The organism is Nocardioides luteus (assembly GCF_015752315.1).
Lineage (GTDB): Bacteria > Actinomycetota > Actinomycetes > Propionibacteriales > Nocardioidaceae > Nocardioides.
The window spans coordinates 1,471,980-1,529,650 of the sequence record NZ_JADOVJ010000001.1; the positions used below are offsets into that span (position 1 = coordinate 1,471,980).

Here is a 57,671-nt window from a genome sequence, read left to right on the forward strand (position 1 = left end):
GACGTCGCGGTGCTGCAGCTCGAGGACGCCTCGGGGCTCTCGACCGTGGCCACCGACCGGGACGCGGCGACCCTGGGTGAGCAGGTCACCTCGGTCGGCAACGCCGAAGGGCAGGGCTCGCTCTCGGCGGCCGACGGCACCGTCACCGACCCGAGCACCGCGATCACCGTCAACAACGAGGACGGCACCACCGCCGACCTCACTGACCTGATCGAGACGGACGCCGACGTCGTCTCCGGTGACTCCGGCGGCGCGCTGCTGGACGAGGACGGCGAGGTCATCGGCATGAACGTCGCCGCCACCTCCGGCTCCGCCGAGATCTCCGGCTATGCGATCCCGATCGACACCGTCCTCGACATCGCCGCCCAGATCCTCGCCGGAGAGGAGTCGGGCGACGTCGAGATCGGCGGCCCGGCAGCGGCCCTCGGGGTGCAGGTCGACACGACCAGGTCGACATTGGTCGTCGGTGTCGTCGAGGACGGTGCCGCCGAGGCGGGCGGGATCGCCGAGGGCAGCACGATCACCTCCGTCGACGGCACCCCCGTGGCGAGCATCGACGACATCACCTCGGTCCTCGGGAACCACGAACCGGGTGACCGGATCTCGGTCGGCTGGACCGATGCCGCCGGCGAGGCGCACACCGCCACCGTGACCCTCGGCGAGGGCCCGGTCGCCTGATCACGCCCGGGTGTCGGGCCCCTCGTCGTCGCGCGGCCCGCCGGTCGCCTCGTCGGCGATCGGGCGCTCGGCCCTGATCGGGATCGCGCCGGTGTAGCCCTCGCGCTCGAGGGCGATCTGCCGGACGCGGTCGCGGACGAGCCGCCAGCCGATGATCAGGGCCGGGATGATGATGGCGAGCGTCGCGACCGTCCAGGTGCCGATCGGGTAGTCGAAGCCCATCAGGACCAGCACGACCGCGAGGAACACCAGCGTCGCGTAGCCCGTCCACGGCGACCCCCACAGGCGGAAGTCGGGCCGATACATCAGGCCCTGCTTCCATCGCCGGTAGAGCTGGATCTGGCAGATCACGATGGTCGCCCAGGACGCTATGATGCCGAGGGCCGACATGTTCAGCACGATCTCGAACGCCTGCCCGGGGACGACCGCGTTGAGGCCGACGCCGAGGAGGGTGATGCTGCCGGTGAGCAGGATCCCGCCGAACGGCACCCCGTTCCTCGACATCCGGGCGGTGAAGGCCGGCGCGCTCCCGCTCATGGCCATCGAGCGCAGGATCCGGCCGGTCGAGTAAAGGCCGGCGTTGAGCGAGGACAGCGCCGCGGTCAGCACCACGAGGTTCATGATCGTGCCGGAGTTCGCGATCCCGAGCTGGTCGAAGAACGTCACGAACGGGCTCTCGTCGGCCCGGTAGGTCGTGTAGGGCAGCAGCAGCGCGAGCAGCACGAGCGAGCCGACGTAGAACACCGCGATCCGGGCGATCACCGAGTTGATCGCCCGGGGCATGACCTTCGCCGGCTCGGCGGTCTCACCGGCGGCCGTGCCGACGAGCTCGACCGCGGCGTACGCGAAGACGACGCCGGACACGACGATGACCAGCGGGAGCGCGCCGACCGGGAACAGCCCGCCGTTGTCGAGGACCATCCCGATCCCCGTCTCCTGGCCGTTCAGCTCGTCGCGGCGGGCGAGCACGATCATCCCGAGCACCAGGAAGCCCAGCAGCGCGATCACCTTGATGAGCGCCGCCCAGAACTCCAGCTCGCCGAAGAGCTTGACCGAGATCAGGTTCATCGAGAGCACGACCGCGAGCGCCACGAGCGCGATCACCCATTGCGGGACGACCTCGAAGGTGCCCCAGAAGTGCACGTACGTCGCGATCGCCGTGACGTCGACGATCGAGGTCATCGCCCAGTTCAGGAAGTACATCCAGCCGGCGGCGAACGCAGCCGGCTCGCCCAGGAACTCACGGGCGTAGGAGACGAACGACCCCGACGACGGCCGGTGCAGCACCAGCTCGCCGAGCGCGCGCAGGATGAGGAAGACGAACACGCCGCAGAAGGCGTAGACGAGGAACAGGCCGGGACCTGCCTCGTGGAGCCGGCCGCCCGCGCCCAGGAACAGGCCGGTGCCGATGGCGCCGCCGATCGCGATCATCTGCAGCTGCCGCGGGCTGAGGCTCTTGTGGTAGCCCTCGTCCTCGTCCGTCAGGCCGGTCCGGTCGACGGTCTGGTCGTCGGTGTCGGTCATCGGCTCGCTCCAGGTCCGGAGTGGGGTGGCTCGGGCACGTCCTTGAACAGCAGCCAGCCGCCGACCACGGCGATGACCGCCGCGGCCGCGTAGCCGATCAGCGACCACCAGCCGAGGTGCAGGTACGCCGTCACCCCGACGATCGCCAACGCGAGGAACACCATCACCATGCCGATGATCGGCGTCCGTGGCCTGTACGGATCCCGTGCCAATGCGATCACCTCACCTGCAGGGCCCCCGATGGCCCCGCTCCGGTGACCCATTAGAGCGCATCGGGCGCCTACTGGCGGTGACCGGACGTCACCCGGCGTTTCCGTTCCCGCGAACGCCCGATAACTGTAAGGTCGCTTTACAGTTAACCCCCATGAAGGAGCGTTCGATGCGTAGCTCGAGGATCCGCACCATCCGCACCACACTGACCATCACCGCAGCCCTGGCTCTCGTCCTGGTCGCCCCGCTGGCCGCACCGGCCGCGGTGCCCAGCCCCGAGGCCGACTCGTCCCGAGCCGGAGAGGTGGAGGCCGCCGCCCTGACCTGGTCCGACGAGTTCGACGGACCCGCCGGCGGCGCGCCCAACCCCGCCAACTGGAACCACGAGACCGGAGCCGGGGGCTGGGGCAACAACGAGCTGCAGACCTACACCAATTCGCGCGACAACTCCGCGCTCGACGGCAACGGCAACCTCGTCATCACCGCCCGGCAGAGCGGGAGCGGCTACACCTCGGCCCGGCTCACCACCAAGGGCAAGGTCCAGCCGAAGTTCGGACGGCTGGAGGCGCGCATCCAGATCCCGCGTGGGCAGGGCATCTGGCCGGCGTTCTGGATGCTCGGCGGCCAGTTCCCCAGCACGCCGTGGCCCAACGCCGGCGAGATCGACATCATGGAGAACGTCGGCTACGAGCCCCATCTCGTGCACGGCACGCTGCACGGCCCGGGCTACTCCGGAGGCAACGGCATCACCGGCCAGTACATGCACCCGCAGGGCTGGTCCTTCGCCGACACCTTCCACACCTTCGCCATCGACTGGCGGCCCGGCTCGATCACCTGGTCCGTCGACGGGGTCGCCTACCAGACCTTCACCACCGCCAACACCGGCGCGAACCCCTGGGTCTTCGACCAGCCGTTCTTCTTCATCCTCAACGTCGCGGTCGGCGGCAACTGGCCCGGCAACCCCGACGGCACGACCCAGTTCCCGCAGCGCATGGTCGTGGACTACGTACGCGTCTACGACTCGCAGCTCTAGGCGCTGACCGGGCCGAGGAAGCGGATGACGAGGCCCTCGTCGTGGTGCACCCGAGCGCGGACGCCGTAGACCTCGGCGATCAGGGACTCGGTCAGCACCTCGGCGGGCGGGCCTCCGGCCACGACGCGGCCCTCGGCGAGCACGAAGACCTGATCGCAGTAGGCGGCGGCCAGGTTGAGGTCGTGCAGGGCGACCAGGCAGGTCGTGGGCATCCGGCGGACCAGCGCGAGCAGCGCCAGCTGGTGACGTACGTCGAGGTGGTTCGTCGGCTCGTCCAGGAGCAGGATCTCCGGCTCCTGGGCGAGCGCCCGGGCGATCTGCGTACGCTGCCGCTCGCCGCCCGACAGGGTCGAGAAGCGCTGCTCGAGGCGATCGGCGATGCCGGCATGGGCGGCGGCCTCCTCGATGACGGCACGGTCCTGGGCGCTGTCGGGCGCCCAGGCCGGGCGGTGCGGGATCCGGCCGAGGGCGACGACGTCGCGTACGCGGAGGTCCTGGCTGGTCGCCGGCTCCTGCTCCACGACCGCGAGCCGGCGCGCGAGGTGGCGCCGGGACATGCCGGGGAGCGGGCTGCCGTCGAGCAGGACCTCTCCGGACGACGGTGGGCGTAGCCCGGCCAGGAGCCGGATCAGCGAGGACTTCCCGGACCCGTTCGGCCCGAGCAGCCCGACGGTGGCACCGTCCTCGACCTGGAGGGACACGTCGTCGACGACGAGTCGGCCACGAGGCGCCCAGCTGACCCGGCCGGCCTCGAGCGCGGTCATCGGCGTGCCCTCATCAGCACCAGCGCGAAGGCAGGCACCCCGACCAGCGCGGTCGCCACCCCGACGGGGAGCTCCTCGGGGTCGATCATCGTCCGGGCCGCGGTGTCGACCCAGATCAGGAAGATCGCTCCGAGCAGCGCGGTGGCGGGGAGCAGCAGCCGGTGTCCGACCCCGACGAGCGCTCTGGCGAGATGGGGAAGGACCAGCCCGACGAAGCCGATCGCGCCCGACGTCGAGACGATGACGGCGGTCATCAGCGCCGTCAGCACCAGCAGCACCGCCCGGATGCGCGCGACGTCGACGCCGAGCGAGGCCGCCGCGTCGTTGCCGAACGCGAACGCGTTCAGCCATCCCGCCCCGAGGATGCAGCAGAGCAGCCCGCCGAGCACGATCACCCCGCACACGAGCACGTCGGTCCAGCTCGCCGAGGAGAGCGACCCGAGCAGCCAGAACAGCACCCCGCGCGTCTGCTCGGCGTCGGCCGCGGTGAACACGATGAACGAGGTGAGGGCCGAGAAGAGCTGGGTAGCGGCGATGCCGGCCAGGATGAGCCGGTCGGTGGTGCCCCCGGCGAGCGAGGCGAGCAGCAGCACGAGTGCGAACGAGGCCAGCGCGCCCACGAAGGCCCCGGTGGAGAGCCCGACCGCGCCCGACCCGATGCCGAGGACGACGATCGAGACCGCTCCGGTGGAAGCGCCCGAGGAGATGCCGAGCACGAACGGATCGGCGAGCGGGTTGCGCAGCAGCGACTGCAGGATGACCCCGCAGATGGCCAGGCCCGCCCCGCAGATCCCCGCGAGCAACGTACGCGGCAGCCGCAGGTCCCACACGATGCTCTGCTGGAGGAGAGTCAGTTCGGAGGAGCCGAGGCCGGCCCGGTCGGCGAGGACACCGTAGACGTCGGCGATGCTGAGGTCGGAGGGTCCCACGGTGATGGCGCCCGCGACCGAGGCGACCACCACCAGGGGAGCCAGGGCCAGCAGGACACCGGCGCGAGGGAGGGCGCGGACCGCCATCAGCGGAGGCCGAGAGCGGCCAGCTGGTCGGCGACGTTCTCGACCGCGTAAACGGTGCGGATCGAGGGGTTGAGCTCGGCGCCGGACAGCGTCACGAAACGGTCGTTCTTCACCGCGTCCATCTGCGCGGTGACCGGGTTGTTCTTCAGATAGTCGATCTTGGCGCGGGCGGTCTCGGCGGTCTGGCTCTTGCGGGTCAGATCGCCCACGACGATGACGTCAGGGTTGCGCTCGGCGACGGTCTCCCAGTTGATCTGCGGCCACTCGTCGGTGGTGTCGTCGAAGACGTTCTCGATGCCGAGAGCGCGGCCGATGATGCCTGGGCCGCCGCAGCAACCGGCCAGGTAGGGCGACTCGGAGTTGGCGAACCAGTACATCGCGCTCACCTCACCCGCCGGCGCCTTGCTCTCGGCGGCCTCGAGGCGCCGGGACAGGTCGGCGACCAGCTGCTCGCCGCGCTCGGGGACGCCGAAGATCCGCGCCAGCTCGGTGATCTCCTGGTAGATCGTCTCGATCTCGAGGGGGTCGAGACGGGTGCCGTCGTCGTCGCCCTCGTTGTCCTTGATGCACTCGGCGGGGGAGAGGTAGGAGCCGACACCCAGCCTCTCCAGGTCCTCCGGGGTGGTCACCCCGCCCTCTCCCAGGGTGCTGATGAAGGAGGCGGTGACGAAGTCGGGCTCGGCCTCCAGCACACGCTCGTAGGAGGGCCAGTTGTCGGCGAGCCGCGGCACACGCTCGTTGTCCTCGGCGAGCGAGTCGAGCACCGGGTCGGTCCAGACCGCGGTGCCGGCCATCCGGTCGGCGAGGCCGAGCGAGAGCAGGATCTCGGTGGAGCCCTGGTTGAGCGAGACGACCCGCTCGGGTGGTGCCTCGAGCGTGATCTCGCGCCCGCAGTTGGTCATCGTGAGCGGGAAGCCGACGGTCCCGGCGGCCGCCTTCTGCGCGTCGGCGGGCTGGTCGGCTCCGCAGCCGGTCAGGGCGGCACCGAGCACCAGCACGGTACTCGCGGCGATCGTTCGGGCCAGGGTCGGTCGGATGGTGCGGGACAGGTGCACGTCGGTCCTCGAGCGGGTCGCGGGCTGGTACGCGTCGCCCGTGCTGACCGGCAGCGGTCTGCTGCAGGGCCAGCAGGTCTTCGGACTCGGGATCGACCGGCGCGAGACGCCTTCCCAGGCCCGAGGGCCCAGTGGCACAGTGTCCCGTCCGTCACCCACACCGCTGCGCGTCAGTCCCGGGCTCTCACCGGGTTCCCGTGCCGGGACTACGTCCCGAGCGGCTGGCCCGAAGACCGTAGCAGGCGGGCCCGTCAGCCCTCACGGTGGGCGCGGAGCCCGTCCTCTCCGGGCGCGACCGAGTCGTGGAGCTTGATCGTGTGGTCGTACTGCTCCTCGACCATCGGCCGGTAGGCGATCCGCGGCTCGGTCATCACGCCCTCGAGACGTACGCTCAGATCGGCCTCGATCCGCGCCATCGCCTCGGTGTCGACGGTGTCGGCGTCGGTGATCAGGTGCGGGCGCAGCGGGTCCATCCCCGTGTACCAGAACGTGCCGTGCAGGAGCGGCCACAGGACGTCCTCGATGTGGCCGCTGATCCCGCGCGGGCCCAGGGTCGCGGCCCGGTCGCCGGCGGTGACGATGGTCAGCGCGCGCTTGCCGGCCAGGCCGCCCTTGCCGTACTTGAGCGGCTTGCCGGTCTCCGGATCCGGTACGTCGAAGGCAAACCCCGACTCGAAGACCCGGTCGATCCAGCCCTTGAGGATGGCCGGCACCGAATACCACCACAGCGGGAACTGCACGACCAGCAGATCGGCCTCCCGCAGGCGGTCCTGGTGGCGGCGTACGTCGGCCTCGCCCCGCTCCACCAGAAGTGGATTGAAACCTTCTCGATAGAGGTCGATCTCGTCGACGGTCCAGCCGGCCGCGACGAGAGCGTTCCGGCCCGCCTCCTGCAGCCGTCCGTTGAGCGACGACGCGTGCGGATGTGCCCATACCCAGAGTGCGTGCATGGGTCTCTGAACGCGGTCTGACGCGGCAGGATTCCCGCCTGGATGTGGGTGGGCGTCGTGCCGGTCTGACGACAAAGTCCGAACCTCGCTCAAATTAGCGGCCGAAGAGTGTTGACGTATGTGATTGCCATCACTAGCGTAAACCAGGCTTGAAACCTTTCAATTCGAGGAGCTGCCCATGCCGGACACACCCGCCGCACTGGAGCTGCGGGACGTGGCCAAGTCGTTCGGCCCCGTACGCGCCCTCCGGTCTGGAAGCCTCCGGGTCGAGGCCGGATCCATCCACGCGCTCGTGGGGGAGAACGGAGCCGGGAAGTCGACGCTGGTCAAGATCGTCGCCGGGCTCTACCGTCGCGACGCGGGCGACTACCTGCTCGCCGGGGAGCAGGTCGACTTCCGCAACACCGCCGAGGCCAAGCAGGCCGGCGTCGCGGTCATCTACCAGGAGCCGACCCTCTTCCCCGACCTCTCGGTCACCGAGAACATCTTCATGGGGCGCCAGCCGACCAACCGCTGGGGCAGGATCGACCGTGCCGCGATGCGCACCGAGGTCGTCGAGCTCTTCGCCCGGCTCGGCGTGCCGATCGAGCCCGACCGCCCGACCGAGGGCCTCTCGATCGCCGACCAGCAGCTGATCGAGATCGCCAAGGCGCTCTCCCTCGACGCCAAGGTCCTGATCATGGACGAGCCGACCGCGGCCCTGTCGGGCAACGAGGTCGAGCGGCTGATGACCGTGGCGCGCACGCTGCGCGACCAGGGCTGCGCCGTCGTGTTCATCTCGCACCGCTTCGACGAGGTGTTCGCGCTGTGCGACACCATCACGGTGATGCGCGACGGCGCCTACATCTCCACCGACCCGATCGCCGCGGTCACCGAGGACCAGATCGTCCAGCGGCTGGTCGGGCGCGAGGTCTCCGACCTCTACCCGAAGCTCGAGGCCACCGTCGGCAAGCCACTGCTCGAGGTCAGGGGCCTCACCCGCACCGGACTGTTCCAGGACATCAGCCTCACCGTCCGCGAGGGCGAGATCGTCGGTCTGGCCGGCCTCGTCGGCGCCGGACGCAGCGAGGTCGCCCAGGCGATCTTCGGCGTCGACCCCTACGAGAGCGGCGAGGTCATCCTCGACGGGCGGCCGGTGCCGCCGGGCGACCCGCGACGCGCCATCGAGATGGGGCTGGCGTTCGTGCCCGAGGACCGCCGCCAGCACGGCCTCGTGCTGGACGCGCCGATCTCGCGCAACATCACCCTGCCGACGAGCGGCCGGCTCGCTCGCACCGGGCTGATCAGCACCGGCATCGAGAACCGCTCGGCCGCCGACTGGGCCGCCCGGCTCGAGGTCAAGGCCGCGACCCTCGACACCCTCGCCGGCACCCTCTCGGGCGGCAACCAGCAGAAGGTCGTCCTGGCCAAGTGGCTCTCCACCCGGCCGAAGGTGCTGATCATCGACGAGCCCACCCGGGGCATCGACGTCGGCACCAAGTCCGAGGTCCACCGGCTGCTGTCGACGCTCGCGCAGGAGGGCCTCGGGATCCTGATGATCTCCTCCGAGCTCCCCGAGGTGCTCGGGATGGCCGACCGCGTCATCGTCCTCAGCGAGGGCCACCAGACGGCCGAGCTGAGCCGCGCGGAGGCGACCCCCGAGGCCGTCATGCGCGCGGCGACGGCCCACCACTCCACCACTCTGAACGTCAGCGAGGCATCATGACCACCACGCTCGACGCGCCCGCCCCGGCCGCGCCGCAGCCACGCCACCGAGCAGCCGGCCGGCTGACCTGGCTTCTGAAGCAGCGCGAGACCGGCATCGCTGTGGCCTTCGTCGCCCTGCTCGTGGTGACCACGGCGGTGAACCCCAACTTCCTGTTCAGCACCGACGGCTGGCGCGACCTCACCCTGACCCCGGCGATCCTGGTCTGCCTGGCGATCGGCCAGGCGATGGTGATCGTGACCCGCAACGTCGATCTCAGCGTCGGCTCGACCCTCGGGCTCACGGCGTACCTCGCCGGTCGGCTCTTCCTCGACACCGGGCTCCCGGTGATCGTCGTCGTGCTGATCGCCGTCGCCGCGGGCGCGGTGCTCGGCCTGGTCAACGGGGTGCTGGTCGCCTTCGCGAAGGTGCCGGCGCTGGTCATCACCCTCGGCACGCTCTACGTCTATCGCGGGATCATGCTCGAGTGGGCCGGCAGCGACCGGATCAATGCCTCCGACATCCCGCCCGGGCTGCTCGACTTCGGCACCGGATCGTTCCTGTTCATCCCCAACCTGGCGTGGATCTCGTTCGCGCTGCTGGCCGTGGCCGTCTACCTGATGCGCTCCACCCGCGTCGGCCGCGAGTTCTACGCGATCGGGTCCGACCCCGACGCCGCCACGCTCTACGGGCTGCGCGACAAGCGCCGGGTCCTGCAGGCGTTCGCCACCTCGGGCGCGCTCGCCGGCCTCGCCGGGATCCTGTACGTCTCCCGCTACGGCACCATCAGCTCCGGCGTCGGCCAGGGCATCGAGCTGGAGGCCGTCGGGGCCGCGGTCGTCGGTGGCGTGGCCATCTTCGGCGGCAGCGGCACCGTCCTCGGGGCGGCTCTGGGGGCGTACCTCCTCACGACCATCAACCGGGCGCTCCCGGTCCTGGGCATCCCCGACTTCTGGCAGCAGGCCGTCGTCGGCGCGCTGATCATCGGCGCGATCGTCCTGGACCGCTACTTCGCCCGCCGTCAGCACGACAAGCTCCTCGCGGAGAGGGAAGAGTCATGAGTCTGCTCACCGAGAAGGCACCTGTCCGGACGTACGCGGCGCACGCCAGGCCGTGGTGGCAGCGCACCCTGATGACCCGGGACTCCGCGATCATCGCCCTGCTCGTGGTGGTGTGGACGTACGCCTCGATCGCGATCCTCAACTTCTCCGACCCGATCACGGTCTACTTCCTGGTGCTCGACATCGCGCCGATCCTGCTGATCGCGCTGCCGATGACGCTGATCATCATCACCGGCGAGATCGACCTGTCGGTGGCGAGCGTCGTCGGACTCTCCAGCGTCCTGTTCGGGGTGCTGCACCGTGAGGGCCTCCCGATCGTGGCCGCGATGGTGCTCGCGCTGCTCGCCTGCGCGGTGGCCGGGGCGCTCAACGGGGTGCTCGTCACCCGCTACGGGCTGCCGTCGCTAGCCGTCACGATCGGCACCATGGCGCTCTTCCGCGGCATCGCGGTCGGCGCGCTCGGCACCACCGCGATCACCGACTGGCCCGACGCCTGGGGCGACCTCGTACAGGCCCGGATCGGCGGCTCCCAGATCCCGCTGATGACGATCCCGCTGGTCGTCCTGATCGTGGTCTTCGCGGTCGTGCTGCACTTCACGCCGTTCGGCCGCGGCATCTTCGCCGCCGGCCTCAGCAAGGACGCGGCCCGCTTCTCGGGCGTCAACGTCGACCGTACGAAGCTGATCCTGTTCACGCTCAGCGGGCTGGTCTCGGGGCTGGCGGGCATCTACTTCACGCTCCGCTACGGCAGCGCGCGCGGCGACAACGCCACCGGCATGGAGCTCCAGGTCATCGCCGCCGTGCTGCTCGGCGGGGTGTCCATCTTCGGCGGCCGCGGCGCGATCCCCGGCGTCATCGCCGGCGTCGTCCTGATCGGGACGATCGGCAGCGCACTGCGCCTCGACGGGCTCAGCGCCAACCTCATCCAGATCATCACCGGCGTGCTCCTCATCGCCGCGGTCATCGCGGCCAGCGTCCTCGGCTGGACCGGTCGCATCGTCGGCACCTACCGCCGGCAACAGAGCTCGGACGAACCATCCTCGAAGAACTCAAAGAAATCGGAGTGAGAGACATGACCAGCAAGTTCCGACGCGCCGGCAGTGCCGTCGCCATCGTTGCGGCCCTCGGCCTCGCCCTGTCCGCCTGCGGTGGCGGGAGCGGCAGCGGCAGCGATGGAGAGGGTGGCGGCGACACCAGCAGCATCACCTTCATCCCGAAGAACCTCGGCAACCCCTACTTCGACGCCTCCGACGCGGGCGGCAAGAAGGCCGCGGACGAGATCGGCACCACGTGGGACCAGGTCGGCCCGACCGAGTCGACCCCCGACTCCCAGGTCAGCTTCATCAACACCGCCACCCAGCAGCGCGCCGGCGCGCTCGTCGTCTCGGCCAACGACCCGACCGCCATCGGCGACGCCCTCGAGGAGGCGCGCAACGCCGGCACCAAGGTCGTCACGATGGACTCCGACACCGAGCCGCAGTTCCGCGACGTCTTCGTCAGCCAGGCCGACGCCGCCGGCATCGCCAAGAGCCAGGTCGACCTGATCGCCGAGCAGATCGGCGACAAGGGCGAGATCGCGATCCTCTCCGCGGCGGCCAACGCGACCAACCAGAACGAGTGGATCAAGCTGATGGAGGAGGAGCTGGCCGCGAACCACCCCGACATCAAGCTCGTCGACACCGTCTACGGCAACGACGACGACCAGACCTCCTTCGACAAGACCGCCGGCCTGCTGCAGTCGCACCCGAACCTCAAGGGCATCATCAGCCCGACCACGGTCGGCATCGCCGCGGCCGCGCGCTACCTGTCCGACTCGGAGTACAAGGGCAAGGTCGCGCTGACCGGTCTCGGCACCCCGAACCAGATGCGCGAGTACATCAAGGACGGCACCGTGAAGTCCTTCGCGCTCTGGGACCCCGAGCAGCTCGGCTACCTGGCCGCGTACGCCGCCGACGCGCTCGCCTCCGGTGACATCGAGGGCAAGGAGGGTGACACCTTCGAGGCCGGTGACCTGGGCGAATACACCGTCGGTGCCGACGGCGTCATCGTGCTCGGTGAGCCGACGGTCTTCGAGGAGTCGAACATCGACGACTTCGACTTCTGAGATCCAGCCCCGTGTAACACGCTGTTCGTAGCACTACTCGCCCTATCGGAACGACCGGATAGAACTACGAACGACGTGTTACCCGAATTCGCCGCCGAGCTGTGAGAGCAGCTCGGCGGCGTTCGTCATGCAGCGCTCGGGGTCGGGCTCGAGGTCGGTGAGCGCGCGCACGTGGGCGGCCCCCGCCTGCTCCGCCTCGATGGGCGAGAGGGTGGTGCGGCCGCAGACGACGACGGCGCGGATGTTCGCCTCGCGGGCGGCCTGGAGCACACCCATCGGCGCCTTGCCGGACAGGGTCTGATGGTCGAAGGAGCCTTCGCCGGTGACGACCAGGTCGGCGCCGTCGAGGGCCTCGTGGAAGCCGACGAGGCCGAGCAGCAGCTCGACACCGCGCTCGACCCGCACGCCGAGCATCGCGAGCGCGGCGAACCCGACGCCGCCGGCCGCTCCGGCGCCGGGCGCCTCGACGATCTCGGCGCGATCGCGTCCGGTGGTCTCGGCGACAGCGGCTGCGTACGTCGCCAGGGCTGCCTCGAGCAGCTCCTGGTCCGCGGGGCCGGCGCCCTTCTGCGCGGAGAAGGTGGCGACCGCGCCGCGGGGACCGAGCAGCGGGTTGTCGACGTCGCAGGCGACCACGATCTCGGTCTGCTGAAGACGGGCGTCGAGGTCGGAGAGATCGATCGCGGCGAGGCTGCCGAGCGATCCACCGCCCTCCGGGACCTCGGCCCCGGATGCGTCCAGCAACCGTGCGCCGAGGGCACGCAGCATCCCCGCCCCGCCGTCGTTGCTGGCGCTCCCGCCGAGCCCGAGAACGACCGTGCGGGCACCACCGTCGATGGCGGCGAGCACCGCCTCGCCGAGACCGCGGGAGGACGAGGTCAGCGGGGCGAGCCGGCCGCCGGGCAGCCGGAGCAGCCCACAGGCGTCAGCGAGCTCCACGACCGCCAGGTCGCCGCGTACGGCGTAGTGCGCCGCCACCGGCTCGAGCGTCGGGCCGGCGACCTCGACCGGCACCAGGTCGAAACCGGCGCCGTCCAGCGCCGCCACGGTGCCGTCGCCGCCGTCGGCGATCGGCACGATGCGTACCTCTGTCTCGGGGTTCGCCGCGAGGATCCCGGCGGCCACCGCCTCGTCGACCTCGCGCGCGGTCAGGGAGCCCTTGAACTTGTCGCAGGCGACCACGACGACCCGACCGTCATGCTGATGGGCGGCCATCACAGGTGGGGGAGGACGAGGTCGCGGTAGCGCTGCGCCATCGTGGCGAGCACCTCGTCGGGGTCGGCGGCCCAGACGGCCTCGTTGAAGATCTCGACCTCGACGTCGCCTGCATAGCCGGTCTCGGCCACCATCCGCGTGATGGACGCGAAGTCGATGACCCCGTCGCCCATCATCCCGCGGGCGAGCAGCGCGTCGGCGGGGATCGGCAGGTTGAAGTCGCAGACCTGGTACGCCGCGATCCGCCCCTCCCGGCCCGCGCGCGCCACCTGGGCGGCGAGGTCGGGGTCCCAGAAGACGTGGAAGGTGTCGACGACGACCGCGACCGCGTCGACCGGGTGCGGCGCCGCCAGGTCGAGGGCCTGGCCGAGGGTGGAGATGACCGCCCGGTCGGCCACGTACATCGGGTGGAGCGGCTCCAGGACGAGCCTCACGCCGTGGTCGCGGGCGTACGGCGCCAGCTCGGCCAACCGCTCGGCGACCCGCTCCCGGGCCCCGGTCAGATCCACGTCGCCGTCGGGCAGGCCGCCGACGACCATGACCAGGGCATCGGTGCCCAGGGTCGCGGCCTCGTCGACCGCCCGCTTGTTGTCCGCGAGGGCCTCCGCGACCCCGACTGGATCGGAGGCGGTCAGGAAGCCGCCGCGGCAGAGCGAGGAGACGCGGAGCCCGGCGTCGCGCACGAGCTTGGCGGCCTTCTCCACACCCGTCTCCTCGACGCGGTCGCGCCAGAGTCCGAGGGCCGGGATGCCGGCGCGCGCGGCTCCGTCGACGGCCTCGGCGAGGGTCCAGGAGTTGGTGGTCTTGGTGTTGAGGGAGAGCCGCTCGAGCCCGGTGGCGTGGTCGGTCACTGGTCGACTCCTTGCACGGTGAGGAAGGCGCGCATGCGTGCGGCCGCGAGGTCGGGGCTGGTCAGCAGGCCGGCCGCGTCGGCCAGCCGGAAGACCTCGGCCAGATGGGGCACCGAGCGGCCGGCGTGCAGGCCGCCGGCCATCGAGAAGGCCGGCTGGTGGCCGTTGAGCCAGGACAGGAAGGCGATCCCGGTCTTGTAGTAGTAGGTCGGCGCCTCGAAGATCTTCCGGCCGAGCGCCTGGGTGCTCTCCAGCAGCTGCCTGGCGGTGTCGGGGTCACCGTCGTCGAGCGCCTGCAGCGCGGCCGAGGCGGCCGGGTAGATCGCCGCGAAGATGCCGAGCAGCGCGTGCGAGAACTCGCCCTCGCCCGTCCCGTCGCCGACGATCAGCTCGGGGTAGTTGAAGTCGTCCCCGGTGTAGAGCCGTACGCCGCCGGGCAGCGCCCGGCGCAGCCCGACCTCGTGCTCGGCGTCGAGGAGCGAGACCTTGACCCCGTCGACCTTGCCGGGGCGGGCCCGGATGACGTCGAGGAACGTCTCGGTCGCCTCCTCGATCGAGGGCGAGCCCCAGTAGCCGGCCAGCGCCGGGTCGAACATGTCGCCGAGCCAGTGCAGGATCACCGGACTGTCGGCCTCGTCGAGCAGGGTGGCGTAGACCTCGGCGTAGTCCTCCGCGCTGCGGGCGACCCGGGCCAGCGCGCGCGAGGCCATCACGATCGTGGTCGCGCCGGTGTCGGCGACGACCTTCATCTGCTCGCGGTAGGCGTCGATGACGGTGTCCAGACCTTGCCGGCCTTCGGGTACGGCGGACAGGACGAGCTGGTCGGTGCCGGCACCGCACGCGATCACGCCACCCACGGTCGCCGCCTCCGCGGCCGAGCGGCGGATCAGCTCGGCGGCGGCGGTCCAGTCGACGCCCATGCCGCGCTGGGCGGTGTCCATCGCCTCGGCGACGCCGAGACCGTAGGACCACAGCTCGTGCCGGTAGGCGAGGGTGCGGTCCCAGTCGATGTCCGCCGGGGCGCCGGGCACGTTCTCGGCCAGGGTGCGGGGGACGACGTGGGCGGCTGCGTACGCGGTCCGGGAGGTGAATGGCGCTTCCGGTTTCGTCCACTGCCTGGGGGTCGCGAGCCGGTGGATCTCGGTGCCGCCGTCGGGCAGCGGGAGACGTACGGAGGTCACAGCTCGATCTCTCCGAGCTCGATGCGGCGGCCCTCGGCCGAGGAGGTGAGCCCGGCCTCGGCGAGGCGGAGGCCACGGACGCCGGCCATGAAGTCGTAGGGGTGGTCGCCGTCGCCCTCGACGTAGCGGATGAACTGCTCCCACTGCGCCTTGAAGCCGTTGTCGAAGGGCTGGTTGTCGGGGACCTCGTTCCAGAGCTCACGGAAGCGGATCGACTCGACGAGGTCCGGGTTCCAGACCGGCTTCGGGGTCAGGTTGCGGTCCTGGGTGACGCAGTGGTGCAGGCCGGCGACCGCCGAGCCGTGGGTGCCGTCGACGTGGAACTCGACCAGCTCGCCGCGGTTGACCCGGGTGGCCCAGGAGGAGTTGATCTGGGCGATGATCCCGCCCTCGAGCTCGAAGATGCCGTAGGCGGAGTCGTCGGCGGTGGCTGCGTACGCCTCGCCCTTCTCGTCCCAGCGCTCGGGGACGTGGGTGACGACCTTGGCGGTGACGGCCTCGACCGTGCCGAAGAGGTTCTCCAGGACGTAGTTCCAGTGCGGGAACATGTCGATGGTGATGCCGCCGCCGTCCTCCTTGCGGTAGTTCCAGCTCGGCCGCTGGGCGGGCTGCAGGTCGCCCTCGAAGACCCAGTAGCCGAACTCGCCGCGCACACTGAGGATGCGGCCGAAGAAGCCGGAGTCGACGAGCCGCTTCAGCTTGAGGAGGCCGGGCAGGTAGAGCTTGTCGTGGACGACGCCGCTCTTCACGCCCTTGTCCGCGGCGAGGCGGGCCAGGCGCAGCGATCCCTCGACGTCGTCGGCGATCGGCTTCTCGGTGTAGACGTGCTTGCCGGCCGCGATCGCCCGAGTGATGGCCGCCTCGCGGACGTGGGTCAGCTGGGAGTCGAAGTAGACGGTGTCCTCGGCGTTGCCCAGGGCCTCGTCGAGATCGGTCGTCCAACGGTCCAGGCCATGCTCCTTGGCGATGTCCTGGAGCTTCTCGGCATTGCGCCCGACGAGGATCGGATCGGGCTGGATCCGGGTGCCGTCGGAGAGCTCCACACCGCCCTGCTCCTGGATCGCCAGGATGCTGCGCACCAGGTGCTGGCGGTAGCCCATGCGTCCGGTGACGCCGTTCATGATGATGCCGAGCCGTCGTGTGGCCATGTGGGGTCCTCGTCTGCTGGGTGCCGGAGAGCGGTGGAGGAAAGCGCTTTCCGGGTACGGTAGGACATATGTGACGCCGGTCGCAAGAGGGCTGTTCCGTCAAGCCGTCGCCGACCCGGCGCGTCTGTCCCGCTGTCGAGCGTCGAGTCGGCGCATCTGTCCCGGTTCGGAGGCCGAGTCGGCACAATCCGGCGGGACGGTCACGCCAGGCTAGATGCGTGGGGGAGTGCTCTCCCGCAGCACGACCTCGCCGTGTACGGACTGCTTGCGAATCTCCGCCGACGGCTCGCCCAGCACGAGCTCGAGAGCCAGCCGGCCGATGTCGGCCAGCGGGAGACGTACGGTGGTGAGCCCCGGCGTCACGTCGCGCAGCGTCGCGATGTCGTCGAAGCCCGCGACGGCCAGGTCGCGCCCGACCTCGACGCCGGTCTGCCGGCAGGCGGCCAGGGCGCCGACGGCCATCAGGTCGTTGACCGCGAAGACGCAGTCGACCTCCGGACCCTCCTCGAGCAGCCGGGACATCGCCCGGTGGCCACCGTCGCGGCTGAACTCGTCGGCGACGTAGGCCGGCTTCGAGCCCGTCGCCGCCAGCCATCCCTCCGCGAAGCCGGCGTGGCGCTCGGCCGAGACCAGCAGCTCCTCGGGACCGGTGAGCACCGCGGCCCGGCGGTAGCCGAGGCCGACCAGCCGTTCCGCCAGCGCCTTGGCGCCGCCGTGGTTGTCGATCACGACGGTGTCGACCGGCAGCCGCGGCTGGCTGATCGCGGCCGCGCGGCCGCCGCCGTCCAGGTAGGAGGTCAGCAGGCCCGCGACCTCGCGGGTGTGACGTACGTCGGCCGTGTCGCTACCCGCCAGCACGATCGCCCGGCTGCGCTGGCGCCGCAGCGCCGCCAGGAACTTCTGCTCACGCTCGGCCTGGCCGCCGGTGTTGCACAGCATCACCAGCAGGCCGTGCTTCTCGGCCTCGTCGGCCAGGCCGCCGGCGATCGTGGAGAAGTAGGGGTCGGAGATGTCCTTGACCAGCAGCCCGACCGTCTCGGTCGAGCCGCGCGCCATCGCCTGGGCGTTGGCGTTGGGGGTGTAGCCGAGCTTGTTCGCCGCCGCCAGGACACGCTCCTGCAGCTCGGGGCGGACCACCCGGTCGCTCCCGTTGAGCGCGCGCGACGCGGTGGCCAGCGAGACCCCCGCCTCACGGGCCACGTCGCTCAGCGTCGCTGCACGTTCTCCGGCCAACTGACTCTCCTTCGGCTTCCGCTCCTGGAGCCTAAGGCATCCGACGATGACGTACGCCGCGCTCCGCGTCTCCTCAGACGTCCCCGCCCTCGCTGACCCGGCGCGTCTGTCCCGCCTGAACCCGTCGACCCGGCGCGTCTGTCCCGCCTGAACCCGTCGAGTCGGCGCATCTGTCGCAGAGCCTGGGACAGACGCGCCGACTCGGCGCTTGGGCCTGGGACAGACGCGCCGACTCGGCGCTTGGGCCTGGGACAGACGCGCCGACTCGGCGCTTGGGCCTGGGACAGACGCGCCGACTCGGCGCTTGGGCCTGGGACAGTTGCGCCGACTCGGCGCTTGGGCCTGGGACAGTTGCGCCGACTCGACGCGCGTTGCCGGGACAGTTGCGCCGACTCGACGCGCGTTGCCGGGACAGTTGCGCCGACTCGACGCGCGTTGCCGGGACAGTTGCGCCGACTCGACGGGCGATGCCGGGACAGTTGCGCCGACTCGGCGGGGTCAGGGGCGGCCGAGGGTGGAGGCGCGGGCGACGAGCTCGGGGGTGAAGACGACCTGCTCGTGCTGGTGGGCGGGGTCGCCGACCTCGTCGAGGAGCAGCTCGGCGGCGCGGCGGCCGAGGGCCTGACGGGGCTGCCGTACGGAGGTGAGCGGCACGGCCGCGGCGGCGGCGAACTCGATGTCGTCGTAGCCGACGATCGCCAGGTCGCCGGGTACGGTCCGGCCGCTGGAGATCGTCTGCTGGAGCAGCCCGAGCGCGATCAGGTCGTTGGCGCAGAACGCGGCGGTGGGGCGGCGCCGGGCGGGCAGCCCGACGAGCCGCTCGCCGGCCGCGCGGCCGGCGGCGACGGTCGGGGCCTCGCAGGAGAGCGTGATCAGGTCCTCGGGCGGAAGCCCGGCCTCGGCCCAGGCCTGCCGGGCGCCTTCGCCGCGGTCACGGACCTGGCCGATCGACTCCGGCCCGCCGACGTACGCCACCCGCTTGTGGCCCGCGTCGATGAGGTGCTCCACGGCCAGTCGCCCGCCGAGGACGTCGTCGACGGCGACGGAGCAGAATGACGATCCCGCTCGGGTGCGGTCGACGATGACGACCGGGGTGCCGCGCTCGCTCAGCTGGTCGATCTGCGGATCGTCCGGGTCGACCGGAGTGATCAAGATGCCCTGGACCCGCTGCTGCTGCAGGTGGGCCAGGTGGGCGCCCTCGCGGGCCGAGCGCCCGTCGCTGTTGCACAGGAACAGCGAGAGCCCGGCCGCCTCGGCGGCCAGCTCGATGCCGCGGGCGACGTCGGTGAAGAACGGGTTGCCAGCGTCGAGCATGACGTAGGCCAGCGACTGCGTGCTGCCGGTGCGCAGCGACCGCGCGGACTCGTTGCGTACGAAGCCCAGCTCGGCCATCGCGCGCTCGACCCGCTCGCGTGTCGTGCGGCTGACCCGCTCGGGACGGTTGAGTACGTTGGACACCGTGCCGAGGGAGACGCCGGCGGTGGCCGCGACGTCCTTGACCGAGGCGCTGCGCGGTGAACCGGCAGCCGGAGTGATCGCCACCTGGGCTCCTTCCTGAAACGTTAAATCGCAGCATAGGCCGGTGAGCAGGCGCCTGGCGAGCAGGCCCGCTTCTCCTGGTTGACCGATGACGGTCATGCTCACTAGCGTCCGGATTCTAAATCGTTTCACCGGAGGTTGCCATGGAGCGCGTCTGCTTCCAGCTGCAGGTCAAGACCGAGCGCATGGAGGAGTACAAGCGGCGCCACGCCGCTGTCTGGCCCGAGATGCTCCAGGCGCTGAAGGAGACCGGGTGGCACAACTACTCGCTGTTCCTGCGCGCCGACGGGCTGCTGATCGGCTACGTCGAGACGCCGTCCATCGAGGCGGCTCAGGCGGGGATGGCCGCGACCGAGGTCAACGCTCGCTGGCAGGCCGAGATGGCGGAGTTCTTCGAGGATCTCGACGGCGTGGCGCCGGATGAGGGCTTCCTCCGGCTCGAGGAGGTCTTCCACCTCGAGGACCAGTTGGCCGGCCACTCGACGGCGACGTGAATTCGGAACAGGAGACTCATCCGTACAGCGGGGGGATTGTCTCGCGAGGTATGTCGCTTACTACCGTCAGTTCCGGGTCAAGTCGTAGACGTTCGATTGCCAAGGCGGTTCCCCCGACTCCAGCGAAGTGGGAGTCGACGTCGAAGGTGATGCACCAACTTCGGTCTGCCGGCCAAACGAAGCCCGGAGCGAATCCGCGCTCGGCACCATCATCCATCCAGGTGAGCCAGTCGCGCAGAGTCCCGTGGGCGAGCGCGTATCGGCGGATCTTGGCGATTTCGACCGGGCTTTCGACCGCAAGTTCAGGGCTGTAAGGCCATCCGTCCCACAGCAGGAAGAACAGTTCAGTGCGGTCATCAGAAGCGGTCATCAGGTCGACGATGGCAGTCACGAGATCGACGTCAGACGGGGCGGCGTCGATCTCCTCATCATCGACGTCTGACTCCGATTGCCCGGGGTAGGTCGGGTCGGGCAGCGTCAGGACTCTGGCGTACGCCTCGAACGCGTCCGGGCCGATGAGCAGTCTCCGTGACACGGCAGCGCCGTGTACGTGTGGAACATCCTCGGTTAGCCACCGCGCTTTCGAAGGATCTGCGTCGAAGCTCAGAGTCATGCGTACTCCTCAGTTCCCTGGCCGTGATCATGGCTCTCGGCGACAACCTATGTTGTCCGTCTGGTATCCGGTCTCACTGTTGTCCCACGATCCGACAACGTCGACGTCGACGAGTTTGCCGATGCGGAGACACCGCGTTGAAACGAAGCAAGATCGGTGCCCCTCTTGACGCGAGTGACGTGCGCCACTAACGTCGGATGCGCGCTTTGAAACCTTTCAACTCGCAGATAGAGAGGCTCTCCGATGACGACGTTCGACCAGATCTCGGGCGACCTGGCCGCCCTCGAGATCGAGGTCCCCTCGTGGGCCTACGGAAACTCGGGGACCCGGTTCAAGGTCTTCGGCACCCCGGGCACGCCGCGCACCCCCGAGGAGAAGATCGCCGACGCGGCGACCGTCCACCGCTTCACCGGGCTGGCGCCGAGCGTCGCGCTGCACATCCCGTGGGACAAGGTCGACGACTACGCCGCCCTGCGCAGCTACGCCGAGGACCAGGGGATCGCGCTCGGCACGATCAACTCCAACACCTTCCAGGACGACGACTACAAGCTCGGCGCCCTCACCCACGCCGACGCCAAGATCCGGCAGAAGGCGATCGACCACCACTTCGAGTGCATCGAGGTGATGAACGCGACCGGCTCGCGCGATCTGAAGATCTGGCTCGCCGAGGGCTCCAACTACCCGGGCCAGGCCGACATGCGTGGCCGCCAGGACCGGCTCGCCGAGTCCCTCGCCACGATCTACGAGCGCCTCGGCGACGACCAGCGCCTCGTCCTCGAGTACAAGTTCTTCGAGCCGGCGTTCTACCACACCGACGTCCCGGACTGGGGCACCTCGTTCGCCCAGGTCAGCGCGCTCGGCGACCGGGCCGTCGTCTGTCTCGACACCGGCCACCACGCGCCCGGCACCAACATCGAGTTCATCGTGATGCAGCTGCTGCGGCTCGGGAAGCTCGGCTCCTTCGACTTCAACAGCCGCTTCTACGCCGACGACGACCTGATCGTCGGTGCCGCCGACCCGTTCCAGCTCTTCCGGATCATCGCCGAGGTGGTTCGCGGCGGCGGCTTCAAGCCGGTGAAGGAGGGCGGCGTCGCGTTCATGCTCGACCAGTGCCACAACATCGAGAAGAAGATCCCGGGCCAGATCCGGTCCGTGCTCAACGTCCAGGAGATGTCCGCACGGGCGCTGCTCCTCGACACCGATGCTCTCGCCCGGGCGCAGGAGGACGGCGACGTACTCCTGGCCAACGAGATCTTCATGGACGCCTTCTACACCGACGTACGCGCCGACCTCGGCGGGTGGCGTGAGGACCGTGGCCTACCCGCGGACCCGATGCGCGCCTACCTCGCCAGCGGCTACCAGGAACAGATCGAGGCCGCCCGCGTCGGCGGCACCCAGGCCGGATGGCTGTGAACCACGAGAACGGGAAACCGATGACCACCGCAGAAGACCTGATCGCGCGCTCGAACCGTCTCGGCGCCGATCCGAAGAACACCAACTACGCCGGCGGCAACACCTCCGCCAAGGGCACCGCGACCGACCCGGTGACCGGCCAGGACGTCGAGCTCCTCTGGGTGAAGGGCTCCGGCGGCGACCTCGGCACGCTGACGGAGAGCGGCCTCGCCGTGCTCCGGCTCGACCGGATGCGCGCGCTGGTCGACGTCTACCCGGGCGTCGAGCGTGAGGACGAGATGGTCGCCGCGTTCGACTACTGCCTGCACGGCAAGGGCGGCGCGGCCCCCTCGATCGACACCGCCATGCACGGCCTCGTCGACGCCAAGCACGTCGACCACCTCCACCCCGACTCCGGCATCGCGATCGCGACGGCCGCCGACGGCGAGGCGCTGACCACCACGATCTTCGGCGACCAGGTCGTCTGGGTGCCGTGGCGCCGCCCCGGCTTCCAGCTCGGCCTCGACATCGCCGAGATCAAGGCGAAGAACCCCCAGGCGGTCGGCTGCATCCTCGGTGGCCACGGCATCACCGCCTGGGGCGACACGTCCGAGGAGGCCGAGAAGAACTCGCTCTGGATCATCGACACTGCCGCCGCCTACATCGCCGAGCACAGCAAGGCCGAGCCGTTCGGTCCGGCGCTCGAGGGCTACGCGGCCCTCCCGGACCAGGAGCGGCGTACGAAGGCAGCGGCTCTCGCCCCCACGATCCGTGGCTTCGCCTCGGCGGACCAACCGATGGTCGGCCACTTCGACGACTCCGAGGTGGTCCTCGACTTCCTGGCCCACGAGGCCCACCCGCGGCTGGCCGAGCTCGGCACCTCCTGCCCCGACCACTTCCTGCGCACCAAGGTCAAGCCGCTGGTGCTCGACCTCCCGGCCACCGCGACCGTCGAGGAGAGCGTCGCCCGGCTGAAGGAGCTCGCGGTGACCTACCGCGAGGACTACCAGGCCTACTACGACCGTCACGCCGACGAGAACAGCCCCGCGATCCGCGGCAAGGACCCGCTCATCGTCCTCGTCCCGGGCGTCGGCATGTTCTCCTTCGGCAAGAACAAGCAGACCGCCCGGGTGGCGGGGGAGTTCTACGTCAACGCGATCAACGTCATGCGCGGCGCCGAGGGGCTCTCGACGTACGGCCCGATCGACGAGTCGGAGAAGTTCCGGATCGAGTACTGGGCGCTCGAGGAGGCCAAACTCCAGCGGATGCCCGCGCCGAAGCCCCTCGCCACCCGGGTCGCGCTCGTCACCGGCGCCGCCTCCGGCATCGGCAAGGCGACCGCGAAGCGGCTGGCCGCCGAGGGTGCCTGCGTCGTGATCGCCGACCTCGACCTCGCCAAGGCCGAGGCGGCGGCCGCCGAGATCGGCGGGCCGGACGTCGCCGTCGGCCTCGCCGCCGACGTCTCCGACGAGTCGGCCGTCCAGGCGATGTTCGCCGCCGCGGTGCTCGCCTTCGGCGGCGTGGATCTGGTGGTCAACAACGCCGGCCTGTCGCTGTCCAAGTCGCTGCTGGAGACCACCGAGCGCGACTGGGACCTCCAGCACGACGTGATGGCCAAGGGCTCGTTCCTGGTCTCGAAGGCGGCGGCCAAGGTGCTGATCGAGCAGGAGATGGGCGGCGACATCGTCTACATCTCCTCGAAGAACTCGCTCTTCGCCGGCCCGAACAACGTCGCGTACGGCGCCGCGAAGGCCGACCAGGCCCACCAGGTCCGGCTGCTGGCGGCCGAGCTCGGCGAGCACGGCATCAAGGTCAACGGGATCAACCCCGACGGCGTCGTCCAGGGCTCCGGCATCTTCGCCGGCGGCTGGGGCGCCAAGCGCGCCGAGGTCTACGGCGTCAAGGAGGAGGAGCTCGGCAAGTTCTACGCCCAGCGCACCCTGCTCAAGCGCGAGGTGCTCCCGGAGAACATCGCCAACGCCGTCTTCGTGCTCTGCGGACCGGACCTGACGCACACCACCGGTCTGCACGTCCCCGTCGACGCCGGCGTCGCGGCGGCGTTCTTGCGATGAGCAGACACCTCAGGGTTGCGGCGGTCGACCTGGGTGCCACCTCCGGCCGGGTGATGTCCGGCCGGATCGGTGGCGACCGGGTCGAGCTCGACGAGCTGCACCGCTTCCCCAACGCGGCGGTACGCGTCCGCGGCTCGCTCTTCTGGGACGTGCTCGGCATCCACCGTGAGGTGCTCGCCGGCATCCGCGAGGTCGCCCGGACCGGGCCGCTGGACGGCATCGGGATCGACTCCTGGGCCATCGACCACGGGCTGCTGGACCACGACGGCCAGCTGCTCGGCCAGGTCTTCAGCCACCGCGACGCCCGCGTCGAGGGGGTCGCCGAGAAGGTCGTCGCCCAGCTCGGCGCGACCAGGCTCTACGCCACGACCGGCATCCAGCAGCTCCCGTTCAACACGCTCTACCAGCTCGTCGCGGCGCGGGGGACGACCGTCCTCGACTCCGCCGAGACGATGCTGCTGCTGCCGGACCTGCTCGGCTACTGGCTGACCGGCGCCATCGGCGCGGAGCGCACCAACGCCTCGACCACCCAGCTCTACGACGTCCGCCACGGCACCTGGGCGGTCGACCTGTGCCAGGAGCTCGGGCTTCCCGAAGGGATCCTCCCGCCCCTCCGGGACCCGGGCTCCCTCCTCGGCCCGCTGCTGCCCGACGTCGCCGAGGAACTGGGCGCGTCCGCGGATGTGCCCGTGGTCGCGGTGGGCTCCCACGACACCGCCTCCGCCGTCGTCGCGGTCCCCGCGGAGACCCGGGAGTTCGCCTACATCTCCTCGGGCACCTGGTCGCTGGTCGGCCTCGAGCTGGACCGTCCGGTGCTGACCGAGGAGGCCCGGCTCGCCGACTTCACCAACGAGGTCGGTGTCGACGGCACCATCCGATTCCTCAAGAACGTGATGGGCCTGTGGGTCCTGTCCGAGTCGCTGCGCTCGTGGAGCGAGCGGGGCCACCAGGGCGCCGAGCTTCACTCGCTGCTCGCGGCCGCGGCGGAGCTCGAGCCGCTGCGTACGGTGGTCGACATCAACGATCCGCGATTGCTCTTCCCGAGCACCTCGGCCGACCCGATGCCGGAGCGGATCGCCGCCCTGGCCGCCGAGTCCGGCGAGGCGGTCCCGCACTCGCCGGCCGCGGTCACCCGCTGCATCCTGGACAGCCTCGCCGTCGCGTACCGCCGCCACGTCCGCACCGCGGCCACCCTCGCCGGCACCTCGCCCGAGGTCGTCCACGTGGTCGGCGGCGGCTCGCAGAACGAGCTGCTCTGCCAGCTGACCGCCGACGCCTGCGGCCTGCCGGTGCTCGCCGGCCCGGTCGAGGCGGCCGCGCTCGGCAACGTCCTGATCCAGGGCAGGTCCCTCGGGGCCGACCTGTCCGACGTGCCCGCGATGCGCGACCTCGTCCGCCGCTCCTACGACGTACGCCGCTTCGAGCCGCGCGACGGCCTCGACTGGGCCGCCGCCGAGGCGCGCATCTCCTGACCTGATCGACAAGAAGGCCCCACATGACCGACTCCCTCTCCACCGCCCGGCTCAGCCGCCGCGCGCTCTTCGGCGCCGCGGCCGCCACCCTCGGCACCGCTGCCGTCACCGGCGCGACCGGCACCATCCCCGCGCAGGCCGCCGAAGCCGCCGAGGCCGCGGCCTCCACGGGCCTCCCCGACGCCTTCACGAAGGCCTTCCGCAAGCCCGGCACCACCACCGCCGCCGGCTTCCGCTGGTGGTGGCCGCACGGCCTCGTCGACCCCGTCGAGATCGCCCGCGAGGTCGACCAGGTCGCCGACGCCGGCTTCGGCGTGCTGGAGGTCGCCGACGTCACCCACAGCCTGCGCGCCCGCAACATCGACATCGACGTCGCGACCTACGGCTGGGGGAGCGCCCCGTGGGTGGCCGGCGTGAAGGCAGCGCTCGCCCAGGCCGCGAAGCGGGGCGTACGTGTCGACGTCACGGTCGGTCCTTCCTGGCCCGCCGCGGTCCCGACGATCACGCCCGACGACGATGCGGCCTGCACCGAGCTGGTGCACGGGCAGGCGACGGTGACCGCCGGCTCGACCTACGACGCCGCCCCGCCCGAGCCCGTCGTGGAGCCGGCATCGTCGGTGACACGTTCGGAGCTGGTCACGGTGCAGGCCCACCGCGTCACCGGCTACGTACGCGACCGCAACAACAACATCACCAGCACGATCCTCGACCCAGCCTCCTACCTCGACCTGAGCGAAGAGGTCGACGGCGAGCACCTCACCTGGACCGCGCCGGCCGATCCCGCCGGCGCCACCTGGGTCCTGCTCGCCACCTGGCAGCGCGGCTCGGGCCAGGAGCCCGAGGCCGGGCCGCACACCTCGCCGCGCGCCTACGTCGTCGACCACTTCAGCCGCCGCGGCGCGCAGAAGGTGATCGACCTGTGGCAGGACCGGGTTCTCGACGGCGAGCTGCGAACCCTGCTCCGGAAGGCCGGCGGCTACCTCTTCGAGGACTCGCTGGAGATCGAGACCGAGGCGACGATCTGGACCCGAGACTTCCTCGACGAGTTCGAGGCCAGGCACGGCTACGACCTACGGCCGTGGCTGCCGTTCGTGCTGGAGAAGGACGAGAAGTACCAGTTCTCCCTGGCCGCCGCCGACCCGGCGACCGCGGACAACCTGCGCACCAACGAGATCCGCGACGACTACAACATCGTCCTCTCCGACCTCTACCGCGACCAGCACCTGCGCCCGATGCAGGAGTTCGCGAGGTCGCTGGGCATGGGCATCCGGATCCAGCCCTACGGCCTCGAGACCGACACCATGCAGCATGCGGCGGTGGTCGACGTCCCCGAGACCGAGTCGCTCGGCTTCAAGAACCTCGACGACTACCGTGTCATGGCGGCCGGTCGCGACCTCGCCGGCCACACGGTCCTCTCCTGCGAGGCGATCTGCTACAACGGTGCGGCCTACAACACGACCTGGGGCGCCAACGGCACCAGCCCGACCGCCCAGAACCAGGCGCTGTTCACCATCAACAGCATCTTCGTCGCGGGCGTGAACCAGCTGATGATCCACGGCTTCCCCTACGCCAAGGCACCCGAGGTGACCTGGCCCGGCTTCGCCGCCTTCTCGCCCTACTACAACAACGCGATCGGCTTCGGCGAGGCCTGGGGGCCACGCACCCCGCAGTGGGAGCACGTCCCCGGCATCGCGGCCTACCTCGCCCGCACCCAGCTGGTGCTCCAGACCGGGACGCCGAGGTACGACGTCGCCTTCTGGCGCCACAAGGGCTGGGCATCCACCGGCATCGGCCCGCAGTGGATCACCAACAACGGCACGAAGCTCGGCTGGTCGCACTCCTTCGTCAGCGCCTCGCTGCTCGCGCTCGACGGTGTCGACTTCGCCGAGGGCCGGCTGGCGCCGGACGGCCCGGCCTACAAGGCCGTCGTCGTCGGCCCCGACAACCTGCGCGGCAACGCGTTCACGATGGAGATCGACGGAGCGGAGCGGCTGCTCGCGCTCGGCCGCAAGGGCCTGCCGATCGTGCTCATCGGCGACTGGTCGCAGGTCACGCCGGCCGGCCGCGACGACGCCGCGGCGACCGCCGAGGTCCGATCGCTGATGGCCCGGATCGGCGCACTGCCGACCACCCGCACCGTCGCCGAGGCCGAGGTCGGCACCGCGCTGGCCGCCCTCGGAGTCGTACGCGACGTCGAGCACGCCGACTCCACCGTCATGCACGTCCGCCGGGTCACCGGCGACATCGACCTCTACTACCTCGCCAACGCGAGGCATGCCGAGAATCGCCGGCTCAACCCGGTGCAGCAGGACGTCTGGCTGACCGCCACCGACCGCGCCGCGGTGCCGTGGCTGCTGGACGCCTGGACCGGTCGGGTCACCCGGATCGCCGGCTACGAGCGCGCCGGCGACCGGGTCCGGGTCCGGGTCGATCTCGTCCCGGGCCAGTCCACCGTGGTCGCCCTCGCGGCCCCGGGCGCGGGCGTGGCCCGCTCCGTTCTCCCCGTCGCCACCGCTGGTCAGACCGTGGTGGCGCGGGGCGCCAACGTCGCGTTGCGCACGACGACCGCAGGCAGCTTCGACCTGACCGAGGCCGACGGTCGGACCGTGACCGTCACCGTCGACCGCGTCCGCGAGCCCGTCGTGCCGGCGTCGTGGCACCTCGAGGTCGAGGACTGGAAGCCGGCCAACCCGGCCGACCCGAAGGACCTAGCCACCACGAAGGAGGTCATCGCCCGCGACCTCGTGGAGCTGCAGTCCTGGTCGAAGGTCGCCGGCCTCGAGGACGTCTCCGGCATCGGTCGCTACCGCACCACCGTCGACCTCGGCACCGACTGGACCGATGATGATGGCGCCTTCCTGGAGCTCGGCGAGGTCAACGACACCTTCCGGATCCGCATCAACGGCGAGCTGCTGCCGCCGTGCGACCCGATGGACCCGGTCGTCGACCTCGGCCACACGCTGGTCCCCGGCTCCAACACGATCGAGGTCGAGGTCGCCTCGACCCTGCTCAACCGGCTGCGCACCGTCACCCCGTCGGTATACGGCGTGGCGGCCAGGCAGAGCTACGGGCTCGCCGGACCGGTCCGCCTGGTGCCCTACGTCAGCACGACGCTGAGACAGGAGTGAACCGTGGCAGCCTCGGGCGGCGTACGACCTTCCACCGACCTTCCGGAGGACGAGGTGGAGGTGCTGGCGCTGTTCGCCCGGGGCTACACGATCGAGCGGATCGCGCGGGCGCTGGGCGTCTCCGAGCGCACCGTGCGGAGGCGCCTGCGGGCGGCTGCCGATGCGCTCGGCGCGGGGACGAGTGTGGAGGCGGTCGTGCGGGCCGTACGCACCGGACTCATCTGAACTGATTTGATGGCACGACAACACGAAGGAGGCTGCCGATGCGAGTCGCGCTGATGGTCACCTGCATCAACGACGCCCTCTACCCGAGCACGGGGCAGGCCGTCGTCCGCCTCCTACGCCGTCTCGGCGTCGAGGTGGACTTCCCCATGGCGCAGACCTGCTGCGGGCAGCCGATGGTCAACACCGGCTATCTGGACGAGGCGGTCCCGGTGGTGCGTACGTTCGTGGACGCCTTCGCCGGCTACGACGCCGTCGTGACCCCGTCCGGGTCGTGCGCCGGCTCGGCTCGGCACCAGCACTCGATCGTCGCCCGCCGCTCCGGTGACCCGGCCCTCCAGGAGGCCGTCGCGGAGGTCGGGCCGAAGGTCTACGAGCTCTCCGAATTCCTGGTCGACGTCCTGAAAGTGACCGACGTCGGCGCCTACTACCCGCACCGGGTGACCTACCACCCGACCTGCCACTCGCTGCGGATGCTGGGAGTGGGGGACCGGCCGAGACAGCTGCTCGAGGCGGTGCGCGGGATCCGCCTCGTCGACCTGCCCGGCGCCGACCAGTGCTGCGGCTTCGGCGGCACCTTCGCGGTCAAGAACGCCGACACCTCGGTCGCGATGGGTGCCGACAAGGCCCGCCACATCCGCGAGACCGGCGCCGAGATCGTGGTCGCCGGCGACAACTCCTGCCTGACCCACATCGGCGGTGTGCTCTCCCGGCAACGTTCGGGCGTACGCACCGTCCACCTCGCCGAGATCCTCGCTTCGACCGAGGCGCGCTCGATCGAAGGAACGCTCCGATGAGCGGGACCTTCGTCGGCATGCCCGCCTTCCCGACGGCCGCCCGCGAGGCCCTCGCCGACTCCCAGCTGCGCCACAACCTGGCCCACGCCACCGGCACCATCCGCGCCAAACGGGCCAGGGTCGTCGCCGAGGTGGAGGATTGGGAGGAGCTGCGCCTGACCGGTGCCGCGGTCAAGGAGCGGGCGCTGCTCGACCTCGACACCCAGCTCGTACGCCTCGAGGAGACCCTCACCGCCAACGGCGCGACCGTCCACTGGGCCCGTGACGCCGCCGAGGCCAACGCGATCGTCGCCTCGATCGCCAAGGCGCACGCCGCGGAGGAGGTCGTGAAGGTCAAGTCGATGGTGACCCAGGAGATCGGGCTCAACGAGGCGCTGGCCGCCGACGGCATCGCGGCCTGGGAGACCGATCTGGCCGAGCTGATCGTGCAGCTCGGCGACGACCTGCCGTCGCACATCCTCGTGCCGGCCATCCACCGCAACCGGGCGGAGATCCGCGAGATCTTCCGGTCGAGGATGGCGGCCGCGGGCCGCCCTGCGCCGGAGGACCTGACCGACGAGCCGGCAGTGCTCGCGGCGGCGGCCCGGGAGCACCTGCGCGAGAAGTTCCTGCGCGCCAAGGTCGGCGTCTCCGGCGCCAACTTCGCGGTGGCCGAGACCGGCACCCTCGTGGTCGTCGAGTCGGAGGGCAACGGCCGGATGTGCCTGACCCTGCCCGAGGTGCTCGTCTCGGTGGTCGGCATCGAGAAGGTCGTCTCCCGCTGGGAGGACCTCGGCCCGATGCTCCGGCTGCTGCCGCGGTCCTCGACCGGCGAGCGGATGAACCCCTACACCTCCACCTGGAGCGGCGTCACCCCCGGCGACGGCCCGCAGGAGGTGCACGTCGTGCTGCTCGACAACGGTCGCACCCGGGCGCTCGCCGACGAGGTCGGCCGGCAGGCGCTGCGCTGCATCCGCTGCTCGGCCTGCCTCAACGTCTGCCCGGTCTACGAGCGCACCGGCGGCCATGCGTACGGCTCGGTCTACCCGGGCCCGATCGGCGCCATCCTCAACCCGCTGCTGAAGGGCGTCGGCCACGACGACCAGACCGACTCCCTGCCGTATGCCTCGAGCCTGTGCGGCGCCTGCTTCGAGGTCTGCCCGGTACGCATCGACATCCCCTCGGTCCTGGTCGACCTGCGCGCCCAGGTGGTCGACGCCCACCGAGGTGGCGTGCCGAAGCCGGAGGCCGCGGCGATGAAGGGCGCGGCGTACGTCCTGGGGCGCTCGCGCCGCCTCTCCGCCCTCGAGCGCCTCACCGGTCTCGGGATGCGCTTCGCGCGCCGCTTCGGCCCCACCGCCTGGACCGGCGCGCGCGACCTTCCACACGCCCCGGGGGAGAGCTTCCGGGCCTGGTGGCAACGTGCGAACGGCGGAAAGGACGACGCATGACCGACGCCCGCACCGAGATCCTCGCCCGAGTCCGCGAGGCACTCGCCGGCTCGACGCTCGAGCCCGCCGAACCCTCTGCGCCGCGGGACCTCGCGCCCGTCGTGACCCCTGACGTCGTCGACCTCTTCGCCGAGCGCGTGGCCGACTACCGTGCCGTGGTCGAGCGCTGCCGAGCCGACGAGCTCGAGGACCGCATCGCCGCCGCGCTCCCGGCCGGTCAGGTCGTCGTCCCGCCCGGCCTGTCGGTCCATGTCCCCGGCGACGTCGTCGATGACGGCACCCTGACCGCCGCGGAGCTGGACCGGATCGCGGCCGTCGTCACCGAGGCCCGCGTCGGCATCGCCGAGACCGGCACGATCGTGCTCGACCACGCCCCCGGCCAGGGCCGCCGAGCCATCTCCCTGGTTCCCGACACCCACATCTGCATCGTCCGCGAGAACCAGGTCGTTCCCGACGTACCCGACGCCGTCGCCCTCCTCGACCCCGCCCGGCCGCTGACCTGGATCAGCGGCCCCTCGGCCACCAGCGACATCGAGCTCGACCGTGTCGAGGGCGTCCACGGTCCTCGCACCCTCCATGTTCTGGTGGTCGCCCGCGAACAGTGACCGGATCCGGCCACGACCCTTCCGGTCCTTGTGACGGTCGTCATAGTCTCCGGGTAGCAGTGAAACGTATCAATCACGCTCCGGAGGACCCTCATGAAGCTCCGTCTGGCCGCGATCGTCATCGGCGTGCTCGCCGTCTCGATCCCCGTCCCGGCCGCCGCGGTGGACGGCGCGACAGCCACCCACCTCACCGTCTCGCAGCTGTCCTCGCCGCGTGACGTCGAGGACCTCGGCTCGCCGCTGCTGGCCTGGCAGGTCCCCTTCGCCGAGCAGAGCGCCTACCGCGTACAGGTCGCCCGGATCAGCGAGGGCATCGGCGCAGCCGGCGTCTGGGACTCCGGTCGCGTCACGTCCTCGGCGAGCACCAACGTGCCCTACGCCGGTCCGAGGCTCGAGCCCGAGCAGACCTACCGATGGCGCGTACGCACCTGGGACGGCCGTGGGAAGAGCTCTGACTGGTCGGAGGTCTCCACCTTCACCACCGGTCCCAGGCAGGAGTGGGGCCAGGCCCAGCCCATCTGGCTCCCCGCGGCCCGCGCGACCGCCTGGGGCGACGTCACCATCGACACCACCTTCCGGATCGCGACGCAGAACGCCACCATCGCGTTCCGCGCGCAGGACACGAACAACTACTACATGTGGCAGTTCCGAGGCGACGGGGTGAACACCTTCGCTCCCCACAAGCGCGTGAGCGGGACCTTCACCCAGCTGGACTCGGTGCCGCTGCCCGAGCCTCTCGTCCGCGGCACCTCCTATCGGCTGCGCATCGAGGCAGCGGGAACCACCATCCGCACGTGGCTCGACGACACCCTCATCGACACCCGCACGCTCACCGACTTCGCTGCCGGCTCGGTCGGCTTCCGCACCGGCGGGTCCGAGCGCAACGCGTGGGACGACCTGACCGTCACCTCCGCCTCCGGCGAGGTCCTCTACGCCGACGACTTCTCCGCCGGCAGCGACTTCGCCTGTGGCGCCGCCGTGGGCGGCTGGCTCGAGGTCGGCACGAACGCCAACTGCCTCTACGGCGTCGCATCGCAGGACTGGGCCTTCCTCCGGCACGAGTTCACGCTGCCTGACAAGCCGATCGCCGCCGCCACCCTCTATGCGACCGCATCCTCCACCGCACCGGGCCGGCAGTACGTCTACAAGGCCTGGCTCAACGGCCGGTTCGTCGGCCTCGGCCCGACGCAGCCGATCCGCGGCGAGGCCCGCTACGACGGCTTCGACGTGACCGCCGCGCTGCGGCCGGGGGCCGGCAACGCGATCGGCGTACTCGGCTGGACGAGCAGCGACCGGCGCTTCCTCGGCCGGCTCGTCGTGGAGTACGCCGACGGCACCCGCGACGTCGTCGTGAGCGGCCCGCACTGGCGGACCCTCGCCGGGGCGAAGACCTTCCCCGCCGCCGGCAGCATCGGGACCTCGTTCTTCTCGGCGCCGAAGGAGAACCTGCAAGCGGCCCACTGGCCCGACGGCTTCGCCGAGCCGGGCTTCGACGACGCCGCATGGAGCGACGCGGCGGTGCGTCCGGCCTTCGGCGACCTCCGCGCCGCCCCCACGGCGAAGGTGCAGCAGCAGCTGAAGGAGCCGGTCACCGTGGTGGAGAGGGCGCCCGGGCACTACTTCATCGACTACGGACGTACGTGGATCGGCGGTCTCTCCCTGGACCTCGACGGCACGGCAGGACAGGTGCTCGACCTCCGGTTCGGCGAAGAGCTGTCCGCGCCCCAGACGGTGCGGTACGCCATGCGCACCGGCAACACCTACCAGGACCGGTGGACGCTGCGCGCCGGCGAGCAGCACCTGGAGACCTGGGGCATGCGGGTCTTCCGCTACGCCGAGGTCATCGGTGCTCCCACCGGTCTGGGCGCGGCCGACTTCCCGGCCCTGGCGCAGGTCTATCCCTTCGACACCGACGAGGCGGTCTTCGACTCCGCCGACGACGACCTCGACCGCGTCTGGGAGCTGTTGCGCAACACGATCGAGGCCACCAACCACGACCTCTACGTCGACTCCTGGAGCCGTGAGCGCGGTGCGTACGAGGCCGACAGCTACCTGCAGATGATGGCCAACTTCTTCGTCTCCAGCGACCCGACCCTGGGCAACTACTCCCTGGAGTTCCTGCTCACCCGCAGGACCTGGCCGACCGAGTGGCCGATGTACACGATCCTGGCCTTCCACGACTCCTGGCAGCAGACCGGTGACACCGCGGCCCTGGCCCGCAACTACACCGCGCTGCAGGAGAAGCTGCCTCTCGAGTGGGTCGAGCCGTCGACCGGCCTCATCCGGAAGGACACCGGTCTGACCGGCGGCACGTGCACCGACTGCGACATCGTCGACTGGCCGGCCTCGGAGCGCGACGGCTACGTCTTCCGGCCCTACAACACTGTCATCAACGCGATCGGCCACCGCTCGTTCCGCGACATGGCGGAGATCGCGACGGCGCTGGGCCGCGACGGTGACGCGGCGACGTACACCGCCATCGCCGACCGGCTTCGGACCGCTGCCGACGACAGGCTGTGGGACCCGGACAAGGGGGCCTTCCGCGACGGCCTCGACGCCGACGGCACGCCGATCCAGCACTGGGCGTTCCAGGCCAGCGTCTTCGCCACCGCGTTCGGGCTCGCCGAGGGCGAGGTCGCACAACGGGCTGCGGACTACATCGGCACTCGTGGCATGGCCTGCAGCGTCTACTGCGCCGCCTTCGTCCTCGAGGCCCTCTACGAGGGCGACCGCGGAGACGTCGCACACCAGCTGCTGACCAGCAACGGCCTCCGCAGCTGGCTCAACATGATCGCGAAGGGCGCCGGCGCCACCGCCGAGGCCTGGGACACCTCGCTGAAGTCCAACATGACGTGGTCGCACCCCTGGGCGGCGTCCCCGGCCTACAACGTGCCGCAGGGCATGTTCGGCATCGAGCCGCTGGTGCCCGGCTACGAGGAGTTCCGCGTCCGGCCGCAGCCCGACGGCGTCCCGTGGGCGCATGTCACGCTCCCGACCCTCCGCGGACGCATCGGTGCGGCGTACGCCACGACCGCGCGCGGCATCGACGTCGGCGTGAGCGTCCCGGGCAACTCCCGGGCCGAGGTCCTCGTGCCGTCGTCGTCCGGAGACCAGCTGTTCCTCGACGGGCGCCCGGTGCCCGCGACCCGTGAGGGCGAGTACCTGGTGATCCGGGGCGTGCCCTCCGGCTGCCACGTGATCACCACGACCTCGGGCGAGAGCCCGGAGGTCGAGCGGCTTCGCGCCGTCTGCTGAACCCGAACGCTGAACCCGAAGGCTGAACCCGAAGGCTGAACCCGAAGGCTGTGGCCGGACCCGGCCACGGCAACGTATCAACTCGCTCGGAGGACCCCATGAAGCTCCGTCTGGCCGCGATCGTCACCAGCGCCCTCGTCGCCACCAGCCTCTCGGCCGCCGTCTCCCCGTCAGGGGCGGCCTCGGGCAACACGGCTCCTGACCGGCCCGTCGGTCTGGCCGTCGACGACGTCCGCCATCCCCTGAACACCGACCTGACGCCACGATTCGGCTGGGTGCCCCAGGACAGCGACGCCAACGAGGTGCAGACCGCCTACAAGATCGAGGTACGCGACGCGGCCGGTGAGATCGTCTGGGACTCCCGCAAGGTCACCTCCGCGCAGCAGTCCTACGTCGACTACGCCGGGGAGGCCCTCGAGCCCGGCAGCAGCTACACCTGGCGGGTCATGACCTGGGACCGCCACAGGCTGCCCTCACGGTGGTCCGAGAGGGCAGCGTTCGAGACCGGCATCGGCGACACCGACTGGGCCGGCGCGAGCTGGATCAGGCGACCACCGGGCACCGCTGACAACCCCGCCCAGGAGCGCGACGAATGGACCCTGGCCCGCACCGAGGTCGACGTTCCGGACGGCAGGGTCGTCCGTGCCCGCAGCTACCTCGCCGCCAGCCACACCGCCGAGCTCTATCTCGGCGGCGAGCAGGCCGACCGGATGAGCAACTTCGGCTACCCGAGCGAGGGCTACTACCAGGCCGCGGACGTCACCCACCTGGTCACGCCCGGCGAGCCCCTCGCCCTCGGGCTCAAGCTGCACTGGTTCAGCGGCGGCCAGGGCCGCGCCGCGGGCACCCCCGGCGCGCTCCTGAAGCTCGAGCTCACCTACGCCGACGGCGAGACGACCACGATCGTCACCGACGGCTCCTGGAAGGTCCGCCGCGGCCCGTACGTCACCGTCGGCACCCGCAACGGCGAAGGCCTGTGGATCGAGCACCTCGACGGCCAGGCCGCCGCGGCGATCGGCGACTGGACCGCGCGCGGCTACGACGACACGACCTGGAACGCCGCGGTCGTCCTCGGACGGCATCCGGTGGCGCCGTTCACCCACCTCGAGGGCCAGCAGACCCGGCTCGAGGAGACCGTCGTCCACCCCGAGCGCATCCTCCGGGCCGGCGACGGCACCCCGGTCGCCGACTTCGGCCGTATCATCCCGGCACGCCCCGGCGTCCACTTCGACGACGGCATCGCCGGGCGACAGGTCCCGATACGGGCCGGCTATGACCTCGCCGACACCGGCCGGGTCTCGACCACGGGCCTCTCGACGCAGAGCACCAACATGTCCTTCCCCTACACCCAGGCCGCCGGCGTCCAGGACTACCGGGCGGTCGGCCACCTCGGCTTCCGCTATCTCGAGATCCCGGGCGCGGGGGAGGAGATCACCGCGGAGGACGTGACCGCGACCGTCGTCCACACCGCCTACGACGAGGACGGTGCCGCCACCTTCGAGAGCTCGGATGCCGTCCTCGACGACGTCTGGGACCTGATGGACCGCTCGCTGCGCTACTCGGTCCAGGAGACCTTCGTCGACACCCCGACCCGTGAGCAGGGCCAGTTCCTCCACGACACCGCCAACATCTCGGTCGGCCTGATGTCCGCACAGCGCGAGCGGGTCGCCTCGCGCCAGGCGATCCGGGAGTTCCTGCTCAGCCAGGAGCGCTACTGGTGGTCCGGCAACGACGCCGGCCGCTACAACGCGGTCTACCCCAACGGCGACGGCAAGCGCGACATCCCCGACTTCACCGAGGTCGTCCCCGACTGGATCTGGCGCTACTACCTCGAGACCGGCGACAAGGCCGTCCTCGCGGACGCCTACGACAACCTCACCGCCACCGCCGGCTACATCCGCCGCCACATCGCCACCAGCGGCCCGACCCAGGGCCTGGTCACCAACCTCTCCGGCGGCTCCGGCCAGTACCTGTACGGCATCGTCGACTGGCCCGCCCACGGCCGCTTCGGCTACGACATGACCACCGCCGCCAGGACGACGGTCAACGCCCTCGGCGTCGACGTGCTCCGTAAGGTCGCGCTGATCGGCGAGGAGCTGGACCGACCCGACGCCGAGATCGCCGGCCTGCGCTCGGATGCCGACGCTCTCGCCGCACGGATGAACCAGACGCTGCGCAAGGCCGACGGCACCTACGTCGACGGTCTGTTCGCCGACGGCACCCGGTCCGCCCACGCCGGCCAGCACGCCACCTCGTACGCCATCGCCTTCGGCATCGCACCGGCCCAGGACGTCCCCGCGCTCGGTGAGCACCTCGCGGGCATGGGGATGAAGCAGGGGCCGATGACCGCCCACGTGCTGCTCGAGGCCCTCGCCGACTCCGGAGCCGAGGAAGGCGTCCTCGACCTGCTCACCGACGAGGACGACTACGGCTGGGCCGGCTGGCTCGCGAAGGGCGGCACCTTCACCCCCGAGGCCTGGGAGCTGAGCGGCTCGGCCAACAGCGCCTCCCACGGCTGGGGCTCGCGCGGCATCGTCGACATCACCGAGTCGGTGCTCGGCATCCGCACCACCGCCCCCGGCGCCGCCGAGGTAGAGCTCGGCGTCCCGGCCACCGGCCTGACCCACGCCAACGGCTCCGTGGTCACCCAGCGCGGCCGCGTCGCCTCCGCCTGGACCCGGACAGCCGACACCATCACCCTCCGCGCCACGATCCCGGTCAACGTCACCGCCGTCGTACGCCTCCCCGAAGGCTCCTACCTGGCCACAGGCCCCGGCGGGACCGCCCCGGAGCGCCTCGGCACACAGAGCGGCATCACCTCCTACCGGATCGGGTCCGGCGAGTGGAACTTCACGAAGGGAGCGTGAGCAGCCGGTGACTCCGCTAACCTGCCGCAATGCGCCGAATCGCCGCGCCGGCCGCGGTTCTCCTGCTCGGGACGATCCTGGCCGCCTGTGGCACGAGCGAGCCGCAGGAGACGGACTGGCCCGACGGGCTGACCGCCTACCTCGACCAGACCCGGCTGCAGCGCAACACCGGGGAGGCGTTCGTACGCCTCGTCAACGACACCGGCTCCTCGATCGAGGTCTCACGCCTCGAGGTGAGCAGCGACCGGTTCCGGGCCGGATGGAAGGGCTCGGAACCGGTCGACCCCGAGATGGACTTCGACTTCGACATGCCCCGCGGAAAGTGCGGCGAGGGCGGCGACGCCGACCTGACGATCACCTGGCGCGAGACAGGCAAGGAGGAGTGGCGCACCAGCACAGGCACAGCCGAGGACAGGTACGCCAACATCGACCGCCTCCTCGACCGCGACTGCGCCGAGCGCACCCTGACCGAGGCGGCCGAGATCACCGTGGGCGAGCCCCGGGTCGAGGGCGAGGGCAAGCAGAGCGTCTTCGTCCTCCCGGTCAGGTTCGCCCCGACCGAGAAGGCCCCGGAGGTCACCTTCGACGGCTGGGAGGGCACCGTGCTCTTCCAGCTCGCCTCCGAGACGCCCACCTGGCCGCGCTCGACCCCGCACCCGATGACCGGCGAGCCGACCACGCTGGAGCTGCGGGTCCTACCCGCCCGGTGCGACCCGCACGCCCTGGCCGACGACAAGGTCGGCAGCCTCTTCCGGGTCCACGTCGGCGGTCCCGGCATGCCCGAGGAGGCGGCCTACTTCCTGCCGCTCAGCAAGCCGCAGAAGGCCGCGCTCTACGACTTCCTGCCCGGCCACTGCGGCTGGGAGTGAGGCAAGAGTTCACCAGGTCGTGACCTCGGGAGCCCCTATCGGGGTAGGCCAGGTAGCAGAATTACCTGCGTCCGTAACGCACACACTGGAGGATTCATGTCCGGGAAGAACCGCTCCGTGCTCACCATCGTCAAGCTGCTCCTCGCAGCCCTCGTCGCCACCACCGGCCTCGTCGGTGCCGGTCTCGCCACCGCTCCGTCCGCGAGCGCCTACTACAACCCGAGCTGCACCCACAGCGGCTGTGCGGAGGCGCGCAGCTCCAACAGCACCTGGAAGTCGATGGGCTATCCCTCCACCCGCGGCTGGTACGACTGGGCCCCCACCGGAACCTGCAACTTCGCCGGCGGCACCTACAACAACTACGAGGGCGAGCTGCCTACCGGCCGCTCCTACCTCGAGTTCGACGTCACCCCGCGCGCCTGTGGCGCCGCTCGCCAGTCCTACCGGATCGTCGTCGACCGCAGTTCCGGTGCGGTGTACTTCACCCCGGACCACTACAGCACCTTCTACAAGCTGGTCTGACTCCTCGAAGGGGCCTCTGGCCTGGGCCGACACCGACGCGCTCGCCCAGGTCAGAGGCCCTTTCGTACGCCACGTGCAACCTGAGACCCCGCTGAGACGTTCTGGACACGACGCCGAGGATCGCGTCGGGCGTGGGAGCCCGCCGTACCCTTAGTGGCGTTTGTGACCGCGGGAGGGGACAACTTGAGCTGGCAGGGCAATCCGCCTTACACACCCACGCCGAAGCCGAAGAAGAAGCGGGTGAAGAAGGTTCTGAAGGCCTTCTCCGTGCTGATTCTGGTGGGCGCGCTGATCGGCACCCTGGGTGTGATCGTGGCCTACAACGCCATCCCGATCCCCAACGCCAACGCCGCCTACGAGAAGGAGACCTCCTTCGTCTACTACCGCGGCGGCAAGGAGGAGATCGGCCGTTACATCGCCGACTCCCAGGACCGTGACTCGCTCCCCTTCGACGAGATCCCGCAGCTGATGAAGGACGCGGCGGTCGCCGCCGAGGACCGCACGTTCTGGAAGAACAGCGGCATCGACATCAAGGGCATCGTGCGCGCGCTGGTCAACAACAACACCGGCGGCACCCAGTCCGGTGCCTCGACGATCACGCAGCAGTACGTCAAGAACCTCTACCTCACCCAGGAGCGCACCTACACCCGGAAGGTGAAGGAAGCGGTCATCTCGCTGAAGATCAGCCGGCAGAAGTCCAAGGAGGAGATCCTCGCCGGCTACCTCAACACCATCTACTTCGGCCGCGGCGCCTACGGCATCGAGGCCGCCTCGAACGCCTACTTCGGCAAGCCGGCCGCCGAGATCAACCTCCGCGAGGCGGCCGCGCTGGCCGCGATCCTCAACGACCCCAACGACCTCGACCCGAGCAACGGCGAGGAGGCGGTCGCCGAGCTCGACGGCCGCTACCGATACGTCATCAACTCGATGGTCAAGATGGGCATGGTCGACGCCGCCGAGGGGGAGAAGGCCAAGGCCGCGCTGCCGAAGTTCAAGAAGCCGCGCTCCGACAGCCGCTACGGCGGCCAGAAGGGCCACGCGCTCAAGCTGGTCCGTGACGAGCTCCTCAAGCTCAAGGACGAGCAGGGCAACCCGCTGGTCACCGAGGACGAGATCAACGGTGGCGGCCTGCGGATCACCACCACGCTGACCAAGAAGACGATGAAGACCGTGGAGGAGGCGGTCAACGACGTACGTCCGGAGGACAAGAATGCGTACGTCGAGGGCGACGTCTCCGACGAGCTCCACGTCGGCGCGGCCACCGTCGACGTCAAGACCGGCGCCCTGCGCGGCTTCTACGGCGGCCAGGACTACCTCGACTCGCAGATCAACTGGGCCGCGAGCAGCGCCACCATGGCCGGGTCGACGATGAAGGCGTTCACGATGGCGGCGGCTCTGAAGGCCGGCTACTCGCTCAAGGACACCTGGGACGGCAACTCTCCCAAGGACTTCAACGGCCTGCCGGTACGCAACTCCGGCCAGAGCGCCGCCGACCCGAACGGTCACAGCTACGGCGCCAACGTCAGCAGCCTCCAGGCGATGGAGGACTCGATCAACACCGCCTTCGTGGAGATGTCCGACTCCCTGCCCAACGGCAGCAAGGACGTCTACGACATGGCCGTACGCGCGGGCATCCCGCGCGGCGACCGCAGCGACGCCAACTACCCGGGCATCCCGATGAAGTCCGGCGGCGACATGCGTCCCGACAACTTCCTGCTCACGCTGGGCAACTCGACGGTCAGCCCGATCAACATGGCCAACTCCTACGCCACGATCGCCAACGGGGGAGTGCACAACGACGTCTTCGTCGTCTCCAAGGTGGTCGACGCCGACGGCACCGTGCTCTACGAGCACGACGACACCGAGACCCGCCGTCGGGCGATGGACGAGGAGGTCGCCGACGACACCTCCTACGCCCTCCAGCAGGTCGTCTCCAGCGGCACCGGCCAGGCCGCCAGCGCGGTGGTCCAGCCGGCCGCCGGCAAGACCGGCACCGCGACCAACGACAAGGACGAGGTCTCCTCGGCCTGGTTCGTCGGCTACACCCCGCAGCTCTCCACCGCGGTCGCCTACAGCCGGGGGCAGGGCAGCGGCGCCCTCGACGGCTGGCTCGACACCTTCTTCGGCGCCGACTACCCGGCCGACACCTGGGTCGAGATCATGGGCCCGCTGACCGACGAGCTCGACTACGAGGAGTTCCCGCCGCCGGCCTGGCTCGACGGCGACGCCCCCGAGGAGGGTCACGCGCCCTACGTGCCGCCGAGCCCCGACCCGACGCCGACCGAGAAGCCGTCGCCGTCGAACACCCCGTCCCCGACCCCGACGCCGACGCCCACGCCGACGCCGACCCCCACTCCGACTCCGACTCCGACGCCGACTCCGACGCCGACCAAGTCGCCCGGTCCGCCGGACCCTGATCCCGACGACCCGTCGACCGAGCCCGGTCCGGTCTGACGTGGCCCCGGTCCGCATCAGATGACGTGTCAACGCTTGCTGGGGGACCTCACTTCCCGCCACCTTGCTCGACACGGTTAGATAGAGCCCGTGTCTGTGATCGCCCCCGTTGACGTCCACGATGACACCGCTCTGAAGGCCTGGTACGCCGTGGAGGCGGCATCGATGGCCTTCGACCGACCCTACGCGTCACATCGCACCTACGAGGCGCTGGCCAACTCGGTGCGGATGCCGCACGACCACGGCCGCCGGGTGCTGCTCGCCGCGAAGGAGCAGGGCGAGACGATCGGCATCGCCGAGCTCGATCTCCCCGAGGAGGAGCGCAGCCACGTCGTCGAGCTCGGGATCCACGTCCTCCCCGTGCACCGCTGGCGCGGGGTCGGCACCGAGCTGTGGCGAGCCGCCGACGACGTACGCCGCACCAACGGCCGCACCCTGACGACTGCCGAGGTGACCATCCCCCCGAAGTCCTCCCTGGCCTTCGCACGGGCGCTCGGCTTCAAGTCCGTACGCCGCGAGGACCATCTCGCCGCCGACCTCCCGCTGCCGCACAAGCCCTTCAACGTGCTCGGCTACGAGATCCTGATGTGGGAGGACCGCACCCCCGAGGACCTGCTCGCCCAGTTCGTCGGCCTGCGCAACCAGATGGGCAAGGAGATGCCCGGCAAGTCCCAGGAGGACATGGTCGCCCACACCGCCGACCGCATCCGCTCGGCGGAGAAGAGCACCGCCCGCTCCTACGACCGCATCACCGCCGCCGCCCGCGAGATCCTCACCGGCGAGCTGGTCGGCTACTCGGTCATCTTCCTGGCCCACGGCAGCGACGAGGCCATCCAGGACGACACCTTCGTCAAGTCCGCCCACCGTGGCCACAAGCTCGGCCTGGCCCTCAAGGTCGCCACCCTCGCCGCCGTGCAGCGGGACCACCCCGAACGCACCAGCATCCACACCTGGACCGACCCGTCCAACGACGTGATGCAGCGCATCAACCGACAGTTCGGCTTCCGCAAGATCGAGCTGATGCACGAGGTCCAGCGCACCGATCGTTGGTAGGCCGTGCGGGGCTCGAACCCGCGACCCAAGGATTATGAGTCCTCTGCTCTAACCGACTGAGCTAACGGCCCGCGCAGATCCTAGCGGGCGCTACGCGGCTTTCGTGTCATCGGCCAGGGCCTGCTCGGGCCGGCGAGGTGCCATTCCGGAGATCGGAATTTCGTCTGGGTCGAAGCGACGGGCCGGTCGGTGTCGAGCCAAGGTGTATCCACTTCGCAACTGTGATGGAGGTCACGCCATGATTGAGGTCAGCCATTCCCTTCCTGTCAACGACGGGACCCTTCCCGAACTCTCGCTCGACGCCATGTGGGAGGGCCTTCTCGAGAAGGCGCGCAACCCGCTCCCGTATGTCAAGGCGATCACCGAATGCACGATCGTCGAGGAGTTCGAGGGCGGGCTGGTCCGCGACGTTTCACTGCACGGTCAGAGTGCGCGAGAAGTGGTCACCTTCTACCCCAAGGAGCTCGTTCACTTCGTTCGTACCAGAGGCATGCCGGGCACGATCGACAACAAGCTGGCCGTCGATGACAACGGTGACCTGCAGCTGACCTTCAGCTTCCGGCTCGTCGTCCCGGGCGCCGAGGTCGGCAGCAACGAGGAGCGGGAGGTCGCAGACGCTATGGTCGCCGACTACCTCGACGCCGTCCGGACGACGATCGCCGCGGTGCGCGACCGCGTCGCAGCCGCGGTCTGAGCGGGGCTTGGCATGGCAAGCGACTTCACGACGACGGTCTTCGACCTTGTCGACGCCCAGGATGCGGCCGGCGTGGCAGCCCTCTTCGTCGCGGACGGAAGCCTTGCGTTCGGCAACAATCCGCCGCTGGTCGGGCCGGAGCAGATCGAGGCCGGAGTTGCTGGTTTCTACGGAACCATTGGGGGACTGAGTCACGACGTCATGCGGGAGTGGAACTCGGGCGGCGACACGGTGGTCGAGCTCCGGGTCACGTACACAAGGCGTGACGGTGGGAAGGTCACCATCCCGTGCGTATCCATCTGGAACCGTTCAGACAATGGGCTGATCACGACCTACCGGGTCTACTTCGACCTCGCTCCGGTGTACGCCTGAGCCGGACGCACGCATCGACGAGGGGCTGGGAAACCAGCCCCTCGTTTGCTGTTGGCACCTTCGGTTGACCCGGTGCTCCGAGTTTCGCGCAGCGGAATCTGGGCGCATCGGCAGTGACTGAGGCCACATGGAACGGCCAAGGTGTATGTACTTAGGCCGCTTTTCAGGTTTCACGGAGGTTTAGATGTTGGAGCGCACGATCCAAGAGGCGGAGAGCCGTAGTTCGACGACGAACAAGACAGTGAACTTCCCGATCAACGCTTGGTACGTCGCGGCCTGGGACCGCGAGGTGACTCGCAAGCCCAGCGCGGTCCAGGTGGCCGACCGACCGCTCGTCCTCTACCGGACCGAGGACAACAGGCCCGTCGCCCTGGCCGACGCATGCTGGCACCGTCTTGCCCCGCTCTCCATGGGCGAGGTGATCGGAGACGACATTCGCTGTCCATACCATGGCATCGTCTACAACCCCGCGGGCCGTTGCGTGAGCATGCCGGCACAGGAGTCGCTCAATCCGAGCGCTTTGGTGCCGTCGTTCCCGGTCGTGGAGCGACACCGCTTCGTGTGGGTCTGGGTGGGCGATCCGCTCGCCGCGAATCCGGACTTGATTCCCGACATGCACCAGATGGACGACCCGGCGTGGGCCGGTGACGGCGAGACCATCGAGCTGGACTGCAATTACCAGCTCGTCATGGACAACCTGATGGACCTGACGCACGAGGAGTTCCTCCACACGAGCAGCATCGGTGGCGGAGGCCTCAGCGAGAGCGACTTCACGGTGGAGCATGACGATAACAAGGTCCGGCTGAGCCGCTGGATGATCGACATCCCTGCAGTGCCGTTCATGAAGGCGCAGATGCGCGCCCAACACGGCTATGACGGCAACGTCGACCGCTGGCAGCTGATCGAGTACGGCTTCCCCTCGGTGATTCGGATCGATGTGGGCGTCGCCAAGACCGGAACAGGAGCCCCCGAAGGTGACCGCAGTCAGGGCATCAACGGCTTCGTGATGAACGCGATCACCCCGGTCTCCGCGACCAAGACGAAGTATCACTGGGCCTGGATGCGCAACTACGATCTCCAGAGCCAGCTGCTGACGAGCCAGATCAAGCAGGGCATCAGCAATGTCTTCAAAGAGGACACCGCCATGCTCCAAGCACAGCAGCAGGCCATCGAGTCGAACCCGGACTACGAGTTCTACAACCTCAACATCGACGGCGGCGGCATGTGGATCCGCAGGATCCTCGAACGTGCCCTCGAGGCGGAAGGTCGACCGGTCCGTCTCTGACGGCTCGGGGAGAATCAGATGGGTGCCACGAATACTGAGGTCTGGCAGTTCGCAACGGTGGTCGCGACGCGCGCGGTCGCTGATGACGTTCAGCGGATCGAGCTGGAACCGGACCGACCCGCCAAGGCGGACCCGGGTTCTCACATCGATGTGAGGGTCCAGATCGGGGAAGTTTCGGATAAACGCTCGTACTCGATCGTCGAGTCGAAGGACGATGGCAGGACACTGGTCATCAGTGTTCAGCGGGCGCCGGCGTCCCGCGGTGGTTCGACGTACATGCACACGCTCAAGGCCGGTGACCGGATCGAGATCACGCAGCCTCTCCAGAACTTCCCGCTGCGTATCGGCGCACCGAAGTACATTCTGCTCGCGGGCGGCATCGGGGTGACAGCGATCGCCGCGATGGCGTCGGCTCTGCGCCGTGTCGGAGCGAACTACCACCTTGTCTATGCCGCCCGGAGCAGCAACGTCATGGCCTATCGTGCCGAGCTCCTGGAGGAACATGGGGACCGAGCAACCATCCACCTCGATGACGAGGACGGACTTCTCGATATCGAGGCGCTGATCAAGGAAGCGGATGGCACGACTGAGCTCTACATGTGCGGCCCCATCCGCCTCATGGATGCAGTACGACGCAGCTGGGACGTTGCCGGCCGAAGCCTGCCCAACCTGCGGTACGAGACCTTCGGCAACAGCGGCTGGTTCGAGCCCGAGACGTTCGACGTCTTGATCCCGCGACTGGACGTCAGGGTCACCGTCGGACCCGACGTATCTATGCTTGAAGCCCTCGAGGGCGCGGGCGTGGACATGATGTTCGACTGCAGGCGCGGAGAGTGTGGACTTTGCGAGGTCCGCGTGGTCGATCTGGACGGCGCTATCGACCACCGTGATGTCTTCTACAGCCAGCGACAGAAGGATGAGGCCGTCAAGATGTGCTGCTGCGTCTCACGCGCGGTCTCGAGGGCAGATCAGGTTGACCGCCCGAGGGTGACCATCGACGTCCCGTGATGTGGCACGGAAGGCGCCCGGCCGGGATCAGCCCGACCGGGCGCCTCCGTCTTTCGTCGATTCGCGGATGTCGCTGGACGACCCCTTCAGGACGGCCCGCTCCGGCTCATGAGGTCCACGGCACATGTGATCGACTGCGGTTCAAAGCCGCTGGCGAAGTCGGCCAGGACGAGCGTGGCCGTGGCAGCGAGATGCATGGCCATCAACTGCGTGGCTCGATCTCGGTCGCCCTCGGTGACTGCCTGGAGCAAAGCGACGTGCTCCTCGTGGCGTTCCCCCACCGCCCCAGGATGCTCGGCGCCGTAGAGCCGGCGGTAGCGCTCGCTCTGGGCGGCGTAGGACGCGATAGTCCGGCCGACGAAGTCGCCGACCCTGATCACGAGAATCTCGTGGAATCGGTCGTGGAGGATCGACCATCTGTCGAGGTCGTCCTCCCCTCCCGCACGATTCATGGCGCGAAGAACCTGTCCCGCCTCCTTGCGCTCGGCGACGGTCAGTCGTCCCGCGGTCGCATGGATGCCGAGGCACTCCAGTGAGATCCGCGCAGCGTAGAGCGTGTCCAGCTCTTCAGGATCGAAGCCCTTGACCCGTGGGCGCTGGTTGAGATCCGCCTCGACCAGTCCCTCCTCCTGGAGCATGCGAAACGCCTCGCGGGTCGGAGTCCTGCTGACAGCGAGCAGTTTGGAGAGTTCCGCCTGGTTGAGAACCGTGCCCGGCGGGAGGACGCCGGTCATGATCAACCGGCGCAGGTGGTTGTGCACGGTCGCACTGGTTCGCCTGGGATCGCTCACCACCGGAAACGGGTGGCCGGCGAGCAGGACGCGGAGCGACATGGCGCCTACCGTAGTAGTCCGTAGGTCGTCAGGCCGACGGACGCATCCCGGTGACTTCGCGATACGTTTGCACGAGCGTGGCGATCTCGGTCTGACTGATGACGTCGTCGATGTTCTCGAACGGTTCGTCGCCGGTGCGTTCGTAGACCTCGCGAAGGATGGCGTCAGGTGGGTTGGTGCGGTTGGTCAGCACGACGGTCGCTGTGGCTGGCACCCGTTCGGCCTCGTACGCCGAGAAGGCGCGCTCGATGGTGGGCTGGGCCTCCAGCGCGGCCCGAAGGGCGCGGGTGTCCAGGATCGCCTGTCCGGCGCCGTTCGAGCCTCGCGGAACCATCGGGTGCGCGGCATCGCCCAGCAGGGTGATACGGCCGCCGCCCCACTGCGGAAGTGGGTCCTGGTCGACCATCGGGTATTCGAGGATGGTCTCGGTCGAGGCCATCAGGGCCGGCACGTCGAGCCATTCGAACTTCCAGTCGGCGAAGACGTCGATGAAGTCCTCGAGCTTGCCGACACGGCTCCATTCGCGGTCGGCCGGTCGGGCCCGCTCGACCTCGGCCACCCAGTTGATCAACTGGGTGCCGTCCGCGTCTGGTTCTGTCAAGGGGTAGATCACGAGCTTGCCGCTCGCGAGCCAGCCGGCTCGTACCATCGAGCCACCGGTGAGAAACGACGGAGCGCGCACGACACCGCGCCACATCGTCACGCCGGAGTAGAGGGGAGCGCCGTCGTCGGGGTGGAGCTGCTTGCGGAGCGCCGAGTGGATGCCGTCGGCACCGACCACTCCCGCCACGGGGATCGTTCGTGTCACCGACTGGTCGGTGGTCCGGACGATGGTCACCTCGACGCGGTCCTCGTACGACGTGGCGGCGGTGACCGTGCTTCCGAGCTGCACTGCACCAACACCGAGCCGCTCGCGGACTGCTTCGAGGAGCACGGACTGGAGCGCCCCGCGGTGGATCGAGAGCTGCGGAGTGTCATGACCCGCATGCCGCCCGGCAGGTTCGGCGTACACGAGCTGACCGTGCCGGTTGTAGAACGCGGACTCCCTCGTCTCGATCGATGCGGCCCTGAGTCGGTCGAGTAGGCCGAGCTCGGCGAGCACCCCGGTGGAGTGCGGCAGCAGGTTGACGCCGGCGCCGATCGGGATCAGGTCGGGTGCGGCTTCGTGGACCTGGCAGGAGATCCCGGCGTGGTGAAGCTGTAGCGCGAGGGTGAGGCCGCCGATTCCGGCGCCAGCGATCAGGATGTCGTCCTTGTGTTCCATCTCAGTCTCCTTGGTGATGTGCGCGGTCACGGAAGATGAAGGACCGAGCGGAGCGGGGGTGTCGGGCCGTCGTGGGAGCTGAACGCCTTCTCGAGGTCGGACAGCCCCATGAGGTCGTGGACCTCGTCGATCAATGCGGCGGGGTCGACGGCGCCGCTAGCAACAGCGGCAACGGCGTCGCCGTAGTGGCCGGCACCGCCGCGAAGTCCGAGGAGATCGATCTCCCTCAGCAGGACATCGGCGGCGGGCACGTCCGCGGGGGAGCGTCCCAGCAGGACGACCAAGGCGCCAGGGCATGCTGCGGCGAGCGCAGCGCGTGTCCCAGGCTCGACGGCGGACGTGTCGACGACCAAGCTCCCGCGCCAGCCGGTGACTTCACCGGGCGCGGTGGTGGAGAGGCCGAGGTCGCGGGCTCGTGCTCGACGCTCGGCCGACGGCTCCTCGATGGTCACACCCCAGCCGTCGTTGGCAAGGAGCTGGCCGATCAGAAGGCCGAGCGGGCCGCCGCCGATCAACACGGCGTCGCCCGTAGCGATGCCCCTTGCGGCGATCTCGGCGCGGATGCGGAATCCGATGGCGACCGGTTCGAGGACCGTCGCCGCGTCGTCGCCGACGCTTGCGGGGACGGGGACGACGCGTGCCGCCGGAAGGGCTACGCGCTCGGCGAGCAGGCCGTCGACGGTCATGCCGAGGTAGCCTCCGTCCAGACAGACGCCCGGGTGACTTGCGAGACATGAACGGCAGGAGCCGCACTGGTCGACCGGGTCGATGACAACACGTGTGCCGAGCAGGGCAGGATCCACGCCCACACCGACCGCGGTGACGACGCCGACCCCGTCGTGGGTCGGGACGATCGGGAGACGATCCAGGCGGCCGCGCCACGCGTGGAGGTCTGTGCCGCAGACGCCGACGGCTGTCGGGCGCACGACGACCTCTCCGGCCCGGGGCTCGGGCAGCGGTCGGGCCTCCTCGTTGAAGGTGTGGGCAGCGATGAGCTGCCAAACTCTTCCGCCCGCGCGCACCCGGGCCGTCACGACTGTGCCTCGCGCGCGTGGGCGGGCATATGGACGGTGTGCGTCGCGGTGTACTCCAGTACGGTCTCTGGGCCGAACTCCCTGCCGAATCCGCTTCCCTTCACGCCACCGAACGGGGCCCGGAGCGCGACACCGTCCAGATTGTGGGTGTTGACGAAGGTGTAGCCGGCCTCGAGACGGCCGGCGAGTGAGAATGCCTGGTCTTCATCTGCCGTCCATACGGAGGACCCCAGTCCGAGGTCAGAGGCGTTGGCGCGGCGTACCGCGTCGTCGACATCGTCGAAGACCAGAACCGGGGCCACTGGACCGAACTGCTCCAGTCGCGCGACCGGCCAGTCGTCATCGACCCCGATCAGCAGCGTCGGCCGCAGGAAGGTGCCGGGGCCGTCTACCACTGCGGGATCAGGAACCGTGCCGAGCTCGACGACTGTCGCGCCGCGGGCGGCCGCGTCGTCGATCAGATCCCGTACGAAGTCCCGCTGGCTTGAGGTGGCCACAGGGCCCATCGTCGTCTCCTCCAACAGAGGATCGCCGACGACCAGGTGCGTTCGGGCGGCCTCGATGAACCCATCCACGAACGTGTCGAGTACCGAACGGTGTACGTACCAACGCTTGGCTGCCATGCAGACCTGACCGCTCGTCCGGAAGCTTGCCAACACGGCTCGCTTGAAAAGCTCGGGGGAGAACGGCGCGTCCGGGAGAACAATGGCCGCGTCGTTGCCACCGAGCTCCAAGCTGACCGGTACGGCGCGCGGTGCTGCCGCGACCATCACCGCGGCACCCGCCGCCTCGCCGCCCGTGAACGCGATCCGGCGAATGCCGGGATGCGCCACCAGAGCGGCACCAGTGGTCCGGTCGCCCTGGACGACGCCCACCAGGCCAGTGGGCAGCTCGGATCCGAGCGCTTCGAGCAGGGCGGTGACCGCGGCCGCGGCGACGGGGGACGGCTTCACGACGATCGCATTGCCTGCTAGTACCGCCGGGCCCACTTTGGTGGCCGCGAGCACGAGTGGGGCGTTCCAAGGCACGATCGCGGCCACGACCCCATAGGGCTGGCGAAGAACCCGCAAGCGGCCACGAGCGTCGTCCTCTTCCGTACTGCTCAGATGGGCGGGGCCTTCCTCGGCCATCTGCCGGATCAGGGCCAGCGCGACGCGTACCTCGGCGCGGCTGTCGTTGATCGGCTTGCCGAGCTCGTTGGCCAACGTGTTCGCGAGCTGGTCCGCCTGCGCCTCGGCCGCGTCGGCGGCGAGCGCCAGCAGGAGGGCGCGGTCGGCAACAGGGGTGCTGGCCCATCCTGCCTGAGCTGCGGCGGCCGCTGTGACGGCGCGGTCGACTCCGGTGACGCCTGCTTCCTGCAGCGAGCCCAGGACGGTCGTGCCGTCCGTGGGGTTGATCCGGACGATGTCGGGTGCCCCGGTCGTTGCTTCCCTGGCGAGCGTCATCGGGCTTCCTCCGTCGGTAAGTCGGGCCGTGGCTTCGCGTCTCGCGGCCCGCTGTCGGGAGCCGCCGTCGCGGTGCACGGGTTTACGAAGCAAGAGTGCATACACCTTTCGGGCAGTGCCATCGATCACACGAGAACTTCAGCCCTCCGGAACGCGACCGGTGGGCGTGTCAGGACAGCGCGCGGTTGAGCGCCTTCGCCAGCGCCTCCGCGATGCCTTCCGCGCAAGACCTGAGGGCCGGCAGGTGTTCGATGAGCGCGCCTCTGGAGGTGCGGGCGGCCGGGGCGGCGATGACGACTGCGGCGGCGGCTCTTCGCGAGGGTAGGACGACGGGTACGCCGATCCCGAAGATCTCCCGCTCGGTCTCGCCGAGGTTGAGGGCGAAGCCCTGTCGCCGCACAACCGCCAGCTCCCGCCTCAGGGACGCGAGGTCCATGGTCGTGCCGTCGCGGCGGTTGGCCTTGCCCAATGGATAGAGCGCGGCCAGTTGGGCATCCGTGAGGTGCGCCAAGAGGACTTTGCCGCCGGAGATTGTGTGCGCGGGCAGCAACAGCCCGACCCGACGGCGCACGCGTGGCGGGATCGTGCCGTCGACGCCGTCGACGAACCGTGCGCCATTGCCTTCGAGCGCGACCAGGTGCGCGGTCTCACCCGTCGCGGCGGCCAGGTCAGCAAGGTACGGGTGAGCCGTACCGACGATGTCGGGCATCGGCCCGGCCGAGCGGCGCATGTGCGTGAGCCGGGGCCCCGGCACATACGCGCGCTGGCGGTCCTGCTCGGCGAACTGATGCTCCTTGAGAGCGGCGAGCAGGCGATGCGCGGTCGGTGGGGTGACGGAGAGCAGCTCGGCGGCCTCGGCCACCCGGATCCGATCGCGTTCGCTCAGGGCAACCAGCAGACGGAGTACGTTCTCCGCCGAGGAGACCTGTTCGCTACGACCCATCTGACAAGTTTGACCCCACGACTAGGGCCACGCGACCCACGTTCAGATCTTCCTCCAAGAATTGGTGTGCGGCGGCTGCGTCGGCAAGGGGAAAGGTCGTGGTTGCCGGAGCCCGGAATCCACGCTCGACCTCGGTCCAGGCGAGCCGGCAGCTTTCCCGGTTCCCCGTCCGTACGCCGATGACCGACTGGCCGAGCGAATACAGACGCTTGAGATCCACGGGAACGTCGTGGCCGGCGAATGCGCCGCTGGAGACGACCACGCCCCCCGGCGCAAGAGCGAGCTGGCTGTTGCGCCACAGGTCGACGTCGCCGATGTTGTCGACGACGACCTGAGCGCCACCACCGCTGAGTCTCCTCACGTGATCGGGGAAGTCTGCCGTCGTTCCGTCCAGCACGTGCTCGAACCCGAGCTCGTTGAGCCGCCGCCGCTTGTCGTCGTCGCGTGATGTCACGATTACGTTGGCCCCGAGGTGTCGTGCGAGGGCTGCAGAGACACTGCCCAGGGCGGATGTCGCGGCCTGGACGACGACCCAATCGCCGGCCTTCATCTCCGCGCGGCGAAGTTGGTTCATCGCCACCGCCGGTCCGAGGGCGAGCGCGACTGTGTCGATCGGGTCGAGGCCTTTCGGAACATGGTGCAGGTTCGAGGCAGGTACGGCGACGTACTCGGCGTACGCGCCCTGACTATGGGTGCCGATGATCTTGAGGGACTGGCACAGTTCGTCGCGACCGGACAGGCACTGGCGGCAGGTCCGGCAGGTGACGACGGGGAACCCGGCGACGCGGTCACCGACTTGGACGGACGTCACCTCGGGACCGACAGCGGCCACGACGCCGGAGTGCTCGGCGCCCAGGACGTGGGGGAACGAAAACTTCGCGTAGGGATGCGTGCCGGCTCGCGCCGCGAGATCCAGCAGGCGACCGACGGCCACGGCGGCGACCTGGACCAACACCTCGTCAGCGTCGAGCGTTGGGACCGGCAGGACTTCAATCCGGAGTACGTCGGGTCCACCGTGCTTCCGGAAGGTCACGGCGGTCATCTCGGCGGGGATTGTCCGCAGCTCCGGCCAGGCGTTCATCGCTGCACCATCCGGGTTTCGAGGCGACCCATGCCATGGATCTCTGCCACAACGACATCGCCCGGAGCCAACCACTCCTGACGGGGGAAGCCGACGCCTGCCGGCGTGCCGGTCAGGATGACGTCGCCGGGCTCGAGCTGGACGATTCGGCTCGCGGCAGCGATCTGCGCTGCGACGCTCACCACCATGTCGGCCGTGGAGCTCTCTTGCTTCACGACGCCGTTGACGCTCAGCCGCAGGCCGACCTGCTGGGGGTCTTCGACGAACCAGTGCGGAAGGACGCCCGGCCCCAGCGGCAAGAAGCCGTCGAGTGCCTTGTGGCTGACCCAGTCCCACTCGAACGCAGGAAAGACTGCGCCATTGCGATGGAAGAGCCCGCGTGCCGACAGGTCATTGGCGATGGTGTAGCCGGCGACGTGGGCGAGCGCCTGGTCGAGCGGAATGTCGCGGCCGCCCTTTCCGATGACCACCGCGAGCTCGACCTCCCAGTCGACATTCCAGCCGTGCTCCGGGGAGGCGATCGCGACCTGGGCACCGGGCCCGACAACCGTCGTGGTCGGTGGCTTGAAGAAGAAGTAGGGCTCCGCGTCCGGTGACGGCCGCTCCGTGCCCATCTCCTCGGTGTGGCTGTAGTAGTTGGCGCCCGCGCAGAGCACCTTCCGCGGATAGGTCAAGGGAGCGTGCAGCTCGGCGTCCGGCACGACCACGAGGTCGGCAGCGGTCAACGCGCGGAGGACAGGCTCTACCGCCGCCCAGTCGTCGAGCAGCGCCAGGAGCGGGCGCTCGGCGAAGGCGTCCGGCAGGCGGTGCACCTTGCCGTCAGCCATGACGCCGGTGAAAGCGCGGGCTGGCGCAACGGTGTCCTCGCCGCCAGTGGGCGAGGTGTACTGAACGAGGGTGAAGCTGGGGCTGGTCATGGCGATCCTCTCGCGCCGGAGTGTGACGAAGTGCACACACTTTGACATCGGCGGGGGCCCTGAACGTGCCACCTGTGACGTGGATTCCGCAGGGCGAAATACGTGATCGCCTGCCTTGGGTGCTGCGAACGGGGAGCGCAAAGTGTGTGCACATTCACAGCCGTCGCTGCGCACCCCGAGGGAGTTCACCATGCGCGTTCAAGGCCTCCTGCACTACGGACTACAAGTGCCCTCCCTTGAGGTGGGCCACGACTTCTACACCGACTTCGGCCTCCAGATCTCCGAACGCGACAACGCTCTTGCTGTGCGTTGCGAGGGTCGCGATCTGGACCAGACGGTGCTCATCGAGGGACCCCGCAAGCAGTTGCAGTTCGTCGCGTTCGCCGTCGACGCCGACTCTTTGCCTGAGTGGCAGCGCAGGATCGAGGGCGCCGGGATCAAGCTGGCTGACGCCCCTCTCGCGGCTGCAGAGGGCGGCTTGTGGTTCCGCGACCCCGAGGGAGTCCTCGTCAACCTCCGTGAGGACGCGCTCGCTCCGTGGCGCAAGGCCGCCCCGGAGGAGTCGCAGTTCAACTTCGGCGACGACATCCAGCGGGTCGATCGCGCGCGTTGGCTCGAGGCCGACGCGCCCGCCTCGCCGCGCCGGCTCAGCCACATGTTGATGTTCAGCTCGGATATCGACCGCTCGGAGAGGTTCTACGCTGACCTGCTCGGTCTGAAGCTCTCCGACAAGATCACCGGCGCCGCGACCTTCATGAATTCCGGCCCCGGCGACCACCACGTTTTCGGCTTCATCCGCAGCACCCATCCCGGCCTGCACCACTCCAGTTGGGAAGTCACCAACTTCGACCAGATGGCAGTCGGTGCCCGCACGATGCAGGAGCGCGGTCACCAGGAGGGCTGGGGCCTGGGTCGGCACACCCTCGGGTCGAATCTCTTCCACTACATCCGCGACCCGTGGGGCAGCTGGATCGAGTACAGCGCCGACATGGACCGCATCACCGACGACTGGCAGGCCAACGAATGGGATGCCCCTCCGGCGGTGTGGTGTCCGATTCCTCCGGAGACCTTCATGCAGAACTTCGAGGAGACGAGCTGACGATGACGACCGACGTACGTCCGGACAGCCCAGTGCACATCACGATGGTCGATGGGCCCGGGCAACCGCCCGCGACCCCCGAGCTCGCGAAGCTCTATCGCGAGTTCGAATCCGAGTTGTTGGTGCCGCTGTGGACCGAGATCGGCGACCTGATGCCGACCGACCCGAGATCCCGCGCCGTGGCCCACCGCTGGCGGTGGGACCGGCTCCGCGAGATGGCTGGCGCCGCGGGGAAGCTCGTGCCAATCGGACGCGGCGGCGAGCGCCGGGCCATTGCCCTCGCCAACCCGGGCCTGGGAGGCCGCCCGTTCGCGACGCCCACGCTCTGGGCGGCGATCCAGTATCTCAATCCCGGCGAGGATGCCCCGGTTCACCGCCACACCCAGCACGCCTTCCGCTTCGTGATCGAGGGAGAGGGAGTGTGGACCGTCGTCAACGACGACCCCGTCTCGATGAAACGTGGAGACTTCTTGCCGCAGGCCGGATGGGCCTGGCATGGCCACCACAACATCAGCAAGTCGTCGATGGCGTGGATCGACGGTCTCGACATTCCGTTTCAATACCAGACTGATGCGACCTTCTTCCAGTTCGGTCCTGACGAGGTTCCTACGCGCCAGGCACCCGACCGGTCGCAGTCGGAGCGGCTCTGGGGTCACGCGGGACTCCGCCCGCTGACTCACCTCGCTCCTGCCCCGGCCTCCCCGCTGCTGGCCTACCGATGGGAGAACACCGACCGCGCGCTCGATGACCAGCTTGCCTTGGAGAAGGAGGGCTACGCCGCGACCTTAGAGCCCGGTCACGCGGCCGTCCGCTTCACGAACCCGACGAGCGGCGCCGACGTCCTCCCGACCGTTCGCGCGGAGTTCCATCGGCTGGCGCCCGGTACCGCGACATCCACCTCCCGTGAGGTGGGCTCGTCGGTCTATACGGTGTTCGAGGGGGAGGGGCGGGTTGCCGTGGGCTCGGCTTCTTGGCATGTCGAGCGGGGTGATCTGTTCGTCGTCCCCTCCTGGCAGGCGCTCCGGCTCGAGTCCGACAGCGGCATGGACCTGTTCCGGTTCAGCGACACCCCGATCTTCGAGCGGCTCGACCTGGATCGCCGCCACGTCGAGGAGATTCAGGCATGAGGCTTGCGACACTACGGACTGGCGAAGGCCCGCGCGCTGCTCGCGTCGAGCACGATCGATACGTCGGTCTGGAAGCGACCGATGTGGGCGCGCTCCTCGAGATGGAGGGATGGCAGGAGCGGGCGGCCGCTGACGGGCCGGCGTACCCGTTGGACACCGAGCTCGACGTCGTCATCCCTCGGCCCGGAAAGATCCTTTGCGTGGGCCTGAACTACCGCAGCCACATCCTGGAGATGGGCCGACCGCTTCCGGAGTTCCCGACGCTGTTCGCCAAGTTCGCTGACACGCTCATCGGGCCCCGGGACGCTATCGAGCTCCCGGCCGAGTCTGAGGAGGTCGACTGGGAGGCGGAGCTGGTCGTCGTCATCGGGGCGACGGTTAGGCGCGCCGATGAGGAGGAAGCGACGGCCGCGATCGCGGGATTCACCGTGATGAACGATGTCTCGGTACGGGACTGGCAGTTCCGCACCCGTGAGTGGCTCCAGGGCAAGAACTTCGAACGCTCGACGCCGCTGGGCCCGGTTGTTGCAACACCGGACGAGCTGCCAGGCGGCGTACGTCCGGCCGTGCCCATCAGTGCCACCGTCGCGGGGGAGAAGATGCAAGGGGCTGACACGTCCGACCTGCTCTTCGACCCGGTCGATCTCGTCCGCTACGTGTCGTCGATGATCACCCTGCGGCCCGGCGATGTCATCGCGACCGGGACGCCCGGTGGCGTTGGCCACGCGCGCAAGCCACCCCGCTATCTGCAAGACGGCGAGGTCGTGACGATGGAGGTCGGTGGCATCGGACGCCTCGACAACAAGGCAGTCCGAACTTGAGAACCCGGTCCCACGAGTGGGTCGAGGAAGCTACGCAGCTCTTCTTCGACGGCGTCGATCGGCTCGATGACGCAGACTTCGCCGCACCTACCGGGCTTTCCGGCTGGAGCAGGAGCCACTTGATCGCCCACGTGCACTTCAACGCGCTGGCTCTGCGCCGGCTCGCTCGATGGGCCGCCACCGGAGATCCCCATCCCATGTACGCCTCCCGCGAACAGCGGAACGGAGAGATCGAGTCTGGGAGCCGGCTCGCGCCGACGTCACTCCGCCTCATCGCGCGTGGCTCCGCTGACCGGCTCACCGAGGACCTCGCGGCCCTGAGCGAGGAATCCTGGCTCCGTGAGGTCGACACCGCGCAGGGCAGGACTGTTCCCGCAACCGAGATCCCTTGGCTACGGGCCAGGGAAGTCGCGATCCACGCGGTGGACCTCGGGATCGGGATCACCTTCGACGACCTGCCCGACGACTTCGTCGAAGCGTTGCTCGTCGATGTCGTACGTCGGCGAGCGAACCTCGGTGAGGGCCGGCACCTTGCCGCCTGGCTGACCGGGCGGGAGCATGCTCCGCCTCCGCTCGGCCCCTGGCTCTAGCGCAGTCCGGGTCAGTCGTGGTGTCCGGTGTAAGGAAGCGGTACGCCGTCCGCGTCCGTTGGCGCACCGGCCCAGACCCGGAGCGCGTCCATGGCCGGTTGCAACGCTTCTCCGCGTGCCGTCAGGCGGTAGGTGACGCCGACCGGCGGACCAGGTTCGACGAGGCGCTCGACCAGTCCAATCTCCTGAAGCTCGGTGAGCCGCTCACTGAGCATGCGCTTGGACATCTGCGGCACCGCGCGCATCAGCTCATTGAATCGTGCCGGACGCTGCAGCAGCAGGTCGACCAGCAAGCCGGTCCAGCGCTTGCCCAGCACCTCGAACGCGTCCGCCGTGTAGCTGCATGCGTGCAAGTCCAGCGAGGGCTCCATGACCACCAGCATAACGAGTGGTGAGAAACTTCCCGACCTGGGAATTATTGAGTACTAGGTAATGTTAAGTAACCATCCAGCCCGGAGTGCTGGCTACAAATGAAATCAAGGAGTTCATCATGTCCACGAAGTCGTACCCTGCCGATCGCCTCTCTGGCGATCGTGCGGCGATCCTGCTCGTCGACCATCAGGTCGGTCTGATCCTCGGGGTCGAGGACCACGACAAGGAGGAGCTGCGGCGCAATGTCCTGGCCCTCGCCAAGGCCGCCAAGGCACACGACCTGCCGGTGATCCTC

At 69.6% G+C, this 57,671-nt stretch carries 51 protein-coding genes, 1 tRNA gene and 1 riboswitch (2 of these 53 cut by a window edge); of the genes, 30 read left to right on the forward strand and 22 right to left on the reverse strand.

Annotation, left to right across the window (positions count from 1 at the left end; genetic code table 11):
• Positions 1-678, forward strand: the 3' portion of a protein-coding gene (locus HD557_RS07095; RefSeq protein WP_196873388.1) for a S1C family serine protease. 447 nt of this gene lie to the left of the window's left edge; the window shows 678 of its 1,125 coding nt (coding positions 448-1,125); its start codon lies beyond the left edge, outside the window; its stop codon occupies positions 676-678.
• Here HD557_RS07095 and HD557_RS07100 read toward each other — a convergent pair whose 3' ends face one another.
• Both HD557_RS07100 and HD557_RS07105 read right to left on the reverse strand, forming a co-directional pair.
• Positions 679-2,202, reverse strand: a complete 1,524-nt coding sequence (locus tag HD557_RS07100; RefSeq protein ID WP_008363900.1) for an amino acid permease — start codon at positions 2,200-2,202, stop codon at positions 679-681.
• Positions 2,199-2,423 carry a hypothetical protein gene (locus HD557_RS07105; protein ID WP_008363902.1) on the reverse strand — a complete coding sequence of 75 codons (225 nt, stop codon included), beginning with the start codon at positions 2,421-2,423 and terminating at the stop codon, positions 2,199-2,201. The genes HD557_RS07100 and HD557_RS07105 overlap by 4 nt, the downstream gene beginning before the upstream one ends.
• A gap of 158 nt (positions 2,424-2,581) precedes the next feature.
• Here HD557_RS07105 and HD557_RS07110 point away from each other — a divergent pair, with 158 nt between their 5' ends.
• The gene (locus tag HD557_RS07110) at positions 2,582-3,445 is read left to right on the forward strand and encodes a glycoside hydrolase family 16 protein (RefSeq protein WP_196873390.1); all 864 of its coding nucleotides are present in this window, start codon (positions 2,582-2,584) and stop codon (positions 3,443-3,445) included.
• Here HD557_RS07110 and HD557_RS07115 read toward each other — a convergent pair.
• From HD557_RS07115 to HD557_RS07130, 4 genes are all read right to left on the reverse strand, one after another.
• The gene (locus tag HD557_RS07115; protein WP_008363905.1) at positions 3,442-4,209 is read right to left on the reverse strand and encodes an ABC transporter ATP-binding protein; all 768 of its coding nucleotides are present in this window, start codon (positions 4,207-4,209) and stop codon (positions 3,442-3,444) included. The two genes, HD557_RS07110 and HD557_RS07115, sit on opposite strands and share 4 nt — an antisense overlap.
• The gene (locus HD557_RS07120) at positions 4,206-5,225 is read right to left on the reverse strand and encodes a FecCD family ABC transporter permease (RefSeq protein ID WP_008363908.1); all 1,020 of its coding nucleotides are present in this window, start codon (positions 5,223-5,225) and stop codon (positions 4,206-4,208) included. The genes HD557_RS07115 and HD557_RS07120 overlap by 4 nt, the downstream gene beginning before the upstream one ends.
• Positions 5,225-6,280 carry an ABC transporter substrate-binding protein gene (locus tag HD557_RS07125; protein WP_008363910.1) on the reverse strand — a complete coding sequence of 352 codons (1,056 nt, stop codon included), beginning with the start codon at positions 6,278-6,280 and terminating at the stop codon, positions 5,225-5,227. Before HD557_RS07125 ends, HD557_RS07120 begins: the two co-directional genes overlap by 1 nt.
• Positions 6,281-6,334: 54 nt before the next feature.
• Positions 6,335-6,521, reverse strand: a riboswitch (cobalamin riboswitch).
• A gap of 10 nt (positions 6,522-6,531) precedes the next feature.
• A complete protein-coding gene (locus tag HD557_RS07130) occupies positions 6,532-7,230 on the reverse strand; it encodes an NAD(P)H-dependent oxidoreductase (RefSeq protein ID WP_008363911.1) in 699 nt (232 codons plus the stop codon).
• Between the two features lie 178 nt (positions 7,231-7,408).
• Here HD557_RS07130 and HD557_RS07135 point away from each other — a divergent pair, with 178 nt between their 5' ends.
• Genes HD557_RS07135 through rhaS form a run of 4 tightly spaced genes read left to right on the forward strand, consistent with a single transcriptional unit; the run spans position 7,409 to position 12,079 of the window.
• Complete coding sequence (locus tag HD557_RS07135) at positions 7,409-8,935, forward strand: sugar ABC transporter ATP-binding protein (RefSeq protein WP_008363914.1); 1,527 nt, start codon at positions 7,409-7,411, stop codon at positions 8,933-8,935.
• On the forward strand, positions 8,932-9,975 hold the full coding sequence (locus HD557_RS07140) for an ABC transporter permease (RefSeq protein WP_008363916.1): 1,044 nt from the start codon (positions 8,932-8,934) through the stop codon (positions 9,973-9,975). Before HD557_RS07135 ends, HD557_RS07140 begins: the two co-directional genes overlap by 4 nt.
• The gene (locus tag HD557_RS07145) at positions 9,972-11,042 is read left to right on the forward strand and encodes an ABC transporter permease (RefSeq protein WP_196873391.1); all 1,071 of its coding nucleotides are present in this window, start codon (positions 9,972-9,974) and stop codon (positions 11,040-11,042) included. The genes HD557_RS07140 and HD557_RS07145 overlap by 4 nt, the downstream gene beginning before the upstream one ends.
• A 5-nt stretch (positions 11,043-11,047) precedes the next feature.
• Complete coding sequence (gene rhaS, locus HD557_RS07150) at positions 11,048-12,079, forward strand: rhamnose ABC transporter substrate-binding protein (RefSeq protein WP_196873392.1); 1,032 nt, start codon at positions 11,048-11,050, stop codon at positions 12,077-12,079.
• Positions 12,080-12,157: 78 nt separating this feature from the next.
• Here rhaS and HD557_RS07155 read toward each other — a convergent pair whose 3' ends face one another.
• The 6 genes from HD557_RS07155 to HD557_RS07180 all read right to left on the reverse strand — a co-directional run bounded on the left by HD557_RS07155 (position 12,158) and on the right by HD557_RS07180 (position 19,249).
• Positions 12,158-13,294 carry a glycerate kinase gene (locus HD557_RS07155; protein WP_196873393.1) on the reverse strand — a complete coding sequence of 379 codons (1,137 nt, stop codon included), beginning with the start codon at positions 13,292-13,294 and terminating at the stop codon, positions 12,158-12,160.
• Positions 13,294-14,145, reverse strand: a complete 852-nt coding sequence (locus HD557_RS07160) for a sugar phosphate isomerase/epimerase family protein (protein WP_196873394.1) — start codon at positions 14,143-14,145, stop codon at positions 13,294-13,296. The genes HD557_RS07155 and HD557_RS07160 overlap by 1 nt, the downstream gene beginning before the upstream one ends.
• Positions 14,142-15,326 carry a dihydrodipicolinate synthase family protein gene (locus tag HD557_RS07165; protein ID WP_196873395.1) on the reverse strand — a complete coding sequence of 395 codons (1,185 nt, stop codon included), beginning with the start codon at positions 15,324-15,326 and terminating at the stop codon, positions 14,142-14,144. The genes HD557_RS07160 and HD557_RS07165 overlap by 4 nt, the downstream gene beginning before the upstream one ends.
• Positions 15,323-16,474: a Gfo/Idh/MocA family protein gene (locus HD557_RS07170; RefSeq protein WP_196873396.1), complete on the reverse strand. Its 1,152-nt coding sequence runs from the start codon at positions 16,472-16,474 to the stop codon at positions 15,323-15,325. Before HD557_RS07170 ends, HD557_RS07165 begins: the two co-directional genes overlap by 4 nt.
• A 210-nt stretch (positions 16,475-16,684) precedes the next feature.
• Positions 16,685-17,707, reverse strand: a complete 1,023-nt coding sequence (locus HD557_RS07175) for a LacI family DNA-binding transcriptional regulator (protein WP_196873397.1) — start codon at positions 17,705-17,707, stop codon at positions 16,685-16,687.
• A 498-nt stretch (positions 17,708-18,205) separates the two neighbouring features.
• Positions 18,206-19,249: a LacI family DNA-binding transcriptional regulator gene (locus HD557_RS07180; RefSeq protein WP_307785553.1), complete on the reverse strand. Its 1,044-nt coding sequence runs from the start codon at positions 19,247-19,249 to the stop codon at positions 18,206-18,208.
• 140 nt (positions 19,250-19,389) lie between these two features.
• Between HD557_RS07180 and HD557_RS07185 the strand changes: the two genes are divergently transcribed.
• Positions 19,390-19,740, forward strand: coding sequence for an L-rhamnose mutarotase (locus HD557_RS07185; protein ID WP_008363930.1), 351 nt, complete (start codon positions 19,390-19,392; stop codon positions 19,738-19,740).
• Between the two features lie 16 nt (positions 19,741-19,756).
• Here HD557_RS07185 and HD557_RS07190 read toward each other — a convergent pair whose 3' ends face one another.
• Positions 19,757-20,353, reverse strand: coding sequence for a hypothetical protein (locus HD557_RS07190; protein WP_008363931.1), 597 nt, complete (start codon positions 20,351-20,353; stop codon positions 19,757-19,759).
• 243 nt (positions 20,354-20,596) lie between these two features.
• Between HD557_RS07190 and rhaI the strand changes: the two genes are divergently transcribed.
• From rhaI to HD557_RS07260, 14 genes are all read left to right on the forward strand, one after another.
• Positions 20,597-21,766 (forward strand): L-rhamnose isomerase, encoded by a 1,170-nt coding sequence (rhaI, locus tag HD557_RS07195; RefSeq protein WP_008363933.1) that lies wholly within the window; start codon positions 20,597-20,599, stop codon positions 21,764-21,766.
• Between the two features lie 20 nt (positions 21,767-21,786).
• Positions 21,787-23,817, forward strand: coding sequence for a bifunctional aldolase/short-chain dehydrogenase (locus HD557_RS07200; protein ID WP_196873399.1), 2,031 nt, complete (start codon positions 21,787-21,789; stop codon positions 23,815-23,817).
• Positions 23,814-25,289: a rhamnulokinase gene (locus tag HD557_RS07205; protein ID WP_196873400.1), complete on the forward strand. Its 1,476-nt coding sequence runs from the start codon at positions 23,814-23,816 to the stop codon at positions 25,287-25,289. The genes HD557_RS07200 and HD557_RS07205 overlap by 4 nt, the downstream gene beginning before the upstream one ends.
• Before the next feature lie 23 nt (positions 25,290-25,312).
• Complete coding sequence (locus tag HD557_RS07210; protein ID WP_196873401.1) at positions 25,313-28,417, forward strand: glycosyl hydrolase; 3,105 nt, start codon at positions 25,313-25,315, stop codon at positions 28,415-28,417.
• Positions 28,418-28,420: 3 nt separating this feature from the next.
• A complete protein-coding gene (locus HD557_RS07215; protein WP_196873402.1) occupies positions 28,421-28,642 on the forward strand; it encodes a helix-turn-helix domain-containing protein in 222 nt (73 codons plus the stop codon).
• A gap of 38 nt (positions 28,643-28,680) precedes the next feature.
• Positions 28,681-29,436, forward strand: a complete 756-nt coding sequence (locus HD557_RS07220) for a (Fe-S)-binding protein (protein WP_196873403.1) — start codon at positions 28,681-28,683, stop codon at positions 29,434-29,436.
• A complete protein-coding gene (locus HD557_RS07225; protein ID WP_196873404.1) occupies positions 29,433-30,866 on the forward strand; it encodes a lactate utilization protein B in 1,434 nt (477 codons plus the stop codon). Before HD557_RS07220 ends, HD557_RS07225 begins: the two co-directional genes overlap by 4 nt.
• Positions 30,863-31,471 carry a LutC/YkgG family protein gene (locus HD557_RS07230; protein WP_196873405.1) on the forward strand — a complete coding sequence of 203 codons (609 nt, stop codon included), beginning with the start codon at positions 30,863-30,865 and terminating at the stop codon, positions 31,469-31,471. The genes HD557_RS07225 and HD557_RS07230 overlap by 4 nt, the downstream gene beginning before the upstream one ends.
• A 93-nt stretch (positions 31,472-31,564) precedes the next feature.
• Positions 31,565-34,726, forward strand: coding sequence for a family 78 glycoside hydrolase catalytic domain (locus tag HD557_RS07235; protein WP_196873406.1), 3,162 nt, complete (start codon positions 31,565-31,567; stop codon positions 34,724-34,726).
• 98 nt (positions 34,727-34,824) lie between these two features.
• Complete coding sequence (locus tag HD557_RS07240) at positions 34,825-37,593, forward strand: family 78 glycoside hydrolase catalytic domain (protein WP_196873407.1); 2,769 nt, start codon at positions 34,825-34,827, stop codon at positions 37,591-37,593.
• Between the two features lie 29 nt (positions 37,594-37,622).
• Positions 37,623-38,462, forward strand: a complete 840-nt coding sequence (locus tag HD557_RS07245; protein WP_196873408.1) for a hypothetical protein — start codon at positions 37,623-37,625, stop codon at positions 38,460-38,462.
• Positions 38,463-38,558: 96 nt separating this feature from the next.
• Positions 38,559-38,984: a ribonuclease domain-containing protein gene (locus HD557_RS07250; RefSeq protein ID WP_008364211.1), complete on the forward strand. Its 426-nt coding sequence runs from the start codon at positions 38,559-38,561 to the stop codon at positions 38,982-38,984.
• A gap of 240 nt (positions 38,985-39,224) precedes the next feature.
• Entirely contained in the window at positions 39,225-41,438 is a 2,214-nt protein-coding gene (locus tag HD557_RS07255) for a transglycosylase domain-containing protein (protein WP_307785554.1), read from the forward strand.
• Between the two features lie 90 nt (positions 41,439-41,528).
• Positions 41,529-42,491 (forward strand): GNAT family N-acetyltransferase, encoded by a 963-nt coding sequence (locus tag HD557_RS07260; protein ID WP_008364213.1) that lies wholly within the window; start codon positions 41,529-41,531, stop codon positions 42,489-42,491.
• On the opposite strand, the gene HD557_RS07265 is transcribed toward HD557_RS07260, so the two are convergent.
• Positions 42,486-42,562 (reverse strand) — tRNA-Ile (locus tag HD557_RS07265). The two genes, HD557_RS07260 and HD557_RS07265, sit on opposite strands and share 6 nt — an antisense overlap.
• A 167-nt stretch (positions 42,563-42,729) precedes the next feature.
• Here HD557_RS07265 and HD557_RS07270 point away from each other — a divergent pair.
• The 4 genes from HD557_RS07270 (at position 42,730) to HD557_RS07285 (ending at position 45,850) form a co-directional block, all read left to right on the forward strand.
• Positions 42,730-43,185 (forward strand): SRPBCC family protein, encoded by a 456-nt coding sequence (locus HD557_RS07270; protein WP_196873410.1) that lies wholly within the window; start codon positions 42,730-42,732, stop codon positions 43,183-43,185.
• 12 nt (positions 43,186-43,197) lie between these two features.
• Entirely contained in the window at positions 43,198-43,557 is a 360-nt protein-coding gene (locus tag HD557_RS07275) for a nuclear transport factor 2 family protein (RefSeq protein ID WP_196873411.1), read from the forward strand.
• A gap of 184 nt (positions 43,558-43,741) precedes the next feature.
• Positions 43,742-44,842, forward strand: coding sequence for an aromatic ring-hydroxylating dioxygenase subunit alpha (locus HD557_RS07280; protein WP_196873412.1), 1,101 nt, complete (start codon positions 43,742-43,744; stop codon positions 44,840-44,842).
• A gap of 18 nt (positions 44,843-44,860) precedes the next feature.
• Entirely contained in the window at positions 44,861-45,850 is a 990-nt protein-coding gene (locus HD557_RS07285; RefSeq protein WP_196873413.1) for a PDR/VanB family oxidoreductase, read from the forward strand.
• An 86-nt stretch (positions 45,851-45,936) separates the two neighbouring features.
• On the opposite strand, the gene HD557_RS07290 is transcribed toward HD557_RS07285, so the two are convergent.
• The 7 genes from HD557_RS07290 to HD557_RS07320 form a co-directional block, all read right to left on the reverse strand.
• Positions 45,937-46,683, reverse strand: coding sequence for a GntR family transcriptional regulator (locus HD557_RS07290; protein WP_196873414.1), 747 nt, complete (start codon positions 46,681-46,683; stop codon positions 45,937-45,939).
• 28 nt (positions 46,684-46,711) lie between these two features.
• Positions 46,712-47,947 (reverse strand): flavin-dependent oxidoreductase, encoded by a 1,236-nt coding sequence (locus HD557_RS07295; protein ID WP_196873415.1) that lies wholly within the window; start codon positions 47,945-47,947, stop codon positions 46,712-46,714.
• Positions 47,948-47,973: 26 nt separating this feature from the next.
• The gene (locus tag HD557_RS07300; RefSeq protein ID WP_196873416.1) at positions 47,974-48,981 is read right to left on the reverse strand and encodes an alcohol dehydrogenase catalytic domain-containing protein; all 1,008 of its coding nucleotides are present in this window, start codon (positions 48,979-48,981) and stop codon (positions 47,974-47,976) included.
• Positions 48,978-50,426 carry an aldehyde dehydrogenase family protein gene (locus tag HD557_RS07305; RefSeq protein ID WP_196873417.1) on the reverse strand — a complete coding sequence of 483 codons (1,449 nt, stop codon included), beginning with the start codon at positions 50,424-50,426 and terminating at the stop codon, positions 48,978-48,980. The genes HD557_RS07300 and HD557_RS07305 overlap by 4 nt, the downstream gene beginning before the upstream one ends.
• A 169-nt stretch (positions 50,427-50,595) precedes the next feature.
• The gene (locus HD557_RS07310) at positions 50,596-51,369 is read right to left on the reverse strand and encodes an IclR family transcriptional regulator (protein WP_008364224.1); all 774 of its coding nucleotides are present in this window, start codon (positions 51,367-51,369) and stop codon (positions 50,596-50,598) included.
• Entirely contained in the window at positions 51,359-52,450 is a 1,092-nt protein-coding gene (locus tag HD557_RS07315) for an alcohol dehydrogenase catalytic domain-containing protein (protein ID WP_008364225.1), read from the reverse strand. The genes HD557_RS07310 and HD557_RS07315 overlap by 11 nt, the downstream gene beginning before the upstream one ends.
• Positions 52,447-53,367, reverse strand: a complete 921-nt coding sequence (locus tag HD557_RS07320; protein WP_196873418.1) for a fumarylacetoacetate hydrolase family protein — start codon at positions 53,365-53,367, stop codon at positions 52,447-52,449. The genes HD557_RS07315 and HD557_RS07320 overlap by 4 nt, the downstream gene beginning before the upstream one ends.
• A 190-nt stretch (positions 53,368-53,557) precedes the next feature.
• Between HD557_RS07320 and HD557_RS07325 the strand changes: the two genes are divergently transcribed.
• The 4 genes from HD557_RS07325 to HD557_RS07340 all read left to right on the forward strand — a co-directional run bounded on the left by HD557_RS07325 (position 53,558) and on the right by HD557_RS07340 (position 57,004).
• On the forward strand, positions 53,558-54,466 hold the full coding sequence (locus HD557_RS07325) for a VOC family protein (protein WP_196873419.1): 909 nt from the start codon (positions 53,558-53,560) through the stop codon (positions 54,464-54,466).
• 2 nt (positions 54,467-54,468) lie between these two features.
• Positions 54,469-55,593 (forward strand): cupin domain-containing protein, encoded by a 1,125-nt coding sequence (locus HD557_RS07330; RefSeq protein ID WP_196873420.1) that lies wholly within the window; start codon positions 54,469-54,471, stop codon positions 55,591-55,593.
• A gap of 149 nt (positions 55,594-55,742) precedes the next feature.
• Complete coding sequence (locus tag HD557_RS07335) at positions 55,743-56,414, forward strand: fumarylacetoacetate hydrolase family protein (RefSeq protein WP_231380215.1); 672 nt, start codon at positions 55,743-55,745, stop codon at positions 56,412-56,414.
• The gene (locus tag HD557_RS07340; protein ID WP_196873421.1) at positions 56,411-57,004 is read left to right on the forward strand and encodes a maleylpyruvate isomerase N-terminal domain-containing protein; all 594 of its coding nucleotides are present in this window, start codon (positions 56,411-56,413) and stop codon (positions 57,002-57,004) included. The genes HD557_RS07335 and HD557_RS07340 overlap by 4 nt, the downstream gene beginning before the upstream one ends.
• Positions 57,005-57,015: 11 nt before the next feature.
• Here the strand turns inward: HD557_RS07340 and HD557_RS07345 are convergent, their stop codons facing one another.
• Positions 57,016-57,375 (reverse strand): winged helix-turn-helix transcriptional regulator, encoded by a 360-nt coding sequence (locus HD557_RS07345; protein WP_040757531.1) that lies wholly within the window; start codon positions 57,373-57,375, stop codon positions 57,016-57,018.
• Between the two features lie 119 nt (positions 57,376-57,494).
• Between HD557_RS07345 and HD557_RS07350 the strand changes: the two genes are divergently transcribed.
• Positions 57,495-57,671, forward strand: partial view of an isochorismatase family protein gene (locus HD557_RS07350; RefSeq protein ID WP_008364233.1) — the start only. Its footprint extends 474 nt past the window's final position; 177 of the gene's 651 nt are visible here — the first part of the coding sequence; it begins with the start codon at positions 57,495-57,497; the stop codon falls past the right edge of the window.

Coding starts and splice junctions, on each gene's coding strand:
- HD557_RS07100 (WP_008363900.1), bottom strand. CDS start 2,202: ATGACCGACACCGACGACCAGACCGTCGACCGGACCGGCCTGACGGAC.
- HD557_RS07110 (WP_196873390.1), top strand. CDS start 2,582: ATGCGTAGCTCGAGGATCCGCACCATCCGCACCACACTGACCATCACC.
- HD557_RS07115 (WP_008363905.1), bottom strand. CDS start 4,209: ATGACCGCGCTCGAGGCCGGCCGGGTCAGCTGGGCGCCTCGTGGCCGA.
- HD557_RS07120 (WP_008363908.1), bottom strand. CDS start 5,225: ATGGCGGTCCGCGCCCTCCCTCGCGCCGGTGTCCTGCTGGCCCTGGCT.
- HD557_RS07130 (WP_008363911.1), bottom strand. CDS start 7,230: ATGCACGCACTCTGGGTATGGGCACATCCGCACGCGTCGTCGCTCAAC.
- HD557_RS07135 (WP_008363914.1), top strand. CDS start 7,409: ATGCCGGACACACCCGCCGCACTGGAGCTGCGGGACGTGGCCAAGTCG.
- HD557_RS07140 (WP_008363916.1), top strand. CDS start 8,932: ATGACCACCACGCTCGACGCGCCCGCCCCGGCCGCGCCGCAGCCACGC.
- HD557_RS07145 (WP_196873391.1), top strand. CDS start 9,972: ATGAGTCTGCTCACCGAGAAGGCACCTGTCCGGACGTACGCGGCGCAC.
- rhaS (WP_196873392.1), top strand. CDS start 11,048: ATGACCAGCAAGTTCCGACGCGCCGGCAGTGCCGTCGCCATCGTTGCG.
- HD557_RS07155 (WP_196873393.1), bottom strand. CDS start 13,294: ATGGCCGCCCATCAGCATGACGGTCGGGTCGTCGTGGTCGCCTGCGAC.
- HD557_RS07170 (WP_196873396.1), bottom strand. CDS start 16,474: ATGGCCACACGACGGCTCGGCATCATCATGAACGGCGTCACCGGACGC.
- HD557_RS07185 (WP_008363930.1), top strand. CDS start 19,390: ATGGAGCGCGTCTGCTTCCAGCTGCAGGTCAAGACCGAGCGCATGGAG.
- HD557_RS07190 (WP_008363931.1), bottom strand. CDS start 20,353: ATGACTCTGAGCTTCGACGCAGATCCTTCGAAAGCGCGGTGGCTAACC.
- rhaI (WP_008363933.1), top strand. CDS start 20,597: ATGACGACGTTCGACCAGATCTCGGGCGACCTGGCCGCCCTCGAGATC.
- HD557_RS07200 (WP_196873399.1), top strand. CDS start 21,787: ATGACCACCGCAGAAGACCTGATCGCGCGCTCGAACCGTCTCGGCGCC.
- HD557_RS07205 (WP_196873400.1), top strand. CDS start 23,814: ATGAGCAGACACCTCAGGGTTGCGGCGGTCGACCTGGGTGCCACCTCC.
- HD557_RS07210 (WP_196873401.1), top strand. CDS start 25,313: ATGACCGACTCCCTCTCCACCGCCCGGCTCAGCCGCCGCGCGCTCTTC.
- HD557_RS07220 (WP_196873403.1), top strand. CDS start 28,681: ATGCGAGTCGCGCTGATGGTCACCTGCATCAACGACGCCCTCTACCCG.
- HD557_RS07225 (WP_196873404.1), top strand. CDS start 29,433: ATGAGCGGGACCTTCGTCGGCATGCCCGCCTTCCCGACGGCCGCCCGC.
- HD557_RS07230 (WP_196873405.1), top strand. CDS start 30,863: ATGACCGACGCCCGCACCGAGATCCTCGCCCGAGTCCGCGAGGCACTC.
- HD557_RS07235 (WP_196873406.1), top strand. CDS start 31,565: ATGAAGCTCCGTCTGGCCGCGATCGTCATCGGCGTGCTCGCCGTCTCG.
- HD557_RS07240 (WP_196873407.1), top strand. CDS start 34,825: ATGAAGCTCCGTCTGGCCGCGATCGTCACCAGCGCCCTCGTCGCCACC.
- HD557_RS07245 (WP_196873408.1), top strand. CDS start 37,623: ATGCGCCGAATCGCCGCGCCGGCCGCGGTTCTCCTGCTCGGGACGATC.
- HD557_RS07250 (WP_008364211.1), top strand. CDS start 38,559: ATGTCCGGGAAGAACCGCTCCGTGCTCACCATCGTCAAGCTGCTCCTC.
- HD557_RS07270 (WP_196873410.1), top strand. CDS start 42,730: ATGATTGAGGTCAGCCATTCCCTTCCTGTCAACGACGGGACCCTTCCC.
- HD557_RS07275 (WP_196873411.1), top strand. CDS start 43,198: ATGGCAAGCGACTTCACGACGACGGTCTTCGACCTTGTCGACGCCCAG.
- HD557_RS07280 (WP_196873412.1), top strand. CDS start 43,742: ATGTTGGAGCGCACGATCCAAGAGGCGGAGAGCCGTAGTTCGACGACG.
- HD557_RS07285 (WP_196873413.1), top strand. CDS start 44,861: ATGGGTGCCACGAATACTGAGGTCTGGCAGTTCGCAACGGTGGTCGCG.
- HD557_RS07290 (WP_196873414.1), bottom strand. CDS start 46,683: ATGTCGCTCCGCGTCCTGCTCGCCGGCCACCCGTTTCCGGTGGTGAGC.
- HD557_RS07295 (WP_196873415.1), bottom strand. CDS start 47,947: ATGGAACACAAGGACGACATCCTGATCGCTGGCGCCGGAATCGGCGGC.
- HD557_RS07305 (WP_196873417.1), bottom strand. CDS start 50,426: ATGACGCTCGCCAGGGAAGCAACGACCGGGGCACCCGACATCGTCCGG.
- HD557_RS07310 (WP_008364224.1), bottom strand. CDS start 51,369: ATGGGTCGTAGCGAACAGGTCTCCTCGGCGGAGAACGTACTCCGTCTG.
- HD557_RS07315 (WP_008364225.1), bottom strand. CDS start 52,450: ATGAACGCCTGGCCGGAGCTGCGGACAATCCCCGCCGAGATGACCGCC.
- HD557_RS07320 (WP_196873418.1), bottom strand. CDS start 53,367: ATGACCAGCCCCAGCTTCACCCTCGTTCAGTACACCTCGCCCACTGGC.
- HD557_RS07325 (WP_196873419.1), top strand. CDS start 53,558: ATGCGCGTTCAAGGCCTCCTGCACTACGGACTACAAGTGCCCTCCCTT.
- HD557_RS07330 (WP_196873420.1), top strand. CDS start 54,469: ATGACGACCGACGTACGTCCGGACAGCCCAGTGCACATCACGATGGTC.
- HD557_RS07345 (WP_040757531.1), bottom strand. CDS start 57,375: ATGGAGCCCTCGCTGGACTTGCACGCATGCAGCTACACGGCGGACGCG.